Source organism: Myxococcus dinghuensis (assembly GCF_024198235.1).
In the GTDB taxonomy this organism is placed as follows: domain Bacteria; phylum Myxococcota; class Myxococcia; order Myxococcales; family Myxococcaceae; genus Myxococcus; species Myxococcus dinghuensis.
The window spans coordinates 1-51,266 of record NZ_JAKCFB010000058.1; the positions used below are offsets into that span (position 1 = coordinate 1).

The window sequence follows — 51,266 nt, forward strand, 5'->3', positions numbered from 1 at the left end:
GGGGCTGGGCCTGCTGCTGCGGCTGCGCGGCGGGGGCCTGCGGCTGCGCGGCGGGGGCCTGCGGCTCGCGGCGGGGCCGGGGCTCCGGGTGCGCGCCCGCGCCCAGCATCACCCACCGCCGCTCCACGCCGGGGCGGTGGAGCATCTTGTTGAGCAGGAACTGGAGCGAGTCCAGCACCTGCCCCCGGCGGCCCTGCTCCACGCCGGGAGGCAGGCCCGCCTCGAACTGCAGCGCGACGGACAGGCTGCCGTCCGCCGCGTCCTGCAGATCCAGCCGGGCGGGGAAGCCCATCAGCCCGAGGATGTCCCCGAGGAGCTTCTCCACGCGCGGGCGGAAGTCCGCCGCCGCGCTCGCCGGGGCCCCCGGCTGGGTCTGCGGCTGCTCGCTCACTTGCGTTTTCCTCCCGCTCCGGCCGCCACGGGGGTCCCGCTCCCCGTCTGCGGCTTGTTGCGGTCCAGCCACTTCCTCAGCCCGTACTGCTGGGCGATGGAGAGGACGTTGTTGGTGAAGATGTAGAGCGACAGGCCGGCCGGGTACTGGAGCAGCGTCAGGGTGAAGATGCCGGGCACGAACCAGGTCATCACCTTCGCCTGCGTCGCGTCCATCATCTGCGGCTGCATCTTCTGGGTGATGATCATCGACACGCCCAGCGCCAGCGGCAGCAGGTACGTGGGGTCCTTGTAGGTCAGGTCCCGCCAGATGGGGCCGAAGAAGGGCTCACCGTACAGGTCGAAGCTGTTGCGCAGCGCCGTGAACAGGGCGATCCACACCGGCATCTGGACGAGCAGCGGGAGGCACCCGCCCAGCGGGTTCACCTTGGCCTCCTGGTACAGCTTCATGATCTCCAGGTTCTGCTGCTCGCGGTTGTCCGCGTGCTTCTTGCGGATCTCCTCCATGCGCGGCTGGAGCTTCTTCACCTCTTCCATGCTGACCATGGAGCGGTAGGTGAGCGGCAGCAGCACCAGCTTCACCACCACGGTGAGCAGGATGATGGCCACGCCCCAGTTGCCCGTCAGGCCGTGGAAGAACTTCATGATGGCCAGGAGGATCTTGCAGATGACCGCCCAGATGCCGAAGTCGACGGTCTTCTCCAGCTCCGGGTGGAACGAGCCCGCGGCGCCCAGGCCGGCCGTCTCGCGCAGCGCGGGGCCGGGCACCACGGACATCAGGTCCGGGTCCTTGGGGCCCAGGTAGCCGCCCAGCCGCAGCGTCACCGTCTCACCGGGGGCCACGCTGAGCGGGAAGGCCGCCGTCACCTGGCGCGCGGTGGGCGTCGCCTCGAGGATGCAGTGGCCGGCGCGCGGGCCCTCCAGCGGGTAGAGCGCGGAGAGGAAGTACTGCTGGTTGATGCCGAAGTAGTGGATCTGCCCCTTCGTGTCCTCGGGCTTGTCGTCGCCCGGGTTCATGTTGTGGAGCTTCTCGTCCACGAAGCACGCGGAGCGGCTCAGGTTGCCCACGCCGCCGAAGAAGGACGGCGCGTGCTCGAAGTTCGGGTCGATGGCGCGGCTGTAGTGCACCTGCAGCTCGCCGTTCTGCGCCTGGGCGGACGTGTTCTTCACCTGGATGGTGTAGACGAGCTCGAAGCCCTCCTTGGGCCACTGGAGCTTCTTCACCACCTCCCACGGGCCGCGGCGGCCGGTGAAGGTGAGGGCCTCCGCGTCGCCGCCGGTGTCCTCCGCCACCGCGTAGGGCACGTTGCCCGGCAGGGGGCTCGGGCCCTCGATGGTGACCGACAGCGGCAGCGGCAGCCCCGGCACCGGGCGCGCCAGGTTCATCTGCGGCGCGGGGGGAATCTCCTTGCCGAAGAGCTGCTGGAAGCCCTGGGCCAGCGTGAGCGAGTGCTGCTCGCGCATCTTCACGCCCTGCAGCTCCGCCGACGTCAGGCCCGCGCCCGTGGAGCTGAAGTGGTACACGGACTCCTTGCGGGTGAGCTGCACCTGGCGCTCGGGCGGCGCGGGCGCCTCCTCGGAGGGCGTGCCGGCGGAGGGCGGGGCCTCACTGGGCGGCGGCAGGGCGGCCTGGGCGGCGGTGCCCGCGTCGTTCGTGGCCTGGGCGGCCACGCCCGCGTCCGCGCCCGCCTCACCCGGAGGGGGAGGCTTGGGGGCGAAGAACAGCGAGTAGCCGGCGGTGAGGGCGAAGGACAGCAGCAGGGCGACCAGCAGCCGCTTCTGGGAGTCGTTCGACTGGGGCGAGAGCGGATCGTTCATAGAGTTCCCTCCCGCGCGGGGGAGGGTGCGGCAAGAGGTGGAAGCCCCGTCACGGCACCGGGTCGAAGCCACCCGGGTGGAAGGGCTGGCAGCGCATGAGCCGCCAGAGGGTGAGCCAGGAACCCTTGAAACCGCCGTGCTTTTCCAGCGCCTCCATGGCGTAGGTGGAGCACGAGGGATGAAAGCGGCACACCTTGGGGAGGAAAGGGCCGATGCACTTCCGGTAGAACCGGATGGGCAGCGAGATGACGAAGGCGAGCGGGCTCATCGCGGAGGCTCCTTCGGCTTCGACTCGGCGGCCGGCGGGAGCCGCTGCAGCTTGCGAGTGACACCGTCGAAGGCGCGCGCGACCACCGGGAAGGAAGCGTCCTTCGCGGACGAACGCGCCACCAACACCACGTCCAGGCCCTGGGGCCATTGCGTGCGGCGCTTCCGGAACAGCTCGCGCAACACGCGTCTGAGGCGCGCGCGGACCACCGCGTTTCCCACCTTGCTCGACACGGTGAGACCAACACGGGAGTACGTGCGGCCATTGCGCTTGTAGAGGGCCAGGAGACAGTCGGAGGGAATCTTCTGCCCGCCTTCCTGGACCTCGAGGAACTCACGCCTGCCGAGCAGGCGCAGGGCCTTGGGGAAGCGCTGGTCTGCCGGGTCCTGGGGACCCGGCGTCGCACCCTCGGCCTTCACACGCGCGCTCGCTTACTTCTTCGCGGCGGACACGACCAACCGCTTACGGCCCTTGGCGCGGCGGCGCTTGAGGACATCCCGGCCGGACTTGGTTCCGTTCCGCTTGCGGAACCCGTGGGTACGGTTGCGGCGCAGCTTCGACGGCTGGTACGTGCGCTTGGACACGGCTGAAACTCCTTGATGATGAGGCGGCGCCTCCTACGGCTTCGGCGCGACCAGAACTAGGGAAAGGGCGGGGTCCGTAACCCCATTTCCCGGACAAGTCAACGGAGGATCACCCTTCCGTGTTCGCGCCGCGAAGTCCAGCGCTTTGCATTCCGTACTGTCAGTCAATCCTCCCGGGCCGGCCACCAGCCGTTGGGGGGAGGCAAAGGTGCTCCCACAACCGTGCCCGGACGACGTCGCCGGGTGGATCAGCCGGAGCCCCGAAAGCCGCTGCTACCACGCGGGTTTGGGTCGTAACCTTGATCCACCCAAAACCCTCTGTTAGCACGGCCGGACGCTCGCTGATCCCCCGCTTTTGCACGGTTGAGACACACGTGAACGCCCTCGCCCACGCCGCATCCCCGCTTCCAAGTGCTGGAATTCTCTGGAGTCGGATGCTCGACGCCATCCGCCAGGAAGGCCGCCAGTACGCGCTCCAGTGGTTGGACCGCGTGCGCGCGTTGGAGATCCGCGAGGGGGCCCTGGTGCTGGGTGTTCCGGATCGCTTCTTCCGCGACTGGGTGGACGACCACTACCGTGGATTGCTGGAGGGACACCTCGCCCGGTTGGGTGACGGGCTGGCCTCCGTGACGTACGAGGTCGTCGAGGGGCTCGTCCCGGACCCCCAGTTCCCTCCCACACCCACGGTGAAGGCCAGCGTGGGGCGTCCGGCCCGGCTCAACGCCCGGTTCACCTTCAGCACCTTCGTGGTGGCGGACAGCAACCAGCTCCCCGCGGCGGCGGCCCAGGCGGTGGCCGACAAGCCGGGGCGTCACTACAACCCGCTCTACATCTACGGCGGCACGGGCCTGGGCAAGACGCACCTGCTCCAGGCGGTGGGCAACCACATCTGGGAGAAGGACCCCAGCCAGCGCGTCGTCTACCTGTCCAGCGAGCAGTTCACCAACGAGTACGTGGAGAGCGTGCGCGAGCACCGCATGACGGACTTCCGTCGCAAGTTCCGCGAGGAATGCGACGTGCTCCTCATCGACGACATCCAGTTCCTGGGCAAGCGCGAGGAGACGCAGAAGGAGTTCTTCTACACCTTCAACACGCTCTACGAGATGAACAAGGCCATCGTGCTCACCAGCGACACGGTGCCGGCGGAGATTCCAGGCCTGGAGGACCGGCTGCGCAGCCGCTTCACCATGGGCCTGATGACGGACATCCGCGAGCCCACGTACGAGACGCGGGTGGCCATCCTCCAGAAGAAGGCGCTGTCGGAGAACCTGGACCTGCCGGACGGGGTGGCGCACTTCATCGCCAAGCACATCCAGAAGAACGTCCGTGAGCTGGAGGGCGCCCTGGTGAAGCTGTCGGCGGTGCACAGCCTGACGCGCCAGCCGGTGACGGAGGAGTTCGCCGCGGAGGTGCTGCGCGACATCCTCCCCGCCCAGCACGTGGTGGACGTGGAGGCCATCCAGCGCGAGGTGGCCCGCTTCTACAAGGTGACGGTGGAGTCGCTGAAGGAGGACCGCCGCCACAAGGCCCTGGCCCACGCGCGCCAGGTGGCCATGTACCTGAGCCGCAAGCTCACCAAGAGCTCCTTCCCTGAAATCGCCTCGCGCTTCAGCAAGGACCACTCCACCGTCATCTCCGCGGTGCGCAAGGTGGAGGGCCTGCGCGACTCCGACCCCACCGTGAAGCGGGAGCTGGCGGAGCTGGAGCTGCGGCTCGGCGGCCACTGAGGGTTTTCCGACAGTTCTTGTCCTGTAGGACCTGGCGCGTGGGTACTCCACGACCAGGAATGGGGGGCGCGCCCGTATCCCCGGTGCCGTGAGCCCTCGCCACCCGAGCCTGCCGCTGCTCCTCGCCGTGGTGGCGGCCGCGAGCTTGTGGGTGCTGGTGGGGCGGAGCCCGGGGCACCCTCCGCCTCCCCGCCGCGAGCCCGGGGTCTCCCGGACTCCGAACCCGTGGCCACCGCCGCCGCTCCCGGAGGAGGTCGAGCCGGGGGTGCGGGGTCGCGAGCGGGTGCTGACGCCGGGACGCCGGCACCACTACACGTTCGACCTGGACACCCGGACCGCCGAGCAGCTCTCCGGCGCCGAGGCGGGGCGGCGCTGGCGTCACGTGGGGTGGGGTGGAGAGCTGGCGCTGACGTACCTGGGCGCCGAGGGCGGGCAGCACCTCTTCGAGGGGCGCATCCTCCCCACCCGCGTCACGCTCGCCTCGCACGCGCTCGACGACCCGGCGCTGCTGCGCGGCTTCCAGGTCATGTTCACGCGCGCCTTCTACGTGGCGCAGGACGCGTGGGGCCGGGTGCTGGCGGTGCACTTCGACGCCGCGCAGGACGCCCGGGCGCGGCGGCTGACGCGCGCGCTGCTGGCCGCCACCCAGTTCGTCGCGGAGCCGGACGGGCAGTGGAGCACGGAGGAGACGGACACCACCGGGGACTACGAGTCGGAGTACCGGGTGGGCGGCAGCGTCAACAGCTACGTGAAGACGAAGCGGCGCTACCTGCGCCTGGAGACGCCGCCGTGGATGCCCGCCGGCCCCTGGAGCCCCGGCATCGACCTCCCCCGGCTGCGGGGGCACCTGGACTTCACCCTGTACCGGGACGGGCTGGTGCGCGACGTGACGGGCTCGGACGTGGTGGAGACGGGCGGCGCCGGCCTGCCCCACGTGCGCGCGGAGACGCGGGTGGCCCTCACCAGCCTCGACGTGGAGCAGCGCCCTCCCGGTGGCCTGGGGGAGTTCCACGCCTCGCTCCCCGGGCTGAGGACCGAGGACCTGTCCTCACCGGACGAGGACCCGTCCCCGCGCGAGCCCGCCGAGCAGCGGGACCGGCGGCTCGTGGGCGACGCGAACGCCCCCTCGCTGCTGGCGGCGCTGGCCTCGAGCCGGGGCGTGGAGGAGCGGGTGCGGATCCGCGAGCGGCTGGCCGCCCTGCTGCGGCTCCACCCCGCGCAGACCCGGGCCGTGGCGAGGCAGGTGTCGCGCCCCCGGGGCGCTCCCGAGGACTCGCTCGCGGTGCTGGAGGCGCTGGGGAGCGCGGGGACGCCGGAGGCCCAGGCGGCGCTGACCCGGCTGGTGGGCGAGGCCCGCGCGCGAGCTGCCCCACGCGGGTGGGCGGTGACGGTGGCGGGCACGGTGGATCAACCCTCGCCGGAGTTGATCCGCGCGCTCACGCGGATCCACCCGGACCTGCCCCCCGAGTCGGGCCGGGAGCTGACGCTCGCGCTCGGGGCGACGGTGAGGAGGCTGGCGCGGCGCGCGCCCGGACGGAGCCAGGCGCTGCTCGACACGCTCCTGTCGTACTGCGCGCGCCACCCCCGGGAGGTCCGGACGTGCCTGCGCGCGGTGGAGCTCGGAGGCTCTCCCCACGCCCTGCCCTTCGCGCGCGCGGCGCTCTCCCACTCTGACGAGGAGGTACGAGAGGGCGCCGTGGAGGCGCTGCGGGCCATGCGGGTCGCGGAGGCGGCCACGTTGCTCAACCGCGCGCTGCACGACGACGTCGCCCCGGGCGTGCGCATGGCCACCGCCCGGGCCATGGCCTCGCGCGCGGCGAGGCCCCACCTGGGCGCGGTCACCGCGGCCCTGCGCACGGAGCCCGACGCGCGCGTGCGCGCCGCGCTGGTGCGGATGCTCGGGCCGCTGGTGGGCCTGGAGGACGCCGCGCGGTCCACGCTGCGCGACGTGGCCTCCAACGACGAGGCCGAGGACGTGCGCCGGCTGGCCGCCGCCTTCCTCGACACCGACGGCTAGACGCCGTGCCCGTGCCTCCCGGGGGTGCGCGCAGCTTCAGGCCGACGGTACCCAGAGCGAGCGCAGGTCGCCGGGGAGCTGGCCCATGACGTCGTCGGCCTCGCCCTCCGAGATGTGCTCGCGCACGGTGAGGAACACCGCGCGGGTGAGGCGCTCCGCCTCGTTGGGCGTGGTGTCCAGGTCGTCCGCCACCATCTGGATGAACTCCAGCATCTTGAACTTGTGCGGCGGCAGCCCCTCGTGGCGCGGGCACCGTCGCAGCAAGTCCCTCACCTTGCGCGGCAGCTGCGCCTCCAGGTGCTCCACCTCCGTGCCGATGAGGCGCTGCTCCAGGGTGCAGAGCACCGACTCCGCGGCGCGCTCGGCCAGCCCCCGGTCGATGCCCGCGCGGCCCTGCAGGTCCCTCAGGAAGAACGTGTACGTCCGAGCCGACCGGGACTCGCTGCGCTTCGCCCGCAGCTCGTCGGACCCGGTGCCCGCACGCTCCTGCGCCTGCTCCTGCCCCTCGCGTTCGTTCGCCATGTCTCGTGGCCCTCCTTCCACGTCGCTGCCACTCTCCTCTTCAGGCTGGACACCCCGAGAGGGGACGGCACCCGGCGCCCCCCGCGCGCCGGGGCGGCGAGCCAGGAGCCGGGCCACGCCTCAGCCCGTCACCCGTCGATGGGGCGGATGACGGCCTCGAGGAGCGCGGCGATGCGCGGCAGGAACAGGAAGAGCCACGCGGCCAGCGCCAGCACCCCCAGCACGATGCCGCCCAGCGCATGCTCCTTGCGCCCGATGGGAGGCCGCGCGTTCGGGTCCACCCGGCGCAGGCCCACCACGCCCAGCACGATGGCCAGCGGCGCGAGGAGCGGCAGGAAGAACGCGCCGATGCCCAAGGTCAGGGCATGGCGGGCCACGGGGTTGTTGACGCGCAGCTCCCACAGCCGCTTCAGCTCGGTCCGGGGCACCTGCACGCGGAAGAACAGCCGCGTGCGCGTGTCGAGGTGGACTTGCAGGGCGACGACGAAGAGGAGGAAGCCCGCCACCACCGCGCCCGCGCCCACGCGCAGCATGCCGAAGGCGCCCAGGACGACGGGGGTGACGACCAGCGCGGGGCGCGCCCAGCCCACGCCCAGGAAGAAGGCCACGCCCACGCCGGTGGCCATGGCCAGCAGCGCGGCCAGCGACCAGTCCTGGTAGACGAGCGCCGCGAAGGTGGCGAGCAACATCACCGCCGTCCCGAAGGCCACCGCCCACGCGTTCGCGTCGCGCCGGCCCCAGACGCGCAGCTTGAACTCCTCCAGGTAGTTCACGTCCGGCCGGGAGGCGCAGGCGGCGCAATACACCTGGTCCTGTACCCGGTGGGCACATTCCAGACAGGTGAAATTGCCACAGCGTTGACAGGTGGCGTTCGCCTCGCGCTCGGGATGGATGGCGCAGACGGGAGCCCCGCCCACGAAGACCTGGGAAGCCATGGGCGCAGTGTCGCACGGAGGACCCCTCCTCGCGCGACGGTGTCGTGGGCGGGTCAGCCATCACCGGGGCCGGACGGTTGGTGACACTTGTCGGCCCCCGGCCATTCCGTTCGTCATTCCCTGCCCACGTGCTGGGGCACGCGTGCTATTCGCCGGGGATGCGCCCCTGGCACGGAAGCCCCGGAGGAACCTTGTCCCGCATGAAGGCCCTCGTCGCCGCAGCCCTCGTCACCTTCGGGCTCCCCGCGCTCGCCGAATCCGCTCAGGAGGCGAAGCCGCTGGAGCCCGGGCGCGAGGCGCTCGCCATCCCCTACGAGAAGTACACGCTGCCCAACGGTCTGGAGGTCATCCTCTCCGTCGACCGCAAGCTGCCCATCGTCGCCGTCAACGTCTGGTACCACGTGGGCGCGTACAACGAGCAGCCGGGCCGCACCGGCTTCGCGCACCTGTTCGAGCACATGATGTTCCAGGGCTCGCGCAACGTGGCGGACGACGTGCACATCTCCATGCTGGAGCAGCTGGGCGCCACCGACCTCAACGGCACCACCAGCTTCGACCGCACCAACTACTTCGAGACGGTGCCCACCAACCACCTGGAGACGGCGCTCTGGCTGGAGAGCGACCGGATGGGCTTCCTGCTGGACGCGCTCACGCCGGAGAAGCTGGCCACGCAGAAGGAGGTCGTGAAGAACGAGCGCCGCCAGTCCATCGAGACGGCGCCGTACGGCCAGGCCCGCGAGAAGGCGTGGCACGCGCTGTTCCCGCTGCCGCACCCGTACCACGGCGACGTCATCGGCTCGATGGCGGACCTGGACGCGGCCACGGTGGACGACGTGAAGAACTTCTTCCGCGAGTGGTACGCGCCCTCCAACGCCACGCTCGCGGTGGTGGGTGACTTCGACGTGGCGAAGACGAAGGCGCTCATCGAGAAGTACTTCGGTTCGCTGCCCAGCCACCCCAAGCCGGCGAAGCCGCAGGTGGCGCCGGTGAAGGTGGAGAAGCCCGTCGTCATCCGTCACGAGGAGCGCGTGGCCACGCTGCCCATGCTCACGCTCCAATGGCTGACGCCCGCGTACTTCGAGGACGGCGACGCCACGGCGGACGTGCTGGCCACGGCGCTGGGCACCGGCAAGGCCAGCCGCCTGTACCGCAAGCTGGTGCTGGAGAAGCAGACGGCGCAGAGCGTGAACGTGTACCAGCAGAGCCAGGGCGCGCAGTCCGTCTTCTCCATCGAGGTCGTGGCCCGGCCCGGCGTGTCCACGGACGCGCTGCTCAAGGACGTGGACGCGGCGCTGGACGAGGTGCGCAAGAACGGCGTGACCCCCGAGGAGATCCAACGCGCCCGCACCCGCTACGACACGCGCACGCTGGCGGGGCTGCAGTCCATCGGCGGCTTCGGCGGCAAGGCGGACGTGCTGCAGAACTACAACCACTTCGTGGGCGAGCCCAGCTACGTGGCGCAGGACCTGGCGCGCTACGAGACGGTGACGCCGGAAGCCGTGAAGCAGTTCACCCGCGACACGCTGCGCCCCGACGCGCGCGTCATCCTCCACGCCGTGCCGCCCGCCCGGAAGCAGGCCCCCACCGAGAAGAAGGAGCGCCGCTGATGCGCCGCCTCGTCACCGCCCTCGCCACCCTGTCGCTGGCCGCGTGCGCCAGCCACCCCAAGCCCGCGCCGGCCGAGCCGGAGGCGCCCCCCACGCAGGGCCCGGCCACGCCGACGCCGCCCGCGGACCCGGAGGCCTTCCGCGCCACGCCGCCCCAGCCGGGCAAGCCCCCGGAGCTGGTGCTGCCCACCTTCCAGAAGGCGACGCTGGACAACGGCCTCACCGTGCTGGTGAGCACGCGCAAGGAATTGCCGCTGGTGTTCGCGGGCGTGGCCTTCGCCTCCGGCAGCGCGCAGGACCCGGTGGGCAAGCCGGGCCTGGCGGACCTGACGTACCGCATGCTGCTGGAGGGCGCGGGCACGCACGACACGGTGGCGCTGGACAACGCCTTCGCGGACCTGGGCGTGTCCCCCGCGCTGGAGGTCTCCGCGGACGGCGCACAGGTGGGCGCGCGGGTGCTGACGCGCAACGCGGACGCGGCGCTGGCGCTGCTCTCGGACGTGGCGCTGCGGCCCACGTTCCAGCCCAAGGCCTTCGAGCGGCGCAAGAAGCAGCAGCTGGCGGACCTGGTGCGCCGGCTGGGCTCCCCGAGCACGCTGGGGCAGATCGTCTTCCTCTCGTCGGTGTTCGGGGAGACGCACCCGTACGGGCACTCGTCGCCGGGCATGCCGGACGCGGTGCAGGCCTTCACGCTGGAGGACGTGCAGGGCTTCTACAAGAAGCACGTGGGCCCGGCCGCCGCGGCCATCATCCTCACGGGGGACATCACGCTCGACGAGGGCGTGGAGCTGGCGAAGAAGCACTTCGGCGCGTGGAAGGCGCCGGTGGCGGTGCCGCCCGTCCCGCCCGCGCCGCCCACGCCCGCGCGCGAGCTGGTGCGCGTGGTGCCCAAGCCCGGCCTGGACCAGACGGTGATGATGCTGGGGCGGCCGGCCATCGCGGCGGGCAACCCGGACGAGTACTCGCTGGAGCTGGCGACGACGGTGTTCGGTGGCTTCTTCGGCAGCCGGCTCAACATGAACCTGCGCGAGGACAAGGGCTACAGCTACGGCGCGGGCGCGGGCGTGGACCCTCGGCTGGGCGTGGGCCCGCTGTCCGCGGTGACGTCCGTGCGCGCGGACGTCACGGGCCCGGCGCTCACGGAGATGATGAAGGAGCTGTCCGGGTTGAAGTCGAAGCCCATCACGGAGAAGGAGCTGGCGGCGGCGCGTGAGGGCCTCATCCGCGCGTTCCCCGGCGCCTTCGAGTCCGTGGAGGGCCTGGGCTCCAGCGCGGCGCGGCTGTACTTCAAGCGCCGCCCCATGGACGAGTTCAACCGCACCGTGGAGGGGCTGCGCACCGCCACCGCGGAGGAGGTCCAGCGCTCGGCGGAGCAGTACCTGGACCCGGCGAGGATGCAGGTCATCCTCGTGGGGGATCCGCTGCTCATCCAGGAGCAGGTGAGCCCGCTGGAGCTGGGGAAGCTGACGCCGGTGGAGCCGGACACCACGGCCCCGGGCGCGCCGCAGCCCCCGTCCGCGGGAGCGCCGTAGCATCCGCGGGCCCGCGCGGGCACCCCTGTCCCGTCGGGCCGTGGAGGTGACGGACACCTCGCTCGGGGTGTCCGCTCACGCGTGATGCGCGACGGTCCAGCCGTCCGCCGCGCTCAGCGCCTGGCTCCCCGCGAGGAGGTCGGGAGGCGGCTCAGTCCTCTTCCTCGACCTGCCGCTCCAGGGAGCGCTCGCGGCCCTGGCGCTCGCGCTCCAGCTCGTCCGCCTCGTCGATGGGGCTGCGGATGTCGGGGATGTCGCCGCCCGCGGGGCCGTCGCTGTCGAGCGAGAACTTCTGCTCACGGGTGCTGCGGATGGAGTCGGCGGAGTAGAGGGGCAGGGTGTCATCCGCCTCGAGTCCCCGCTCCACGCGGTCCTTGGCGAAGGTCGGCTTGTGGCCGGGGTTCTTCCCACCCTTCGAGGGGCCGTTCCTGCGGTTGTCGTTGTCCATGTCGCGCTCCGGGTCGAGACGTCCGGAGTTCAATGTCGGAGCGACGACGGCGCGCACCAAGGCCACCACCAGTGACGCGGGCCCCTGGTCGCTCGTCAGGAGTGCTCAGTCGCGCTCCCAGGGTGGCGTGCCCCGGAAGTGCTCCGCGAGGAAGTCGATCATCAACCGGACCTTGGCGGTGAGGTGCCGGCGGCTCGGGTAGACGGCGAGGATGTCGATGTCGGGCAGGGCGTGGTCCGGCAGCACGTGCACGAGGCGACCGGCGCGCAGGTCCCCACCGACGAGGAAGGCGGGCTGCCAGATGAGTCCGCGGCCGGCGAGCGCGGCGGCGCGCACGGTGTCCCCGTTGTTGCATTGCATGATGCTGCGCATGTGGACGACGCGCGTCTGGCCCGCGGCGTCGGTCAGCGGCCACGCCTCCGCCATGGAGGACGGGCTGTAGGCGATGCAGACGTGGTCCGCCAGGTCGTCCGGGTGTCGGGGCACGCCCCGGCGGGCGAGATAGTCGGGCGAGGCACAGACCAGGTTGCGGGACACGGAGAGCCGGCGCGCGATGTTCCCACCCGCCCCCGAGCGGGAGATGCGGATGGCCAGGTCATAGCCCTCCTCGACCAGGTCCACGACGCGGTCGGAGAGGGACACCTCCAGCTCGACGTCCGGGTGGCGCTCGAGGAAGCGCGGCCAGAGGGGCGCGAGGTGGAGGACGCCGAAGCTCACGGGCGCGTTGAGGCGCAGCCGTCCTCGGGCCTGGAGCGTGCTGGCGGAGGCGAGGGCCTCGGCCTCGGCCACCTCGTCGAGGATGGCGCGGGCGCGCTCGTAGAGGGCCTTGCCGCTGTCGGTCAGCGAGACACGGCGCGAGGTGCGGTGGAGCAGGCGGGTGCCCAGGTGCCGCTCCAGCTCGTGCACGTAGCGGGTGACGTTGGCGGCCGAGGTGTCGAGCGCCTCGGCGGCGCGGGTGAAGCTGCCCTTCTGGGCGACGGAGGCGAAGACCTCGAAGGCGCGGAGACGGTCCATGGGTGGGCTCCATCATTCCCAAAAGCTGAACGAACAAACCAGCTTCCGTGCCTTTCTCCCATGAAAGCTGAGTCGTATTCCTACGTGTATCGACGGTGGCGCTCGAGCCACCTCGGAACGAGGGAGCGACGGTCATGGAGCGATTGAACGGGAAGGTGGCGCTCATCACGGGGGCGAGCGCGGGCATCGGGGCGGCGGCGGCGAGGCTGTTCGCGGCGGAGGGGGCGAAGGTGGTCCTGGGGGCGCGGCGGCAGGCGGAGCTGGACGCGGTGGTGGCGGACATCCAGGCGGCGGGGGGCCAGGCGGTGGCGTTGGCGGGGGATGTCCGGTCGGAGGCGTACGCGAAGGCGCTGGTGGGGCGAGCGCTGGAGCGCTTCGGCCGGTTGGACATCGCTTTCAACAACGCGGGCATCATGGGCGCGAGCGGGCCGACGACGGAGGTGTCGGAGCAGGGCTTCAGCGACACGGTGGCGGTGAACCTGACGGCGGCGTTCCTGGGGGCGAAGCACCAGCTGGGGCCGATGGTGAAGCAGGGGGCGGGGTCCATCCTCTTCACGTCGACGTTCGTGGGCTACAGCTTCGCGTTCCCGGGGACGGCGGCGTACTCGGCGAGCAAGGCGGGGTTGGTGGGCCTGACGCAGGCGTTGGCGGCGGAGTACGGGCCGAAGGGCATCCGGGTGAACGCGCTGCTGCCGGGGGGCGTCGACACGCCGATGTTCCACACGGTGAACGACTCGCTGGAGCAGCAGCGGTTCATCCAGGGGTTGCATGCGCTGAAGCGGGTGGGCACGCCGGAGGAGCTGGCGAAGGCGGCGCTGTTCCTGGTCTCGGATGAAGCGTCCTTCGTGACGGGCACGGCGACGCTGGTGGATGGCGGCGTGTCCATTACCCGGACGTGAATGTCGGAGGCGGGTGGTAACCCCGACGGCTGGCCCCTGCGTGGGGCCGACGCCGGGGGGACGGATGATTGCGCGTTGGAGTGGTGTGGTGCTGGTGGGGTTCCTCGTCGCGGGCTGCGCGACGCCGCGACTCGTGCGGCTCGACACGGGAGCGGGAGCCCCCATCGTCTACAGGCCGGCCGCGCGCGCGGCGCCCATCACCATCGACGAGGAGGCGTTCCGTCGCGCGATGACGCGGCTCGTGCTGGACGTTCGCTTCTCCGTGAGGGCGGAGCGGACGGCGCGTCCCCGGGTGCGGCTCGCGGCCGTGTCTTCGTCCTCGGGTTGGGAGGCGGGGAGTTGTTCGAGCGAGGAGGGTTCAGCGGAGTGCCTGTCGCTCGTGGAGGGAGGGTTGGGGTTGCTCGACGCGACGGCGCGGAGGGACCTGGCGCTCAGCTTCGCGTGGGAAGGGGTCTGGGAGGGCGTGCGGGGGGCGGTGGGGGAGATGGCCAACCCGCTGATGTTGCAGGCGATGGTGACGTCGGCGTTCGCGGCCTACATGCTCCTGTTGGTGGTGCCGGAGCCGGTGACGAAGGTGTTGGCGCTCGCGCTGACGACGTACTTCGTGGCGTACCTGGGGCTGGAGGTGTTCTTCGACGTCGTGAACGGGTGGCAGCGCCTGTCGGTGGAGTCGGAGCGGGCGGTGTCGCTCGGGGAGGTGGAGGAGGCGGGGCACCGGTTCGGAGAGGTGATGGGGACGGATGGGGCGCGCGTCATCATCCTGGCGCTGACGGCGGCGCTGGGAGGTGGGGCGGCGAACCTCGCATCGAAGGGGCCGATGCTGCCGGGCTTCGCCCAGGCGGCGCTGGCGGCGGAGACCAACGCGGGGTTCCGGTTGGCCGCGGTGGCGACGGGAGGCATCCGGTCCATCTCCGTCGCCGAAGGTGTGCTCACCGTGGGGCTCGTGCCCAACGCGGTGGCGATGGTGGCGCGGGGGGCGGGGGATGGTGGGCAGAGAGGTGGTTCCACTGGAAAGCTGCTTGAGAACCAGTTGCCTGACAGACTCGCCGCAGAACTGGAGATTGCTCGGAAGCTTGGAGTCCGGCCCGCTACGGTGGACTCACCTGACTTCGCGCGCTATGCGAAAACCGAGCGCATCAAGTGGGTTGTCACAGAAGAGGGACAGTTGCAGATCGTTCCGCATACTTGGCAAAGCGTCGAGATCACCCATGCAGTCGCAAGTGGCGGTCGCCCCGTCCTCGCCGCAGGCGAAGCAGAACTCTCTGTTCACGGTTCCGTTCGTTTCGGCATTCGAATCACGCCCCGCAGCGGCCACTATTTGAAAGGGGCTCCGAAGTCCGTTAGCGAAGCCGTCCTGAAAATCGGACGACAGGCATTCTCACAATTCGGCATTGTCTTTCCCTGACCCATGAGTTCTCTCCTTCAAGAAGTTGTGGAGTGGCCGCTCTCGCAGGTCCGGTCATGGATGCAAGGACTCGCAATTGGCGAGGCCGTGGACGGGGAGGATTTCAACTGGGATGCCCTCGCCTACGTCGCCGCCTCGAATGCCCGAGAACAACGAAGCCTGGATTGGGCCATCCTCGCACTCGGCATCTACGATGCCCTCGCGAAGCAATCAGACGACGCGTACTCCTTCATGCTCTCGGCGATGCATCTGCGAACGTGGATGATTCGCGAGTTGGGTGCTCGCACGGGAGACCCGGTCCTCGACCCCGAAATCATCTATGCGTGGTTCCGGAGCCTCGCCACCATCCCCATCGACGAGGCGAAGCGGGTGATCTCCACTCCCGACTGGAGAACCCTCCCCACTGACGTACTCCTCCAGCTCCGCTACACCAAGACCGCGCTCGGCATGCTGTCCACGCTCTCCCAAGCAGGCGTGGCGCTGAATCACCCGGAACTCGAGGACTGGTTCCCTCTACGGGAACACCTCCCCTGATACAGGATGCTCACGGTCCATCGTCAGGTCCACGTCTCGATGAGGCCACATGGGAACGCGTCGTGACCTCTCCCTCATCGTCCTGACGTGGCCCGTCCAGGACGTAATCAGGTGGCTCGAGGGACGGGACGTCGGCGCCATGGTCGACGGCGAGCCCTTCAACTGGGAGGTCTTCGCATTCACCATCGCTACTCGTGCGCGCAAGGAGCGAGACCTCACATGGGCTCATATCGCCCTGCACATCTACGAAGAGTTGGCGGGCCGTATCGCCGCACGTCCCACCAATACATTCTGGCTTTCCGCGATGGCCCTTCGCGTGTGGATGATTCGCGAGCTGGGTGCGCAGCAAGGAAACCTCGTCCTGGACCCCGACATCGTCTTGCGCTGGGTCCAGAAGGCGATTCGGCTCTCCCTCGATGAGGCCGAACGACTTCTGTCGATGGACCTTCGCGACCTCTCGCTTGACCAGTTGCTCGCGTTTCGTGACATCAAGAATGCGCTCAGCGTCCTGAGCAGCATTACGGAGACACCGCGCATCCGCGATGACTCCTCTCTACAGGCGTGGCTGAAACTGAGGGACCGTTTGCCCTGAGGACTCGGGCCTCCCTTGCGCAAGGGTTCCTCCACGAAGCCAACTTCGAGGATTCCAACATGATTCAGGCCGTACTGAGATGGCCACTCCCACAACTTCAATCATGGATGGAGAGGCTCGTCATCGGTGAGCCTGTCGGTGGGAATTCCTTCAACTGGCATGGCCTCGCTTTCAGTATCGCGGCCCGCGCCCAAAGAGAGCGCAGCCTGGAATGGGCTCGTATCGCGATACGAGTCTATGAGGCACTCGCGCATCAGTCAGACGACCCGTACTCATTCATGCTTTCCGCAATGAATCTGCGAACGTGGTTGATTCAAGAGCTGGGCGCTCGTGAAGGAGACGAACTCCTCGACCCCGAAATCATCTATGCGTGGTTCCGAAGCCTCGCCACCATCCCCATCGACGAGGCGAAGCGGGTGATCTCCACTCCTGACTGGAGAACCATCCCCACTGACGTACTCCTTCAACTCCGTTACACCAAGACCGCGCTCAGCATGCTGTCCACGCTCTCCCAATCAGGCGTGGCCCTGAATCACCCGGAACTCGAGGACTGGTTCCCGCTACGCGAACAGCTCCCCTGACACGCGAGGCCCCAACGCAGACCGTGCAGGAGTGGCCCCTCGAGCGCGTCCGGTCATGGCTCGACGGCATCGACATCGGCAGGCCCGTGGGAGGAGTCCCGGTCGACTGGGAGGCGCTCGCCACCCAGGGGACCGCGATACCGCGCCCCCCCACTGCGCCGCATCCAGGCCGTGCTCGCCCTGCTCCCTCGCGCCGGAGTGACACCACGACACGCCGGCCTCCAGGCCGGGTTGCGACTCCGTGACGGACTTCACTGACCTGTCACGCCCTTGCCCGGTCCCGAATCCTGTCCTGCTGTAACGACAGCTAGGGTCTCGAACGACCCTCTTGAATGCCCCGTCGGACGCGCATGATAGCCCCTGTGCCCCCTCGCTCCTGTTTCGCGGAGCCACAGCTGGAGAAGCAACGATGACGCGTTGGCGTGGTGTCCTGCTGCTGGCCGGAGTTCCCCTGGGCGGGCTGTACGACACGCCGGACCCCGCGCCCGCTCCACGGAACGAGGCCCCCTCCGTCAGCCACGCCGGCTCCAACATCGCCATGGACCTCTTCGAGGGACTGGCCCGGCTGCCCTCCGCGCGCCGCGCCGACGCCTTCTGGCTCTCCGCCATGAACCTCCACGCGTGGATGATTGGCGAGCGAGGCCCCCGCACGGGCAACCCCGTCCTGGACCCCGACATCATCGTGCGCTGGTTCCACCGCGTCGCGCAGATGCCCCTCCACGAGGCCGCGCGCCTCTGCGCGATGGAACCCCGGGACCTCCCCACCGAGCGCCTGCGCGCCCTGCGCGACATCAAGAGCGCGCTCGACGTCCTGGAGGGGCTCGCCCAGACGCCCCGGATTCGCGACGACGTGGAGCTCCAGGCCTGGCTGGAGCTGCGCGAGCACATGCCCTGAGCCTCACACCCCCGTGCCACGCGCCAGGGGCGGGGGCTCCACCACCACCTGCGTGGACAACGCGGTGTGCTCCGCCTCCCAGCGCAGCCACAGCTTCGGCCGGGACAGCCGCGTGCGCGCGGGCTCCACCCGCATCGACAACCAGTTGCGCTCGCGCAGGTAGCGCTGGCTGCCCACCGGCAACATCTCCGTCTGCATGAACGACGGCAGGTCCTCCACCGCGTCGTCCGCCAGCATGCGCATGCCCAGGAACTGCAACGTGCTCGGCGGCGGATGCACGATGCCGGAGGACGTCACCTGCTCGATGGCCGCCTCCGACAACCCCGCCGGGAGGTGCTCCGGGTTGCGCGAGCGGATGAGCCCCCGCGCCCCCACGTGCACGTCCCCGGACACCACCGTCACCGCGCAACACGACTGCTGCGCCAGCGTGAACAGGTCCACCATCAGCCGCGTGCGCTCGCCCCGGTGCACCAGCGACTCCCACTGGTCCAGCATGTCGTCGTGCAGCTCCGTGTCCGCCCCCATCACCTCCGCCCCGGAGCCGTAGCGCAGGTGCACCAGCGGCACCGAGGACAGCAGGACGACGTGCCGGGGCTTCAGCCCCGCCTCCGGCCGTGTCGCGTGCTCCTGCCGCCACGCGTCCAGCACCTTCCACTGCGCCTTGCTCATCACCTCGTGCGCCATCTTCCCGCCCGGCTGCTCGCGGTAGGTGCGCCCGCTGCGCAGGTCCAACGCCACCACGTCCACGTCGCACTCCGCCCCCACGAAGCGCAGCGTCTGGAAGTAGTGCCTCACGCACGGCGGGCGCCGCGCCGGCGTCTTCTCCGGCGTCTTCAGCTCGCCCAGTTGGAACGCCTCGAAGACCAGCGCTGCCGCGCTGTAGAGCGCCTCGAACCAGGCGCACGCCTGCAGCGATTCGTGCGAACCCCACCCGTCGAAGATGTCGTGGTCGTCCCACATGAACAGCCCCGGCACCCGCGCCAGCATGGGCGCGATGCCCGCCGTCCCGCTCCACCGGTCGCAGTACAGCTCCACGTACCGGGCCAGCATCTCCTCGTGGAAGCCCGGGGGCGGAGGGCGCGCCGGGTCCAGCTTCTGCTCCAGCTCCCGCTTGCGGAACTCCAACAGCGGCTCGTGGTCCAGCAGCGAGTCCGCGTACACCTGGTCGCCACCCCCGAGCAGCAGGTGGAAGCCCCCGTCCGCGTCCTCGTGCTGGGCCTTCATGTCCGCCCAGCAGCCGAAGGGCCGCTTCATCCGCATCACCGCGTTCCACGTCTTCGCGTCGCTCGCCCCGTTGCACGAGAAGAACGCCGTGCGCGGCAGCGCGCCCGTCGCCGGCACCACCACCTGGGGCGCGTCGTCGGGGAGCCCCACCACGCAGGCCCCGCCCACCGGCTCGAAGCGGTACGTCACCCGGCGCGCCTGGGGCCCGCGCGGCAGCGCCACCTCCCAGCGCCACAGCACCCCCGCCACGGGCGCGCGCAGCCCGGAGAAGTCCGCCACCGGCACCGGCGCCGCGCAGACGGCCTCCGGCAGCTCCACCCCGTCCAGGCCCAGGACGCGCAGCCGCAGCGCGGGCGGTGTCCCCGCGTCCGTCCCGCCCAGGTACAGGTTGACGAAGAACGACCACGCGCCCACGTCCACCTGGTCGCGCGCGTAGAGCATCGGCCCCAACAGCACCTTCATCTCACGCCCCCTCTGAGCCTCGCCAGGACCGCGAGGCCAGGATTCACGGAACTCTAGTCCGGGCGGGCGTCTTGCGGGGACGCATGCGGGGAGTGTGTCCCGCGTCCCCAAGTTGCCCACAGGCCCGGGAGCACGTCCCGGGCCGGGGGCGCGCGGGGGCTACTTCGCGAGGTACTCGAGCAGCGCCGCGTGGAACTTCTCGGGCGACTCGATGTGGGGGATGTGGCCCACGCCGGGCAGCTCCACCAGGGTGGCCTGGGGGATGGCCTTGGCGGTCTTCTTCCCCAGCTGGGGGTACTGGCCCAGGGTGGCGGCCACGTCTGCGGGCACCTTGCCCCGGCCGATGAAGGTGCGGTCCGCCTGGCCGACGACCAGCAGCGTCCGGGCCTTCACCAGCGGGAACTCGTGGGACACCGGCTGCTCGTAGATCATCTGCGAGGTGGCGGCGGAGACGCGGGCGAGCCGGGGGTACTCGGCGCCGAGCGTCTGGCGGTAGAGCACCTGCACCCAGACGTCGTACTCGGGCTTCCACTTCACGTAGTACGTCTCGTGGTACTTGCGCGTGCCCTCCTCGGTCACCTTCAACTGCTCGCGGTAGTACGCCTCCGTGGGCTGCCAGGGCACCTTCTCGCGGTAGTCCTCCAGGCCGATGGGGTTCTCCAGCACGAGCCGCTCGGTGGCCTCCGGGAACATGAGGGCGAAGCGCGTGGCGACCATGCCGCCCATGGAGTGGCCCAGAATCACCGCCTGCTCCACGCCCAACGTGTCCAGCAGTTGCTTCGTCAGCGACGCGAGCGTGTGGAAGCTGTAGTGCACGTCCGGCTTGGACGAGCGGCCGAAGCCGAGCTGGTCCGGCACCACCACGCGGTAGCCCGCGCCCGTCAGCACCTGGATGGTGCCCGCCCAGTACGCGCCGAAGAAGTTCTTGCCGTGCAGCAGCACCACCGTGCGCCCGTTGGCGCGGCCCGTGGGCTTCACGTCCATGTAGGCCATGCGCACGTCCTGGCCCTCCACCGTCAGCGGCAGCAGCTGCACCGGGTGCGGCGAGGGGAAGCCCTCCAGCGTGGAGCCGAGCGGCTCGGCCGGCGCGCGCGCCTGGGCCAGGACGGGGGGCGCCAGCAGCAGCACGGCGGCGCCCAGGGCCAGCAGGGACGGACGGAAGGACATGGAACACGCTCCTCGGGGATGGGGTCGATGACTCACGGCGTCAGCCCCGGTGTGTAGCGCGGGGCGCCGGGCATCGCAGGCCCTTCGTCACGCGGGACGCATCGTCCCGTCGGAGCGTGGCGTTCGTGTCACGGACCCGCGCGCCCCGAGTGGAGCGCGCGGGCACGTGGGGTGCGGGGGCTCAGGCCTGGGAGCTCTCGAAGGTGCGAGGGCTGAGCAGCCGCAGCGTCACCACCATGGCCAGGAACAGGACGCTGGCGGTGACGGTGACGAAGCGCACGCCCACCCGGTCCGCCATCGCGCCCAGGCCCCACACGCCGGACGCGTACCCCGCGCCGAGCGCCATGCTGTAGAGGCTGCTCACGCGCGCCTGGAACTCCCGCGGCACGCGCGACGTGGCGTAGGCGTGCAGCCCGCTCATCAGCATCATGTAGTTGGCGCCGAGCAGGAAGATGCCCGCCGCCGCCAGCGTCAGCGTGGGCGCCAGCCAGTACACCGCGGACACGACGCCGATGGACATCGACACCAGCACCAGCAGCCGGCGCTGGCCCACCATGTCCACCAGCGAGCCCACCGTCACCGCGGCCACCACCGCGCCCGCGCCCTGGCAGGCGACCAGCAGCGACGTCGCGGACGCGCCCTGGCCGAACACCTTGATGGCGAACACCGGCACCAGCCCGATGAAGGGCGCCACGAGCACGGACACCACCAGCGTGCTCGTCATCACCAGCGAAATCTCCGGGTCCGCGCGCACCACGGAGAAGCCCTGGGTGATGCCCGTCCACAGGCTGCCCCGCGGCTTCTTCGCGTCCGAGTCGCGCTTCATCGAGGGCACGCGCGACACCGCCACCAGCACCGCGACGAAGGACAGCGTGTTGACCAGCAGCGCCCACGACGCGCCACCCGCCTGGAGCACCACCGCCGCCAGCAGCGGACCGATGATGCGCCCCAGGTTGAACTGCGCCGAGCTGAGGCTCAACGCGCTGTGCAGGTCGCGCGGCGGCACCAGCTCCGCCAGCATCGCGGAGAACGCAGGGCTGGTGAGCGTGGACGCGCAGCCGTTGAGCAGCGAGATGACGCCGATGATGGGGACGCTGAGGTGGTGGGTGAAGGCCAGCAGCGTGAGCACCGCGGCCAGCGCGAGCTGCACGCTGGAGCCCAGCGCGACGTAGGCGCGCCGGTCGAAGCGGTCCGCGAGCGCGCCACCCACCGGCGACAACAGCACGGACGGCAGATACGTGAGCGCGACGATGGCGCCCGTCCACTCGGCGCGTCCCGTCTGCTCGGTGACGTAGACGCCCATCGCCACCGTCTCCATCCAGGTGCCGATGTTGGAGATGAGCGCGCCCAGCCAGACGGCGAAGTAGCCGGGGTGCTCGAAAGCACGCAACGAAGAGAGTCGGGGCAGTCGAATGGCTCGCACGACGAGGTCCCTTGTATCGCACGCGCCACTGACACGCCCTCCCGGGACGCGTCATGCTTTGGGCCGCAATGACGAGATCGACAGAGCGGCTAGCAGCCTGTCTGAAGCGTGTGAGGACCAACGGACGCGCGAATGGACGTCGTCGTGACACACGACGTGCGCTTCGGCTGTGACACCTGTCACATCCCGCCCGGATTCATCCGCAATCCTGGGAACTCACGTGCGCCCGCGCGTGTGCGCGGTTGTCAGCGGCGGGGCGCGGGGGTGCGCGCGGAGACGGGGCCCTTGCCGGCGGGGCGGAGGGTGCCGTCCTCGGAGATGCGGGCGCCGGAGTCGGGGAAGTCGTCGGCGGTCAGGTCGCGCAGCAGCTTGATGACGGCGCCGCTCGGGTCGGGCTGGGCGATGCCCTGGCCCACCTGCTTCGTCGCGAGGACGCGGCCGGTGGTGAAGGCGCCCTCGCGGTCCAGCTCCACCTCCAGCACCATGCCCAGGCCCTGCGGGCCCTTGAGGTTGAAGCGGCCGTAGGTGGCGAAGTTGCCGAGCGAGTACGCGATGAGGCGGCCCTTGTAGAACTCGAGGCCGCGCACGACGTGCGGCCCGTGGCCGATGACGACGTGCGCGCCCGCGTCCACCACGGCGTGGGTGAAGGCGCGCAGGTCGCCGCGGTCCTCGCCGAAGAACAGCTCGCGGCCGGCGGGGACGTGGAGCGCCTTGCCGCCCTCGGCGCCGCCGTGGAAGGAGACGACGACGATGTCGTGGTCCGCGGCGGCGGCGCGCACCAGCGCGGTGGCGGTGGCGGTGTTGTTGAGGTGGTTGCAGGACGCGGAGGTGTGGAAGGCCACCATGCCGATGCGCAGGCCGTTGCGCTCCACCGTGGCGATGGAGCCCGGCGGGCCGCTCCAGGCGATGCCGAGCGCGTCGAGCGTGGCCTCCGTCTCGCGGCGGCACTCCTCGCCGAAGTCACCCGAGTGGTTGTTCGCGGTGGAGGCCAGGTCCACGCCCGCCTCCTTGAAGAACTGGCCGTAGGCCGTGGGCGAGCGGAACGCGTAGCAGTTGCGCGACGTGCGGCACTTGTTCGTCTTTCCGTTGTCGCAGAGGGGACCCTCGACGTTGGCGAAGGTGAGGTCGGCGTCCGACATGAGGTCGCGCACGCCGGCGATGACGCTGCCGCCGCCGTCGGGGGGCAGGTTGCCCTCCGGCACGGTGGTGCCGAGCATCATGTCGCCCACGGCGCGGATGCGGACCTTGGCGCCCGCGGGCGGGGGAGGGCGGTTGGAGGCCTGGGGCGCCTGGGCGAGCCTCGCCTGGAGCGCGGCCTGCCCCCGGGCCTGGGCGAGCGCCGTCTCGAGGTCGGCGTGGGTGGGGTCGAGCTTCTGGACCTCGGTCCACTGCGTGAGGGCGTCCGCCCACCGGCCCTGGACGGAGTGGGCCCAGCCCAGCTCCCAGCGGCAGTCCACGCGGGTGGGCGCGGCCTGGACGCAGGCGGACAGCTCGGTGACGGCGGTGGCGGTGTCCTGGGCCTTGAGGGCCTCGAGGCCTCGGGCGTAGTGCGCCTCGGCGGCGGCGGGGTCGAGCCGGGCGTTGGCGCCGAGCGCGAGGCCCACGGCGCGCAGGGCCCCGGTGGCCGCGCGCGCGGCGGCGTCGCCCACGTCGGTGACGGCGGCGCCGGAGGCGGGGTCGGTGGCGGCGAGGAGGCCCGCGTGCGTCACGTCGGGGGCGCTGGACGTGGAGGCCAGCGCGAGACGGAAGGCGGCGTCCACGGAGCCGGTGGTGGCGGAGGAGAGGAGGCTCGCGCTGGTGCTCGCGCCGCCGAGCGCGGCGCCCACGGACGCGAGGCCCGCGGCGGTCAGTCGCTTCGCTGGGGTGTCACCCGCCCGGAACGCGGCGCGGACGGACTCCTCGCCCGCCGAGGACAGCCGCCATGCGTCGGGAGCCTGCGCTGTGGAGAAGTTGTGGGCGGAGGACGAGGTGCTGGACGGAGCCGCGGCGAGTGCCAGCCACAGGAAGGCGGACGGGAGCATGTGTCGCGCATCTTACGAGGCCTCGGGTCCTCGAGGCAGGGCCCCGTCGCGCCCGGCCCACCCGCTGCCGGGCAGGCGCTCGGGGTCGTTCACGGGAGTCGTCGACCGGGGTGCCGAGCAGGCACCGGGGCGGCCCGGGCGCGGGTCGCGGGCTCCGGGAGGAACCGCGACCCGCCGCGTCTCAGCCGAGGGCGTCGAGCAGCAGGGAGCCCCGGCGTTGGCGGGGCAGGAGCCGCAGGCGGCGCAGCTCCTTGCGCTTCACGCGCTCCTCCAGGGCCTGGTGGACGGAGAGCCTGCCCGGGCCGCGCAGGAGCAGGCCGAGCGCGATGGCGCACAGGGCGAGGTTGAACTCGAAGCCGCCCTGGGTGTTGTCGAAGCCCTTGGAGCCGTGGACCTTGGCGATGGCGATGGCCTGGGTGACGAGCACGGCCGCGGCGGCGGGGCGGGTGGCGAAGCCGAGGATGGCGCTCACGCCCGCGAGCACCTCCGTCACGCCGGTGGCGACCACCCAGGCCTTGCCGGGCTTGAAGCCGAGCTGCTCGAAGAAGCCCGCATGCTGCTCGGTGCCTTCCTTGCGCAGCTTGGCGATGCCGTGGACGACCATGGTCGACCCGAGTGACAGGCGAGGCGGCAGCAGGGCCGCCGACTTGAGGATGTCCGGTTGCTCGGTCAGTGACACCACGTTCATTCCCTCTCCTCCTTGGTGGGGGCCACGGCCCTTCCGGGGAACCTGGGGACGCGCGGGTCACCGTGCGGCGATGGCGCGCCAGGGGGAGGGCGCGTCCCTCGGTGGGCGAGCGGGGTGACGGCCGCTCCGCACGGGACGGAACCCAAGGGAACGAACCGAAGGGAGGCCGTCCCGGAGAATGGGGGACGAATCCGAAGCCCGTGGTGGACCGGGTGAATGACCCGATGGCCGCGATGCCAAGATGCTTCGGAAACACCATGTCCAGGGGATACCCATGAAGATTCGTGCGTGGTGGGGAGTGCTGCTCCTGCTGACTGGCTGCGCGTCCGCACCCGTCGCTGGACATGCCGAGCTACCACGCGAGGACGACTCCGCGGAGGAGTGCGCCGAAGCAGCTGAGAAGGACGACGACGAGGCATGCGTCACCATCGCCTGCGACGCGGACCTCTGCGGCGCGTACCGTTGCGAGGACGTGGCGTCCGCTCCCATGGCCTTGCGCCCCGGTGGAACCGCCGCACCACTGGCCGGTGTCGGTACTTCACCCCGGCGCCACTGGGGCGTGCCACAGGTGCTCCCCGGGCGTGAGCCCGTATTCGTCATCCGTTGGAAGCGTTCAGAGGAACTTCCGTCGCAGAAGGTTCTCCGCGAGGCCCGCCAGGCTTGGGAGAAGGTCCCCAAGGAGAGACACCACATCTTCCCTCGGGCCTTCGAGGACTACTTCGCCCAACAGGGCATCAACATCCATGAGTACGCCCTCGCCATCGACGTGAAGCGCCACAAGGAAATCCACGGAGGGGCCGCTGGAGCCCCATGGAACAAGGACTGGTCTGACTTCATCCTGGGCCTGGACCCGGACCTCCCGAAGCGAGAAATCAGAAGACTGCTCTTCGAGCGCGCGGGCTACATGCTCCAGAAGTATCGTCTCGTCGGAATGCCGATGTCCTACTGGCAGCAACTCACCGCGAACATGCGGCTCGCGGAGGATGGGTGATGCGCTACTACCAGCTCACGCCAATCACCGACCGGACAGCCACTACAGCGCGGTGGTCCATCACTGGAAAGCGACGGTGGGGGCTGCCAGGGACCGAGTGCCCTCGGTGCGAAGCCGGCGGCAGCACCATTGGACTCATCTACCCGAGCGTCGACCTCTCCCCTCTGCCGGAAGAGCGGGAGTACCGAAAGGCTCGTGTGGTCTCTTGGGACGAGTATGTCCGGCTGCGTGACGCTGTCCTGCCACTCATGCCTCCTGGGGCCGTGGTGAAGCCCGGGGCGGCCATGGGCCCGCTCGTTGGCCACGTGAGGGGTCACCCCCCTCTCGTTGCGATGGACCTACGTCATCTCTACGTCCAGCCCGAGGGCGCGGAGCGACTCCTCGCGGCTGGCCTGAGGGGCATCAAACCCGAGCCGACGAGCTTGAAGGTCGGACGCCATGTGGCCCCGATCCTGGAGCTGGAAGTCCTGGTGGGAGGAGACTACGCACCCGAGTGCCGTCCCGAGAAATTGGGGGACCCGTGCCCAGTCTGTGGGACTCAACGACGAGGGCTCACTCCCTACTCCTGGTGGCTCGACTCGGCGGGGCTGCCGGACACGGACCTCTTCCGCTTTCGCCCGCGTCCTGGGTACATCGTCGCGAGTGAGCGCTTCGTGGATGTGCTCCACAGCCTGGGTGATACCGGCATCCAGGCGACGACGATCGCCCCCCCCGCTCCGCACAACGCGGGTGCGCCGTCGTAATCAGCGCCGTTCTCGATGCTTCCTTCGAGCGAGCTGGCCTGATGTGACGCTGGGCCACTCGACCTGGGCCGGGGCCCGCGCGAGACTCCCACCCCACCATGTCCTCGCGCTGGTGGTTCGCGTCCCTCCCGCTGCTGTGCTCCACGCCGGTCCTCGCGCAGGACGGCGTCACCGTGAACGTGCGCTGCACGGAGAAGTGCACGGTGTTGCTCGAGGGGAAGCGGGGGAACCGCGTGGACGACGCCACCTGGGCGTTCAAGGGTGTCCGTCCCGGGAAGCGACGCCTGGAGGCCTCCGGTGTCCTGGGCCGCCCGCTGGTGAGCAGCTTCGCGGACATCCCCGACGCCGCCGTGGCGACCGTCTACCTCGCGAGCAACAAGCGCATCGTGGTGGAGACGGGCAGCACGCCCATGCCCGGCACGCCCACGTGGGCGAAGGGCACGTCGGCCTCACCGGAGCGAGAAGCCCCCGGGGCTCCCTCGACGGCGAAGACGGGGACCTCCCTCATCCACGTGCGCTGCCCGGAGCCCTGCACGCTGTCCATGGACGGCGCCCGGAAGGGCTCCACCGGGACCACCGGCGTGAGCATCGAGGACGTGGCGCCCGGGGCTCGCACGCTGGAGGCGAGCTTCATGCACGGGTCGAGGGTGCGCCGCTCCACCCTCGACATCCCGGAGCACAGCGAGGTGTTCGTCACCGTGACGGAAGAGAAGGGCTTCCAGGTGACGAACACCAAGGCGCTGGCCGCGAAGTAACCACGCCCCCGGAGGACGCCTCCCCACCCAAGTGGAGAGGCGCCTCTCGGTGCTCACCGACCGGCGCGCCGCCTCCGCGAGTCGAACGCGAGCATCACCAGGGCCAGCAACCCGAACACCGACGAGCCGGTCCCCGTGCTGCTGCACCCTCCGCCCCCGCCGTTCTCCCCGTTCGCGGGAGGCGCCTCGCAGACCCCCGCGTTGCACGTCTCACCGTTGCCGCAGTCGGACGACCGTCGGCACTCGGGCTCCGGCTCCTCGGGCTCCGCCCCAGGCTTCGTCGAAGTGACGGTCACGGAGGTCGTCCCCGTCGCGCTGCCCACGGTGACCTGGAGCGTGTTCAAGAAGGTGCCCGCCGTGGTGCCCGCCGTGAAGACACCCGAGGCGTCGACGGAGCCTCCACCGTTCACGACCTTCCACGTGGCCGGGAACGCGGGGGTCTCGTTGCCGTACAGGTCGAACGCCTGCACGCTGAAGGTCACCGTGCCTCCAGCGGGAAGCGTGGGGTTCTGCGGCGAGAGGACGACCCGGCTCGCGCCCCCCGCCACCACGGAGACGGAGGTCCTCTCCGACAGCGCACCCATGGTGACCTGGACGGTCTGCGAGAAGGCCCCCACCACGATGCCCGCGGTGAAGACGCCCGCGTCATCGATGGAGCCTCCACCGTTCACGACCTTCCACGTGGTCGGGAGCGAGGAGATTTCGTTGTCGTACGCGTCGAACGCCTTCGCGCTGAACGCCACCGTGCTCCCCGCGACCATCGTGGGGCCTTGCGGCGAGATGCTGATGCGGCTCACGGCACCGGGCGTGACGGTGACGCCGGTCGTCTTCGTCACACCGGCCACGGTCACCTCGACGGTGTCCGCGTAGGTGCCCGCCGTGGTGCCCGCGGTGAAGACACCCGAGGCATCGACGGAGCCGCCACCCTTCACGACCTTCCACGTCGCGGAGAAATCGGAGACCTCGTTGTCGTACGCATCGAACGCCCTCGCCTTGAACGGCACCGTGCCCTTCACGACGACGGAGGGGACCAGCGGCGAAATCTCCACGCGGCTGATGGCGGCGGGCTTCACGAAGACGGTGGTGGTGAGCGTGATGTGGTCCACGTTGACGCTCACACAGTTGTCATACGTCCCCGCGACCGCGGGCGCGGTGTAGAGCCCCGTCGAGGTGATGGTCCCCGCGCCCTCCGTCTCCACCGACCACTTCGGCGCGATGGTGCGCGGATTGCCGTCCGCGTCGAACCCCATCACGCCGAACTGCTGCGTGCCCAGGGGTTCCAGCGTGGCGAAGGGCGGAGTGAGCACGACCCTCGACAACGGACCCGGGAGGACGGTGACGTCCGCGGAACCCCGCACGTCGTACATCGTCGCCGTCACGGCCCCCGGATAGGACCCCGCCACGGTGCCGGCCTTGAACAGGCCATTGGAGTCGATGGTCCCCAGGGAGGCCGGGGTGACGGTCCACGTCGGAACCGCGTCCCGCCTGTTGCCCCACTCGTCGTACCCGAACGCGGTGAACTGGAGGGTCCCTCGGGTGTTCACCTCGTTGGAGCCGGACACCACCTGGACGTGATGGAGCGGCCCGGGGGTCACGGTGAGATCCGCCGTCACCGAGACTCCTCCGAGTGAAGCCTTGATGGTGCCCGGGTAGGGCCCCGCCACGGTCCCCGCGGTGAAGAGGCCCGTGGAATCGATGGTGCCGCCCCCCGCGACGACGCTCCAGGTGACGGTGCCCGGGACGTCGTTCTCCGCGCTGTCGCGCGGCGTGGCATAGAACTGCGCCCTCGAGTTGGCGACCGCCGACAAGCTACCGGGCAGCAAGTAGATGTGATGCACCGGCCCCGGCTGGATGGTCACGCTCACATAGCCGGACTTGCCGTCCGCTTCGACCTGGATGCCCTGGGCGTAGGTGCGGGGATTGTTGCTCGCGGTGTAGAGCCCGTTGGCCGAGATGGTTCCCGCGCCGGTGGTCGTCACCCAACGGAGCGTCGTGGGGACGTCATGGCCACACGCATCCAGGGCTCGCGCGGAGAACTGCTGCGACTCACCGATGCGCAACGTCACCTGGGACGGCGTGACGGGGACCGTCTGGACGGGCCCCAGCGTCACCGTCACGTCCACCACGGCGGAGAGCCCGCCCGTCGTGGCGACCACCGCTCCAGGAAATGCCCCGAGCGAACACCCCGCCGTGAACTTCCCGCTCGAGTCGATGCTCCCCACCTCCGCGGGCACGGTCCAGGTGACGACGGCGTGGGGAAGCTCCAGGCCCTCCACGTCGAAGACCTTGGCGGTGAGTTGAGACGTTCCCTTGCCGCGCAACGTGAGGGAGTCGCTGTCCAGCACCATGGACGCGGGGGGGACCGGGACATAGGGGAAGGCGCCCATGTCCGTCCCATCCGACGCGGCGTTGCGACAAGGAGAGGTCTCGAGGAGCGTCAGGTGGCGCGGACTGACGAAGAGCGGGTCCTGGGTGAGGCTCCCGGGTCCCAGCGTGGGATTCCCCACGTAATTGCGGGTATGGCCCCAGACCGCGTTGTGATGGATGGAGATGTTGGGCGCCGGCACGACCTCGATGCCCGTGTACTCATTGGATTTGATGATGTTGTCGCGAATCTCGACGGTGTTGTTCGGTTGGGTGGCGACGTAGATGGCGCCCAGCTCGTTGTCGATGATGGTGTTGTGGACAATGGACGCGGAGGCATTGACGAGGTCCAGGCCCCCCGCCTTCGTGTAGGCATTCCGAACGTTGTTCCGCAGCAAGCTGTAGGAGACATTCACGACGCCCCCCGAGGCGCTGACCGCGGTGCCGCACTGCTCGAGCGTGCCTCTCTCGAAGGTGAGCGTGCCGCCACGGCCGTTCAGACAGGGGTAGCCACCCCGGAGCGTCGAGCCCTTCACGGTCACGGTGGCGGAGTCATCGGAGGAGATGGAGCCTCCCGTCACGGTGGCGTCCTCGACCGTGACGGTGCCGTGACCCCGGCCGGCCAGGCTCGCTTCCGACAAGGTGAGGTGCTGGAACGTGGCGGTGCCGTCGTCCTCGACCGAGACGATGCCGGAGCCCGTCACGGTGAAGTCCTTGAACGTGGCGGAGCCGGTGCCCTTGATGCTGAAGAACGAAGACAGCCCCAGCCCCGTCACGGTGGAATCCTGGAACGTGGCGGTGCCCTCGATGACCAGCGGCCCCGTCACGCGGGCGTGTTCGAAGGTCGCATCGCCTTGGAGGTAGGCCCCCACGCCACGCGAGCGTTCGAGGGTGACAGGCTGGTCGACGGTGCCCTTCGCTTTCAGTGAGCCAGCGATGACGACCTTCACCGACTCATTGCCTCCCGCGGGCCCCTTCGTCTCGTTGACGGTGAGGCTGGCGCCTGGCTCCAGCGTCAGGGTGATGCCCGCGGGCACCCGGAGATCTCCCGTGACGACGTTGGCGCCGGTCAACGTCCTGTCCGAGTGCAGCACTCCCTCGAGGAGGGAGTGGACCGGAGCACCGGCATAGGGAAAGGCGCCCATGTCCGTCCCGTCCGACGCGGCGTTCCTCGCGGGAGAGTTCTCCGTGAGCATGCCCGTTCCACGGAACAGGGGATTGGCGTTGAGGCTCCCTTCTCCAGGACTGACGCCGATGTAATTGCCATCCGTGTGCCCCCACACCACGTTGTGATGAAGGATGGGCGCGTAGACGTTCGTCAGCCTGATGCCGTAGGACTCCCTGCCGACGATGATGTTGTCGTGGATGTCGATGGCGACGTCCGTGAGCCCCCCGCTCATGGCGCCATCGATGGCGCTCCCCCAGTTGTCGACGAAGGTGTTGTGGACCAGCGTCACCTTCGGCGAGTAGCTCGAAATCTTGACGAGGGACGTGGTGCCGCTCGGCGAGCACCCATGAATCAGGCTGGACCGGATGGTCGACCTGCCACTGGTGGTACCCAACACCTGCGTGCAGTACGAGAAGACACCGTTCTCGAAGCCGACGGTGCCCCCGCTGACCTGGAAGGAGGGAGCGCCGTACTGCAGCGCGCTGTGGTCGAAGAGCGCGGAGCCACCCAGTTGCACGTCGAAGCTGGGCTTGCCTCCGACGACGGTGACATGGTCGGCGACCACGGACCCCTTGACGAGGATGCTGTTGCTCTGGAGGTTGATGTTGATGGGCGCGGCCTCGGTGCCCACGGCAACCAACGAGCCGAGAACCTCCACCTTGCGGACGGTGGAGCCCCAACTGGTCACGGAGACCCCAGGCTCCAGCGTCAGGGTGACACCCTGCGGGATGGTGAGGGTGCCCTGGATGTTCCAGGGGCTCCCCGCCAAGGTCCAGGTGGTGTCACTGGTGATGACGCCGCCCGGGACTTCGGTGGCCAGCGCGACGGTGGGCAGCACTGCGAGGAGAAACCCGAGAAGCCTCGATTTGAGCACGAGCAATCCTGTTTCACGGGCTCGAAGACACGCCTTCGCCCGTGCGACAGCAACGGGGTGCACCTCGAAATGTCGCGAAGCTGGGAAAGCACCCACCACGGGGCAACGAACCGGTCCTCACTCGGCGTCGGTCGAGCCGTCCTCGCTCGGGGGCCTCCGCTCCGCGAGGGGCGGATCCATCAACGCGGCGACCTCGGCGGAGTAGCCGCCCGGCGCGTCGCCGTGGACGATGAGGGGAGGGCGCACGGAGAGGCCCCGGTCCTTGTCGCGCAGGGCGTGGACGAGGAAGCGCGTGGCGGGGGCCTCCGCGCGGGCGTGGATGAAGCGCAGCACGTGCGGGTGGAGCTTCGCCTGGGTGAGCAGGCCCAGGACCTCCGCCGCGCGCGCGGCCGGGTAGACGAGGCTGACGCCGCCCCCTGGAGACAGGGCGTGACGCGCGGCGGCGACGACGTCGCGGGCGTCGCAGGCGACCTCGGACTTGGAGATGGCGCGCTCGTCATCCGGGCTGCGGACGCCGGCGTCGGCGACCCGGAAGGGGGGGTTGGACACGACGTGCGCGTAGGCGCCCCCCGTCACGTGGTCACGGAGGTGGCGAAGGTCTCCGAGGAGGGGTCTCACGGAGGTCTCGCACGCATTGAGCGCCGCGGCGCGTGACAGCCGCGCATGGACCGACGGTTGGAGCTCCAACGCGTCCACCGCGCTGATTCCGAATTGTTTCACCAGGAGGAAGGACACGACGCCGCTGCCCGCGCCCAGCTCCAGGAAGGTGCCGGGCGGTCCGGTGTGCTCGGTGGCGGCGAAGTGCGCGAGCAGCACGGCGTCGAGCGTGAAGCGATAGCCGCTCCGGCGCTGGAGGACCCGGACCCCGGAGGTGCCGATGGAGTCGAGCGTCTCGTCCGGGGCGGGCTGGAGGGGGGATTCGGACACGCGGGAGCCAGGAAGGGGACGGGGAGGAACTCGCCGATGCTACTGACGGCGCCCCACCAAGGCACCCATCAGCCAGTCGGAGAACGACCGGCGCCACGGGATGACCCGGGCCCGGCGGTGCTCTGGCAGGTCGTCGAGCGACCGCTCCCCCGGGTCTGCCCCTTGGAACACCCAGAGGTCGACGTCCCCCGCGTCGGGGACGATGGAGACGAGCGCCTCGTGCAGTCCCACGACTTCTCCGCGAAGGCGCGGGGGGACCTTGCCGAAACCATCCTGCTTCGCGGCTTGCAGCGCCGCGGCCAGCGCGCGGACCTCGGAGGGCGCCAGACACGTCACGGAGTCCGAACGGGCGAGCCGCCGCGCTCGCTCCGGCAGACGCTCGAGGTGCGCCAGGACGTCCGCGCGCGAGGGCACGTCCCACAAGAACCCGAGCAGGTCGACATCGCCGTAGCCCTGGAGGATGACCGCGAGCCGCAGGAAGAAATCGCCGATGAAATCGGCGTGGAAGGTCATCCGGGCCTCCAGCGCCCGCAGGCACTCGACGGCAACCCCGTCTTCATTCGAGTCGACGAGGAGCCTCTCGAGGTAGCGACCCGAGTCCTCACCGGGCGCGGGCACCCACTCGGATTCAGGGTCTGGGATTGGCGCGGGACGCTCCAGGAGCGCCGCGGGGAGCCGGAAGAAGCTGAAGGAATTTCCCATGCAGGCGCCCAGGCTAGCAGTGATTGCTCACGGCCCTGGTCGGAACGTCGGAACTCCGAGAGCAACGGGACAGTTCACGCGCGGCCTCCTGTCTCGGAGTCGAGCAGGGCACGATATCCGCGCACGTCCTGGATGAATCCCGGCACCGACCTGCTCAACCCGTCGAGCAGTTGGTCCAGCGTCATGGGTGGCCTGCGCTTGTCCTCGGCTTGTCTTCGCAACACATCGAGCATCTTGCGTGGAGCCAGGTCGAAGAGGTGTCTCAAGAAGTCATCCGCGGATTGAGCCTCCATGGAGGAGGGCAGGTCCACCTTGCGGAAGTGCTTCAGGTTGTTGGTGACGATGACCTGGGCATGCGCAAGGAGCGCCGCTGCCGCCACGTGCCGGTCATCCGGGTCGTTGCGCATCGAGGCCTCGAACTGCTCGTAGCCCGTGACGAGCGACTCCGGGAACGCTCGATGGATGATGGCCACGAGCCGCGCCGACTGCTCCTCCGAACACTGTCCCTGCTTCACCAGGTTGCGTCGCATCTCCTCGAGGACGCGCTCACTCCAATAGGGCTGGACGAGGCCTGCTTCAGCCGCCCTCAGGAGCGTGTCGCGGACGGCCATGGGGAAGAGGACGTTGGCGTCGAGGAAGACGCGAAAGATTGCTGGAAACACGCCGAACCCCCACCCACGCCACCCACGCCCCCGGCGCTGCCTTCACGAACCGCCGAAGTAGTCGCCCGACTCTTCACTGAGCTGAGTGAGCTCGCGCAGGGCCCCGGCGCGCTCCTCGTCTCGCTGACGCTTATAGCGCAACAAGTCCCTCGCGAGGATGCGCCGGTGCTTGTTGTGCTTGAAGAACGGCAGCTTCTTCGCCTCGAGCAGGTTGACCAACCCCTGGCGCGAGATGTTGAGCAGGTCCGCGGCCTCCTGCGTGCTGAGCTCGCGATGCATCGGCACGATGCTGACGGCCTCTCCCTCCGCGAGCGCCGCGAAGAGGTCCCTGAGCAGCACCGCCGTCTCCTCCGGCAATTCCAGGCGGCCTCCGTCCGGCAGCATCAGCGCCAGCAGGGGCGACTTGCGCCGAGCCCCCCGCCTGTCCGCCACGGACTCCAACCGCTGCCGGATGTCCTGGGCCATCCGGAGCTTCTCCGGAGGAAGCGCGACGGGTTCGTTCTCGTGGCGGGACATGGAGCAACTCCAGGGCGGCGCGGCCGCGTGATCACACCCCTAGATAGGTCCAAATCGCCAAAAACGCAACTCACCCATCCGCCAACCCATTGGAATCAAAGAAGAAGAGGGGACGGCGGGCTCACGCTCCCGCCGTCCCCCCGCGTCGCGTACTACTGCGCGTACACGACGGTCAGCACCGCGTTCGTCGAGTCCTTCACGAACAGGTACTGGGTCGCGGTCTGCTCCGCGCGGAAGCGCAGGCGCAGTTGCGTCCGCCCCGTCTTGTTGATGGCGGAGAGGCCCGCCGCACTGAAATCCGCGGAGGCCTTCGAGCCGGTGGTGAACTTGTCGACGGTCGACACCTCGCTCGCGGTGGCCGCCGTCGCCCAGTCAGCGACCTCCAGGCCCGCGGCGTTGAACGTCCCCGCCTGCGCGTCGATGACCACCGTGTTCCCCGCGGGCGTCGACCACGGGTCCCCGCTGCCCGACGAGTAGCCCACCGTCAGGAAGGCCCGCGTCACCGTCGCCCCGTCCGGCAGGCTCGACGTGTCGAACGACAGGAACGACCGGTTGAACTTCCCGTCCGTCCCCTTGCCCAGCGCCAGGTTCGTCAGCGTGCCCACCGCCACCCCGCTGCCGTCCGCGTTCGCCTTCAGGTACCCGTCCTCCGCCGCGATGCTCGTGAAGGTCACCGTGGCGGACGTCGGCGCGCCGCTGTTGCTCACCGTCACCGCCGTGGCGTTGTCCGTCGCCTGGTTGCCCGCGGCGTCATACGCGCGCGCCCCCAGCGTGTGCGCCCCGTTCGCCACCGTCTTGCTGTCCCAGGAGAACTCGTACGGCGCCGCCGCGTCCGTGGCCACCGCCACGCCGTCCACCAGCAGCTCCACCTTCGCCACGCCCACCGCGTCCGTGGCGCTCACCGCCACCGTCACCGCGCCGCTCACCGTGCTGCCGCTCGACGGCGCCGTCACCGCCACCGTCGGAGGCGTGGTGTCCCCACCCGGGTTCGGGTCCGTGCCGCCGTCCACCAGGCCGAAGAACTTCGCCTGGTGATACACCGCGCAGAGGTTCACGTCCGTGACGTACGCCCCCGTGGAGCCACACGCCGTGGTGCTCCCCGGGAAGTTGTATTGCGCGTCGAACGCCACCGCGTGCCCCATGCCGGTGATCTCCCACGTCTCCACCAGCGCCTTGCCCGCCGCGTCCCGGTAGACCTTGTGCGGGAACCCCGCCACCGTCTCCGTCGTGTCCGGCGTCTGGTCGATGCCGTGCACGTTCGTCCACTGCTCCATCGCCTCCGTGCCGTTCAGCGGGCGCACCGTGAAGTCACTCGAGCCGTACCAGATGGACACCGGCGGCCGCCGCCCCGAGTAGCCCGCATACCCGCTGCGCGCCAGGTCCCCCCACGCCGCGGGCGTCTTGTCCGTCCCCGGGCTCATGCACGAAAACGCCGCCGTCATCGACGTGGCGCACTTGTACGGCCCACCCGCGTTGATGGCACCGCCGGAGAAGACGTCCGGATACGTGGCCAGCAGCGCCGACACCATGTACCCACCCGCGGAGAACCCCGACACGTAGATGCGGGACGCGTCGATGGAGTACGCCGCCTTCATCGCGTCCACCATCTGGATGATGGACAGCGCCTCGCCCGACCCGCGCGTGATGTCCCCGGACTCGAACCAGTTGAAGCAGCTCGTGCTGTTGTTGCCGCTCTGCTGCTGCGGATACACCGCGTAGAACTTGTAGACGTTCGCCGCCGCCGTCCACCCGCTCGCCTCCATGCCCGTGGAGTTCTGCGTGCACCCGTGGAGCACCACCACCAGCGGCGCGTTCGCCGGCATGCCCGTGGGCACGTGCCGATACATCAACAGGTTGCCAGGATTGCTGCCGAAGCCCGTCACCTGCGTGAGCCCCAGCTCGGACCGGCCCAGCTCGACCTCCTCGGCCGACACCTCTTCCTGGGAACCACAACCCGGCGAGCCCGCGAGCACGAACGCGGCGAAGGACAACCCTGCGAACCGAAGGGCGCTACGAAACCACTGTTGCGAGGTCATGCTGCCTCCCGGGCCGCCAGGGGGGAGGAAGGGCGGCCGCGGGGCGCAACGTGACTCCTCCGGATTGCCCGGGTTCAAGGCGCGGCGCGTCGCCTCGACGATGAAAACTGAACCATGATTCATTTCGGCGCGGTGCGTCGAAATCCAATGAAACATGAATCAAGCATCAGCTCTTGCTTCAGAGGGGCGGATGGGTCCATGGGCGCGCCCCCGGCGCGGTGCGGGGGTGACGTCGTCAGTCCTGTCCGTGACAGCCGACCTTCGCGGGTCAGCGTGCGGGGCGCTCGGCGGCGAGCCGCTCGGCCAGGTCGATGACCCGCGCCTCGATGCACACGCCGTCCAGCTGGTCCGCCTCCACCAGGCCGGTGGGGCTGGTGACGTTCACCTCGGTGAGGAAGTCCCCGAGCACGTCGATGCCGACCAGCAGCAGCCCGCGCCGGCGCAGCTCCGGCTTGAGGCGCTCGCAGATCTCCCGGTCGCGGTCGGTGAGCACCGCCTTCTTGGGCGTGCCCCCGGCGGCCATGTTGCCGCGGTGGTCGTCCCCGGACGGCACGCGCAGCACGCCGCCCACGGGCTCGCCGTCCACCAGGATGATGCGCTTGTCGCCCAGGCGGCTCTCCGGGATGTAGGCCTGCGCGACCACCGCCTCGCGGCCTCCGCGCGTCAGGAGCTCCAGCGCGGAGCGCGCGTTCCGGTCCCCGGGGGAGAGGAAGAGGATGCCCTTGCCGCCGAACCCGTCGATGGGCTTGAGGATGGTGCCCTGGGCGTTTCGGGCGATGAAGTCCAGCAGCACCGGCAGCTCGCCGGAGATGCGCGTGTCCGGCATCAGGTCCGGGTAGCGCAGGGCGAACAGCTTCTCGTTCGCGTCGCGGATGCCCGCCGGGTGGTTGAGGTAGACGGGCGCGCGGTCCGCGCACAGCTCCACCAGCTGCGTGGCGTGCAGGAACTCCGCGTCCACCGGCGGGTCCTTGCGCAAGAACAGCACGTCCAGCTCCGACAGCGCGCGCGGCGCCTCGTCGAGCACGTCGAAGTGCCGTCCCGGCTCGCGGCGCACCGCGACCCGGCGCATGCGCGCCTCCGCGCACCGGCCGTTGAAGCGAAGCCAGCCTTGCTCGAAGTACAGCACCCGGTGGCCGCGCTGGTGCGCCTCCACCATCAGCGCGAACGTGGAGTCGTGGTCCACCCGCACCGTCTCGAGCGGGTCCATCAGGAAGCCTAGGGTGAGCGCGGCCATGGGGGCGCGACGATAACCGCCCCGGCGCGGCCCCGCCCCCCTCAATCGGGGGGAGGGCCCGACAAACACCTCAGCCCTCCGGAATCTCCTCGAGCCTCAGGCGCAGCGTCGACGTCTTGCCCGCCTCCACGGGCACGTTCACCACGCGTCGCTTCTTGTCGTCGCCGACGACCAGCAGCCGGTGTGTCCCCACGGGCAGCGAGAGCTGGTACACGGCCTTGCTCGCCAGCTTCGTGGGCGACTTCTTGCTCCCCGCCAGGTCCAGGAAGACGTCCGCCATGGGGACCACCGCGAAGATGAGCTTCCCCTGGGCGCGAGAGGGGGTGTCCGTCCGGGCGGTCTTCTCTTCCTCCTCCGGCGGCGCGGCGGGCCGAGGGGCCGGGTCGGCCGGCCTGGTGGACTTGCCGGGCACCGCCTCCTCCGGCTCCGTGCCCGCGTCGCTCCCCGGCTCGCGGAAGACGGCCAGCCCCGACTCGTAGTGGGGCAGCCGCTCCGGCACCGGCTCTATCGTCGCGTCGAGCGCCTTGCTCAACCTCACCGCGCCGTAGCCACCGCCCACGACGATGGCCAGCATCACCGTGCCCCACAGCACGTTGGACCAGCGCCGCTGCGAGGGGGTCAGCTCGTTGGGGTCGTCCGCGGTCGGCGGGGGCGCCTTGTCCGCGCCACGCGCCGTGGGCACCTTGCGCGACGCCTTGCGCGGCACCGCCGCCACGTCCTTGGGCGTGGCCATGTCGTCGCGCGCCGGCAGGTACGGCCCGTCGTCGCTGCGCAGCGCGCGCTTGGCGGACTCCACCATCAGCGAGCTGGCCGTCCCGTCCGCGCTCTCCAGCAGCGCGCGCGTGGCCGCCATCCGCTCCGAGAACAGCTCCCGCATCAGCGACGCGCGGTGCTCCGAGTCCTGCAGGATTCCGCTCGCCGCCGCCTCGATGGCCCGCGCCATGTCCCGGCCGTTGGCGAAGCGCTTCTCCCGGCTGCGCTCCAGCGCCTGCATCACCACCTTGGAGACCTGCTCCGACACGTGCGGCGCCACGTGCGAGGGCCAGGGGATGGGCGCCTCGAGGATCTTCACCATCTCGTCGCGCTCGGTCTTGCCGGCGAACAGGCGCGCGCCCGTGAGCAGCTCGTGCATCATCACGCCCACGGAGAACAGGTCGCTGCGGCCATCCAGCTTGTCGCCGCGCACCTGCTCCGGGGACATGTACCCCGTGGTGCCCTTCACCGTGCCCGCGTGGGTGCGCTCGAGGCTGCCCTTCGCCTTGGCGATGCCGAAGTCGAGCAGCTTCACCACGCCGTCGTACGTCACCATGATGTTCTTCTGCGCCACGTCACGGTGGATGACCGGGCTGGGCTCCCCGGACGGCGTCGTGAAGGTGTGCGCGTAGTGCAGCGCCAGGCACACGTCGCGCGCCACCGACAGCACGAACCCCACGGACAGCTGCTGCTTGCGCCGCAGGCACGCGCCGGTGAGCTGGTTCAGGTTCTGCCCGGCGATGAACTCCATCGCCAGGTACAGCCCGTCGTCCTCCTGCCCCAGGTCGAACACCTGCGCGATGTTCGGGTGGTTGAAGGCCGCGGTGATGCGCGCCTCGTCCAGGAACATCCGCTCGAATTGCTCGTTGTCGCGGGCATCCGGGAGGATTCGCTTGATGACCACGTACTTGCGGAAGCCACCCGGACCCGAGGTGAAGCCGAGGAACAGCTCGGCCATGCCACCCACGGAAAGCTGCGTGACGACCTCGTACTTCCCGATGCGCTCGCCTCGATAGAAATCGATGGCAGAACCTCCGTGCCAGCGCCCCGCGACCGGAGCCTCCGCGCGGCGGAGGATAACAGGCTTGTAGGGCGCGAACGTGCAGTGAGATGGCGCCGACACCCACCGTCCACCCCGCCTCCACCGCCAGCCTGTGGATGGCCTGTGGATAGCTGGGGGCTCACTGTGGAGAACCGGTGGCGTGGATCAACCCTTGTGGATGCCCGTGGGAAACCGCCAATTTACCCACATGTAGCATGTGCCGAATTCCTCAAGGGTTCCGGGAGCTTGCTGACTTGTCCCCAACTCCGCGCCCTCTACTTCTTCCACCATTTGATCAATACCTACATAAAGCTTTTAAGAAGAAGCGGGGCGCTGGGGACATCCGGGCTGTGGAGTACGCCCACGGCGACGGGCCACCGGGTGGAGCGGCTCAGGTGAGCACGGCGCGCAGCCGCTCCAGCAGGCCGGGGAGGCACGCCAGGAGCTGGCGGTCCATGAGCTCCAGGGCGTGCCGGAGCGTCTCCAGGTCCTCCTGGGAGCGCTCGGCGCTCACCATGCGCTGGAGGCTGCGCAGGCGCTGGTTCCGCAGCACCAGGCGGGTGAGGGTGTCCTCCAGCTCCTCGGAGAGGGCGTCGTCCAGGTGGAGCTCCTGCCCGATGAGCTCGCGCAGTTGTTCCACGAGATACGTCAGGTCCCAGGATTCCTCGTAGCCGGCTCGACGCGACATCGCTTCTCACGAAAGGGCGGCCGGCTAGTCCAGCGCCCGGGCACGGGACAGGCCGGCGAGGGTGAGCCTGGCGCGGGAGGGGTCCAGCTCCACCGTGGCGTGGCAGCCCTCCAGGTCCAGCGTGAGGGCATAGGGCTCCGACGTCGGCAGGAGGCCGCGCTCCTGGTGCGCCAGCGTGGCCATGCGGAACAGCTCGGAGAGCAGCGCCTGCCGGGTCTGGGCCCCCAACGCGTCCACCGCGCCCTGGAGGCCACGGGGAATCAGCACGGTGAAGGCCTGGGTCGACTGTTGCGCGCTCGCGGTGCCGGCGGAGGTCATGCCCGCCGCCAGTGCGAGAACCGTACCTTTCCTGGATCCAACCATTCCGCGCGGTTGGGGCGGGCAACTTCGACCCGCCGGAAAAAACGACAGGGTCCGGCTACACCACCCTGAAGACACGTCACCATCACCCGCTGGCGCCACCATTCCGTCGTGCATTCAGCTCTCCGGCGTGGCTGCTCCGCCGGGGGGACGGAAGGGGTGGACATCCGTCCGCGCGGACACGGGTGGGGCGCCGGGGCGCTGGTCACGGAACACTCGCGGCGCGACGAGGGCGGTTGTCGGACACCGCGTGTCCGTCGGCCCCTCGCATCCTCCGGGGCCCGGGGCTATAGCCGGTGGCCTGGAGACGGGGAGGCACCCATGGCGCGCGCGACGAGAGCTGTCGGGACGGGGTGGACGGGCATCCTGCTGGTGCTGGCGCTGGCGGCCGGCGCGACGGCCTGCCGGGACGAGCGCCTCCAGACGGCGAGCGGGCGGCTGCGGCTGTCGGTGGAGCGGCTGGAGTTCCCGGTGGCCTACCCCGGCACGGCGCGCGTGGCGGAGGTGCGCGTCCACAACGCGGGCCGCGCGCCGCTGGACGTGACGTGGACGTCGGTGGACGCGCCGTTCTCGCTGCTGGACGTGCTGCCGGCGCGCGTGACGACGGGGGAGGTGCCGGTGCGCGTGCGCTTCGCGCCGACGGTGACGGGCGCCTTCGAGGCCACGCTGGTGGGCACCTCGTCGGACGGAGGCCGGGCGGAGGTGGTGCTGGTGGGCGAGGCGAAGCCCCCGCCGGACTGCTTCACGCCGGTGAAGTGCGCCACCGCCACCTTCGACCCCACCACCGAGAAGTGCGTGGAGACGCTGCTGCCGGATGGCGCCGCGTGCGACCCGGGCAACGCCTGCCTCTTCGAGGCGACGTGCCAGCAGGGGCGGTGCAAGGGGCGCGAGCGGGCCTGTGACGACGGCAACGCGTGCACCACGGACGTGTGCCACGCGCTGGACGGGTGCGGCGCCGTCCCCGCGCCGCCGTGTCCGGGGGATGGCGCGTGCCGGGTGGGCACGTGCGACCCGAAGCTCGGCTGTGGTCTGGCGGACGCGCCGGATGGCACCTTCTGTGGCCCCGAGCGGAGCTGCGACGTCGCGGACGTGTGTGTCGAGGGCGCGTGCACGCGGCAGGACCTGCCGGACCGCTTCGTGTGCGCGCCGGCGAGCCCGTGCCAGGGCGAGGGCCGCTGCAAGGGCTCCGTCTGCGAGCGGTCCCCCGCGGTGGCGTTGGCGCCGGACTGGAGCCTCGACTCGCGCGAGCTGGGGATGAACCTGCACGACGTGCTGGTGAGCCCTCGGGGCGACGTGGCGCTGATGGGCTTCTATGCGTCCGCGCTGCTCGACGCGACGTCGCCCACGCCGGGCCGCACGCGCGACGCGGGCCGGCGGTGCATGCTGTGGAACGACCGGCTGCTGTGCATGGACCTGCCGAGCGACGGCACGGTGTCGCTGGTGGAGCGCTTCACGGGGGTGCCCCGCTGGAGCTTCACCCTGGCGCGGGCGCGGCCGGACTTCGCCGAGCGCACGGGGACGCTGTTCCTGGCGCGGCTGGCGGTGATGGCGCCGGACCGGCTGGCGGCCCTCTTCGAGGCCTATCCCGTCGGGCACCCGCGCGCCACGCTCTGCCGGATGTACTTCCTCGTGGTGCTGGATGCCTACGGGCAGATGGTGTCCGCGCAGGAGCTGACCGACCCGCTGCTCAGCGAGTGCAACCACCCGCACCCCTTCGGCGTCGCGTCGGACGTGGTGGGCGACCTGTACGTCGCCTTCTCGAAGACGCTGAACGATGGGGCTCCCCTCCAGCCGGGCGCGCCCACGTTGCTCATGGCCTTCTCGCCGGACGGTGTGCCGCGCTGGCGCAAGCCGGCGCAGTACCGCGCCGGTGAGCTGGCGGTGGTGGACGGGAAGCTGTTCGCCGAGCGGAGCACGGAGGCGCTCGACACGCGGGATGGCACCGTGGTGGCGACGCTGCCCCAGGTCTTCGGCCGCGGCGTGTCCACGCACGCGGTGGCGGTGCCGAGTCCGCAGGGCACCTCCGTCAGCCCCGTGGACGGTGGCGCGGGCCTCGTCGCGACGGAGCTGAAGGGCTACCGGTTGCCCGGGTTGGAGGCGGCCTGGACGTACTCGCTGAAGCGGTCCGGGCAGGCGCTCACGTCGAAGGAGATTCGGCTGGCCACCTGGCCGGAGGTCGCGGGCCAGCCGCCGGAGACGGTGGTGCTCGCCATGATGGGAGATGCCCGCTCGCTGCCCTGGCTCGTGGGCGTGCGCGTGAGGGATGGCAGCGAGGCCTTCCAGTGTCCGCTGGAGACCACGCTCCTCTCGGAGCCGAACCTGATGGAGCTGGCGCCGGGAGGGATGCTGCTGATGGACGGCGCCACCACGTGTGGCGAGTGCGACCCGCCCTTCGCGTACAGCCAGGCGCGCTTCCAGCGCTTCCCCATGCCGGGGCTGTTGCCCGCGCGCGAGCCCTGGCCCGGGACGTTCGGCGGCCCGGGGCACGACCACCACGAGGGCTCCGACCACTAGCGAGGCGTCACCCGGGCTCGGCGGCCTCGGACAGGTGCCGGGCCTCGTAGTGGATGCGCCCCCAGGGGCGTGAGGGGCGCAGGGTGCCGACGGCGTCCACGCGGCAGGTGCCATCCGGGGCGGGGAGGACGCGGAACTCCACCTGGCGGCCCAGCCACGGCAGCCACAGCCCGTGCCAGCGCAGCGTCCGGCCTCGCAGCCGGAGGCCGCCGCCGTCGAGCACGGACACGGCGAGCTCCAGCTCCAGCCCGTGCTCGACGAAGACCTCGTACAGCCGCCCCTGGCGTACCACGAAGTCGGAGTCGAAGACGCGCAGCGCGCCGTCGCAGTACAGCTCGCGGACGAAGTGCATGGAGCCGTCCGCGCGGCGGAAGGTGCGGAAGCGGCCGGGGAAGGCGTGTGCGCCGTGCTCGGAGAGGCCCTGTCCGGTCAGCCGCGTGGAGAGCCACGCCAGCACGCGGGCCGCGCGGGAGGAGAGCGAGACGGTGGCTCGCATCGTCCAGGCGCCGGGGTTGGCGTAGAAGCGCGCGACGCGCGGGTCCACGCGGGGCAGGTCGTCGCCGAGGACCGGGGCCAGCAGGGGCCACACGTCCGACGGGCCCACGCGCTGGCCCCGGTGCAGCAGCTTCACGCCCCGGCGGTAGACGCCGGCCGCGGTCCAGGCGGTGACGAAGCTCGACAGCAGCAGCCAGGCCGCGCGTCGCTCGCCCGCGAGCCCCGGGACGGCATGCCAGCGCGGGAGCACCCACGCGCGCAGGGTGCGCGGCGCGTAGTGGGACAGCAGGCTCCAGCCGGCGCGCGCGATGCGGCGCAGGGACAGGGCCAGGCCCTGCGCCATGGCGCTCTCCGGGGGGACGGCGCCCGCGAGCGCGGGATGGTCGAACAGCCGCGCGCCCAGCGTCATCTCGAGGTGCTGCGCGAGCAGGCGCCACAGCGGCTCGCCCGCGTGGGCCCGGGCCTCTTCGAGGAAGGCGGCCTCGTAGCCGAGCTCGCGGGCTCGGGCGACGTCCTGCATGTGCGCGTCGATCCACCGCTCGTCGCGAATCTCCAGCGGCAGGTGTTCCTCGCAGGCGCGCGCGTACGCGGCCCAGGCGGGTGTGCGCGCCCGGCCCAGGGCATCCACCGGCATGACGGCCGCGCCCAATCGCGCGAAGGGCTCCGACACCCCCCAGAAGCGCCCCAGGGTGACGGCGCTCGCGGCGAGCAGGTGCACGCGGGCCATGCGGCATGGGTGCGCGGCATAGAAGTCCTCCAGGAGCGACAGCGACAGCCGACAGGCCCGCTGCCGGAAGGCGAAGTCATGGAGCGCGGCGCGGTCCGCGCCGGGGAGCAGGCGCGCGGCCTCGAGGAGCTCCCCGCGCGAGAGCAGGGCCTCCAGGGTGGTGCGTCCCCGGGTCGGCTTGAAGACGTTGATGAAGTGCCTCAGGTGCTTCGCGTCGCGCGCGACCGGTGCCGTCCCCGACGTTCGCGGCATGAGCGTCTCGTCGAGGTGCTTCATGGCGAGACCTTCCTCTCGCGCGTGACTGGTGCGCTTTCATCGGGGGTGCATGGCGTTCCATCGAGCGCCCACGCGGAGCCGCCTGCACCTTCACCACGTGGATGCCCGGCGTCGTCTCCGCCCGGCGCGGCATGAAGGTGTGCCTCGTCGGGCGCCCTCATGAGGACACCCCCACAAGTTCTCCACAGGGGCGCGAGGGCGTGACATCCCGGGCGCCCGAGCCGAGCCAGCTACGCGCCGCCCCCGGCCTCGGCGCCATGCCGAGCGTCCTCGCCACGAGGAAGCACGCGAAGCGCCACCGCGCGCGCCTTCGTTCCGGAGCGGAGACGTCCCCCGCGCACCACCGGCGCAGCGTCTCGAACCCCCACTCCGTGCCCAGCCGCATGACGGGGCGGAAGAGCAGGTCGTCGAGCAGCGCCCCCAGCGCGCCATGGCGCGTCTGGTAGTCGAAGACCGTCTTGAAGAAGGTGCCCCCTGGCCGGCGTTCGTAGAGCCAGACGCCCCGGCCCCGCAGGATGAGGCTGAGCGGGTCGTCCGAGCCGAACTCGAACGTGGAGCGCTCGAGCGGCGTGTTCGCGAGGTAGCGCCCCCAGCCTGCGACCTCGAGCCCGAAGCCCAGGCGCGTGCGGTAGTCCATCTCGTGGTAGCCCCGCGCATCACACTCCGGCAGGTAGCGGATGGAGGTGAAGCGCACGTCCCAGGCGGTGTGCAGGTCCGGGTCCTGCGTGCGCTCCCAGACGCACCCGACGGGAGCGGGGATGAGGGCCTCCACCACGATGCGACGGGGCACCGGCGCTCGTGAAGCGGGGTGGGCGCCGCCGCGCCGGAAGGCCCTCCAGCGGGTGAGGTCCCTGACGAAGGCGACGAGCGCCCCCAGGCCCATGAGGCTCATCAGCGCCCTCAGCACGACGGGCACGGCGGGAGCCTCCGCGCGTACGCCGGTGGGCAGCAGCCGGTCCGGCCAGACCGCGTGGAAGGTGGCCATGAGGTAGAGGCCCACGAGCACGCTCAGCGCCACGTGCATGAGGTACTCGCCCGGAAAGACCCCTCCCAGCGAGGCCCGGCTCCGCCGCTCCTCCCAGACATCCGCGAAGGCGACGAAGACATCCGCCGCGTAGAGCAGGACGAGCGGCAACAGCGCCAGGCCCTGGGGACGCAGGTTCGCCACCCAGAGGAACTGGAGCGCGTAGATGAGATGGCGCGCGGTGTGCCAGAGGACCTCGCGCTGGCACTCGGGGCGTTCCATCAGCCGTCCCCGCAGGCCATGGAAGTAGACGACGTCGAAGGCGCCCAGCGCTCCGATGACGAGCAGCAGGTAGAAGGCAGCGGTCATGCCCGCCCGCCTGTGCAACCCGACGGCCAGGCATGGAGGTCGCCCCAAGCCCTGGAATCGTCGGACGCCGTGCCACGTCGGGGCGGCGGGACTGTCAACGGGAGTGGACAGTGGGGTCCACTTCGTTGTCACCGCCTCCTGGACGCGCAGCCCCCAAGTTCTCCACAGGGCGCGGCGTGCGAGCGATGCTTCACGATGCGTCCAGGCCCAGGTGGAGGATGCGCCCCTCGCGCAGCCAACCTCGCGCGTCCACCGTGAGCGGGTCGCCCACGGCCGTCACCCGCTCCGGCGCGGTCCGCGTCAGCCAGCCGAGCCAGGCGCACCCGGCCGCGTCGAGCTGGTCATGCGTGGGCAGCACGCCAGGAGGGAAGGACAGCCCATGGGTCTCCAGGGCCTGGCGTCGCTGCGCCCGGCCTTCGCGCGAGTCCTTCTTCGCGAGTCCCCGGCCCACGAGTCGCCGCCACAGCGCGCCCGGGAAGGCCTCGAACAGCCGGGCGTGCTCCACCGCCGGCGTGTCCACGTCCAGCATGGGCAGGCGGGCGCGCGCGTGCAGCGCGGCGAAGAGCAACACGCTGCCTCGCACGAAGCCGCTGAAGGGGCGACCTGGCGCGGGGAGCACATCAGGCGTGCGCCCCGGTGCCCGCAACCGCCGCTCTGCCTCTCGCACCAGGGCACCCGGCCGGGCCAGCGCTTGCGGTCCGTCCACCACGACCACGTCGTCCGCGGCCACGGGGAAGGTTTCCACCAGCGCCTCCGGTGCCAGCACGCCCTCCGCGGTCAGAGGGGGCCAGCGCAGGCAGCCGAAGGACACTCGACCTCCCAGGTCCACCCGGGCCACGTCGACCATCCGGCGCTCTCGCGCGTAGGGGTCGGTCAAATCCCAGCCGATGAAACGCACGGCTCCCTCATTCACATGGCACCCATCGCCGCGTCATCCCTCCGGACCGCATGGGATTGTGCGTGCGTCATGAGTCATGCGTCATGTGTCATGGACCCGCACGTGAGACGCGAGAGGAAGACGGACCGCGCTGTCAATCGTCCCGCACCGACAAAATGCGCGAGCACCCCCGTACAGGTGGTGAATCGGACCCGCCAAGGAGGGCTCCTGGCATCCAGCCTGTCACGGCACCCCCCGGAGCACCGACCCTGCGGGTGGACATGCTCCGCGTACCCGATATTCTTCCGCCATCGTTGCGTTGAAAGACGTGGACGTGTTCCACCTTGCCCACGCGAGGCCCGCCCGGGACGCACCCCCTTGGTCCCGGCGCTTGTGTGGAAGGAGTGCGGTTGCCCGGGCGACCTTGGAGGTCCGGCGTGCGGCGGCTCCGTTGCAGCGTGGGGGGTCTGCTCGGGCCCCGGGGGAAGAGACATCCCTGGGGCCCGAGTTACCTCGTTCCCCACTCCCCTGCCTAAGGCTGCACCCTCGCCGTGCCGGCGGGCGCCACCGCCGCGAAGCCCAGCACGAACGCGGGCTCGTCCTCGAGCCTGCGCGCGAGCAGCTCCTCCGCCAACATGGGCAGGGGCCACCGCTCCAGGGATGTCTTGCGGAACTGCACGAGCGCCTCGTCCAGCTCCCTCAACCGCGCCTCCGCCTCCGCCCGCGCGGACGTGTCTCCCAGGGCGTCCGCGCCGTCGACCATCAACTGGAGGCCCGTGGTCCGCTCCATCTGCGTGGGCATGCGCGCCATCGCCGCGCCGATGGCGTGGGTGACGCGACCCAGGCGCTGGCGCTGCCGGGGCGTCAGGGCACTCCGGGTCCCCGTGGCGCGCGTGCGCAGGAGCCACGTCCCACGCTCCTGGAGTCCACGCGAGGCCACCTCCCACGTCGTGGCGCGGAGGTCCGGCATCTTCACGTCCTTCAGCAGCCCGCGCGTGCGCACGTAGTGCTCCTGGAAGGACGTCTCGCGCCACACCGGCAGCGCCGCCGCCTGCTCCAACGCGACGAGGTCCGCCTCGCGCAGGGGCGCGTCGACGGCCGTGTCTCCCAAGAGCCACTGCAACCGGAGCTGCATCGACCGGGGGTGCTCCGTCATCAGCGCCTCCAGCTTCTGACGGAAGGTCTGGCGCGCCGTGGCCCGGACGGACTCCGGGAGCACCTCGCCCTTCAGGGCGTCCATCACCGCGAGGACGTCGTGCGGGTCCTGGAGCCGGGGCACCTGCTGCAACAGGAACAGCGCCTGCTCCTCGGTGGGCGCGGGCAGGGTGAGGACCACCAGCCGGCGCACGTCGTCCGAGCCCACCTCCCGCCAGGCCTTCCACCGCCAGAGGTCCCCCGACGTGTCGAATTGTGGAGGCGTGGCGCCTGGCAGCAGGCCGCTCGTCTGGAAGTCGGGGCGGCCCGCCTGCTCCCACGCGTCGCGGAACGTGGCCAGTGGAGAGAAGCCCTCTCGCCCCCGCAGCAACCGCAGTTGCTCCAGCACGTCGAGCTCCGGGGTCGCCACGACGACCACGCCGTCCAACTGCTCCAGCGCGGCGCGGGCCCTGGCGTCGTCACCTTCCTCCAACGCGAGACAGACCCGCAGGAAGAGGGCGGGCGCGAACCCGGCGGAACGGCGCAGGGCCTCGTCCAGCTCCGCGTGCGCCTCCTGTCGCTCTCCCAGCGCGGTGGCGCGCGCGGCGCGCTCCGTCCACCCCATCGTCCCGGGGTCCGCGGTGTAGATGGCGGAGCGGACGCGCTTGCCCTTGTGTCGCAGGCGCACCGGCTCGCGCGCTCCATCGCGTGGACCCTCGGAGGCGCCCGGTGCTGCGGGAGGGACCTCGGCGCGCTCGTCCCGCGAGGGCCGCACGCGGGTGCTCTGTCCGGCGCGGAAGTAGAGCGAACCCCCGGCGACGAGCGCGACCACCAACCCCACGCCGCTCCAGACCGAAGCCTTGCGTCCCGCCCCCGCCGCGCGCTCGGAAGAGAAGGAGGGAGGCCGAGCGGGATTCGGGTCCGTCATGGGATGGATGCTCCGACGCGAGGGGGAGCCTCATTCCAATCGGGCACCCCACGCCTCGGCAAGACGGCTCGCGTGAGGATGGGCTGTGTCGTTCCCTACCCACGCGCCCGGTGTGGCGCGGGACTCACGCAACCGTGACAGAAGCGGCGAGCAGGCGCGTGAGAGCCACTCTCATCAAGCGTCGCTGTCGTAGAGGACCTGGGTTCCCCCGCTCGCCCTCACGTTGGTCTTGGGCGGGCGCGCGCCGCACTGGACGGTGGCGCCACCCGAGCCCTCGACGGACACGCTGTTGGAGGGGTTCGCCTCCACGCGGGCGCCGCCGCTGGCCTCGACCTCCAGGTCCTTCAGGCCCTTGAGGTTCTTCGCCTTCACCACCGCGCCGCCGCTGGCCTCGACCTCCAGCGCCTTCGCCCGGCCCTCCAGCGTGACGGTGCCGCCGCCGCTGGCCTCGACCTCGACCTTGCGTGCGTCCACGCCCCGGACGGACAGCGTGGCGCCGCCGCTGGCGTGGGCCGTGAAGTCGTCCTCGGAGGTGACGTCCGCCTCCACGTGGCTGCCGCCGCTGGCATCGACTTCCTCGATGCGCGGGTTGGACACGTAGACGCGGACCTTGCCGCCATTGAAGTTGGACCCGAAGAAGCCACCCTTGCGGTCCACCTCCGTCTGGAGCTTCCCGTCCTCCACCACGAAGCGCAGGCGGGAGACCAGCTCCTGCGGGCCCTCCACGCGGACGGACTTGGGGCCCACCTTCACCTTCGCGTGGATGCCGTGACCGAAGGAGACGCCGTCGAAGTCGGAGACCTCGCGGACCTCCGCCTTCCGGGAGGCGTCGTCGTTCGCGGCGTCCTCCGCGTGGGCGGCGCCGGTGAGCAGGAGGAAGGGGACGAGCAGGGACATCCGGGCGGTCTTCATGGAGCGGCTCCCAGGGCGGCGGGCCCGGTGGGGCCCTGTCATGCCCGGGCTACGGCCGATGCCGGAACCGATTGCCTTCCGGTGTGCCAGCCCTAGTGGGACAGCATCTCCAGGGGCATGCGCACCGTGGTGACTTCCCCGGTCTTGATGTCCACGGGCAGGGTGAACGAGCGGCCGCTGCCATCCACGAGCTTCAGGTTGTGCTTGCCCGCCGGCAGGCTCGCCTTGGTGAGGGGCGTGTCCCCGAGCATCCGGCCGCCCACGTACACCTTGGCGGACGGGTCGGTGCTCAAGGAGAGGAAGCCCGGCTCGCCCGTGGCGCTGGGCTGGGGCTCCGCGCCGTCCTGGCTCCGCGCCTTGCCACCCCGCACCGGCTCCTTGGGGCGCTTGGTGATGGTGACCTTCGACTTCTTGATTTGCGACGACTCGTCCGCGTCCGGCGCGTCCGCCTCCGCCGCGTCCTCGGGCTGGGCGGTGGGGGGCTCCGCCACGGGTGCCTCGGCGGGTGGCGGGGTCCCGGTCGTGTCCGCCATGACCGTGCCCTCGGGCGCGCCGCCACTGCCCGGGGCGGGGGGCGGCGCCGGGGGGGTGGGCGTGGTCAGCGCCGGGGGCGCGGCCTGCTGTCGGGGCGGGAGCGGCGTGGGGGCGGGCTGCTTCCCGTCGCCGTCGAGCAGGGACGACACCCAGCCGGAGATGACGCCCCGGTCCAGGCCGAGCGCCACCGCCGTCGTCCCCACGGCGAGCGCGATGAGCACCGCCGCGAGCACCACCATCCAGGTCCCGGAGGAGCCGTGAATCGCCGTCACCCCGGCCTGCGTCGCGGCGTGTGCGCCCTCGTCCTCGTCGTCCTCGGGCGGCCTCCGACGCGCATCCTGGAAGGCGCGCGCGGGGCGGGTGGTGACGTCCACGTCCGCGTCGTTGGTCGACGGCAACTGGGCCTGGGTGCGTCGCCGCGGGCCGGCGGCCGGAGGGGCTCCCCGGCGCGCGTCGGCCGGGGCCACGGGCATGCGGACCATGGCCGTCTGCTCGTGGCGCTCGGGAGGCGCGGGTGGGGGAGGCGCGGGTGGGGGAGGCGTCGTCGGGGCGCGCGGCACGTCCACGCTGCTGCGTCCCCGCGGCCGGGCCTCCGCGCGGGGCGGCTCCTCCGGGGGGACGGGCGGCGCGGCGCGCGCGAGGGACTGCGGCAGCACCGCGCGGACGGTGTGCTCCTCGGGAGGGGGCAGCGCGGCGCGCGCCGGCTGGGTGCGCGCGGTGTGCGTCAGGTCGGGGTCCGAGGACGCGGCGGAGGGCACCGGGGGCGGCGGGCGCACCGAGTCCGACGTCGCCGAGCGGGGGGAGAGCCGCTTCTGAGGCGAGGAGAGCACCGCCTTGCGCGTCGTGGGCTCGGGCTCCGCGGGAGGCGGCGGCGGGGGGGCGGCCGGCTGGTGCGTGGTGGTGGCGCGGCGGGGCGCTGGAGGCGGGGTGGCGGGCCTGGCCGGCGCGGGGGGCGCTGCCGCGCGACG

The 51,266-nt window shown here is 70.8% G+C and carries 43 protein-coding genes and 1 pseudogene; 14 read left to right on the forward strand and 30 right to left on the reverse strand.

Annotated elements, in window-relative coordinates:
* The 5 genes and pseudogenes from LZ198_RS39255 to rpmH all read right to left on the reverse strand — a co-directional run.
* Window positions 1-391, reverse strand: a pseudogene (locus tag LZ198_RS39255) (hypothetical protein); the annotation flags it as partial.
* Window positions 388-2,208: a membrane protein insertase YidC gene (yidC, locus tag LZ198_RS39260; protein WP_253977293.1), complete on the reverse strand. Its 1,821-nt coding sequence runs from the start codon at window positions 2,206-2,208 to the stop codon at window positions 388-390. The pseudogene LZ198_RS39255 and the gene yidC, both read right to left, overlap by 4 nt.
* A gap of 49 nt (window positions 2,209-2,257) precedes the next feature.
* Window positions 2,258-2,476, reverse strand: a complete 219-nt coding sequence (yidD, locus tag LZ198_RS39265) for a membrane protein insertion efficiency factor YidD (protein WP_253977294.1) — start codon at window positions 2,474-2,476, stop codon at window positions 2,258-2,260.
* On the reverse strand, window positions 2,473-2,895 hold the full coding sequence (gene rnpA, locus LZ198_RS39270; protein WP_253977295.1) for a ribonuclease P protein component: 423 nt from the start codon (window positions 2,893-2,895) through the stop codon (window positions 2,473-2,475). The genes yidD and rnpA overlap by 4 nt, the downstream gene beginning before the upstream one ends.
* A 12-nt stretch (window positions 2,896-2,907) precedes the next feature.
* On the reverse strand, window positions 2,908-3,060 hold the full coding sequence (rpmH, locus tag LZ198_RS39275) for a 50S ribosomal protein L34 (protein WP_015353655.1): 153 nt from the start codon (window positions 3,058-3,060) through the stop codon (window positions 2,908-2,910).
* A 374-nt stretch (window positions 3,061-3,434) separates the two neighbouring features.
* Between rpmH and dnaA the strand changes: the two genes are divergently transcribed.
* Both dnaA and LZ198_RS43560 read left to right on the forward strand, forming a co-directional pair.
* Window positions 3,435-4,787 (forward strand): chromosomal replication initiator protein DnaA, encoded by a 1,353-nt coding sequence (gene dnaA, locus LZ198_RS39280; protein ID WP_253977296.1) that lies wholly within the window; start codon window positions 3,435-3,437, stop codon window positions 4,785-4,787.
* An 88-nt stretch (window positions 4,788-4,875) separates the two neighbouring features.
* On the forward strand, window positions 4,876-6,804 hold the full coding sequence (locus tag LZ198_RS43560) for a HEAT repeat domain-containing protein (protein ID WP_323383348.1): 1,929 nt from the start codon (window positions 4,876-4,878) through the stop codon (window positions 6,802-6,804).
* 36 nt (window positions 6,805-6,840) lie between these two features.
* Here LZ198_RS43560 and LZ198_RS39295 read toward each other — a convergent pair whose 3' ends face one another.
* Both LZ198_RS39295 and LZ198_RS39300 read right to left on the reverse strand, forming a co-directional pair.
* Entirely contained in the window at window positions 6,841-7,326 is a 486-nt protein-coding gene (locus tag LZ198_RS39295; RefSeq protein ID WP_253977297.1) for a DUF2267 domain-containing protein, read from the reverse strand.
* Between the two features lie 128 nt (window positions 7,327-7,454).
* The gene (locus tag LZ198_RS39300) at window positions 7,455-8,261 is read right to left on the reverse strand and encodes a B-box zinc finger protein (RefSeq protein ID WP_253977298.1); all 807 of its coding nucleotides are present in this window, start codon (window positions 8,259-8,261) and stop codon (window positions 7,455-7,457) included.
* 200 nt (window positions 8,262-8,461) lie between these two features.
* Here LZ198_RS39300 and LZ198_RS39305 point away from each other — a divergent pair, with 200 nt between their 5' ends.
* Both LZ198_RS39305 and LZ198_RS39310 read left to right on the forward strand, forming a co-directional pair.
* On the forward strand, window positions 8,462-9,868 hold the full coding sequence (locus LZ198_RS39305) for a M16 family metallopeptidase (protein ID WP_253977299.1): 1,407 nt from the start codon (window positions 8,462-8,464) through the stop codon (window positions 9,866-9,868).
* The gene (locus LZ198_RS39310; RefSeq protein WP_253977300.1) at window positions 9,868-11,400 is read left to right on the forward strand and encodes a M16 family metallopeptidase; all 1,533 of its coding nucleotides are present in this window, start codon (window positions 9,868-9,870) and stop codon (window positions 11,398-11,400) included. The genes LZ198_RS39305 and LZ198_RS39310 overlap by 1 nt, the downstream gene beginning before the upstream one ends.
* A 151-nt stretch (window positions 11,401-11,551) precedes the next feature.
* Here LZ198_RS39310 and LZ198_RS39315 read toward each other — a convergent pair whose 3' ends face one another.
* Both LZ198_RS39315 and LZ198_RS39320 read right to left on the reverse strand, forming a co-directional pair.
* A complete protein-coding gene (locus LZ198_RS39315) occupies window positions 11,552-11,848 on the reverse strand; it encodes a hypothetical protein (RefSeq protein WP_253977301.1) in 297 nt (98 codons plus the stop codon).
* A 105-nt stretch (window positions 11,849-11,953) separates the two neighbouring features.
* Window positions 11,954-12,862 (reverse strand): LysR family transcriptional regulator, encoded by a 909-nt coding sequence (locus LZ198_RS39320; RefSeq protein WP_253977302.1) that lies wholly within the window; start codon window positions 12,860-12,862, stop codon window positions 11,954-11,956.
* 134 nt (window positions 12,863-12,996) lie between these two features.
* Between LZ198_RS39320 and LZ198_RS39325 the strand changes: the two genes are divergently transcribed.
* The 6 genes from LZ198_RS39325 (at window position 12,997) to LZ198_RS39350 (ending at window position 17,768) form a co-directional block, all read left to right on the forward strand.
* Window positions 12,997-13,761 carry an SDR family oxidoreductase gene (locus LZ198_RS39325; RefSeq protein WP_253977303.1) on the forward strand — a complete coding sequence of 255 codons (765 nt, stop codon included), beginning with the start codon at window positions 12,997-12,999 and terminating at the stop codon, window positions 13,759-13,761.
* Between the two features lie 64 nt (window positions 13,762-13,825).
* Complete coding sequence (gene sitA5 / locus LZ198_RS39330; RefSeq protein WP_253977304.1) at window positions 13,826-15,166, forward strand: SitA5 family polymorphic toxin; 1,341 nt, start codon at window positions 13,826-13,828, stop codon at window positions 15,164-15,166.
* A gap of 60 nt (window positions 15,167-15,226) precedes the next feature.
* Window positions 15,227-15,700, forward strand: coding sequence for a hypothetical protein (locus LZ198_RS39335; protein WP_253977305.1), 474 nt, complete (start codon window positions 15,227-15,229; stop codon window positions 15,698-15,700).
* Between the two features lie 49 nt (window positions 15,701-15,749).
* Entirely contained in the window at window positions 15,750-16,292 is a 543-nt protein-coding gene (locus tag LZ198_RS39340; protein ID WP_253977306.1) for a hypothetical protein, read from the forward strand.
* A 59-nt stretch (window positions 16,293-16,351) separates the two neighbouring features.
* Complete coding sequence (locus tag LZ198_RS39345; RefSeq protein WP_253977307.1) at window positions 16,352-16,873, forward strand: hypothetical protein; 522 nt, start codon at window positions 16,352-16,354, stop codon at window positions 16,871-16,873.
* 409 nt (window positions 16,874-17,282) lie between these two features.
* A complete protein-coding gene (locus tag LZ198_RS39350) occupies window positions 17,283-17,768 on the forward strand; it encodes a hypothetical protein (RefSeq protein ID WP_253977308.1) in 486 nt (161 codons plus the stop codon).
* Between the two features lie 3 nt (window positions 17,769-17,771).
* Here LZ198_RS39350 and LZ198_RS39355 read toward each other — a convergent pair whose 3' ends face one another.
* From LZ198_RS39355 to LZ198_RS39375, 5 genes are all read right to left on the reverse strand, one after another.
* On the reverse strand, window positions 17,772-19,454 hold the full coding sequence (locus LZ198_RS39355; RefSeq protein ID WP_253977309.1) for an alkaline phosphatase D family protein: 1,683 nt from the start codon (window positions 19,452-19,454) through the stop codon (window positions 17,772-17,774).
* A gap of 159 nt (window positions 19,455-19,613) precedes the next feature.
* Window positions 19,614-20,621, reverse strand: a complete 1,008-nt coding sequence (locus LZ198_RS39360) for an alpha/beta fold hydrolase (RefSeq protein ID WP_253977310.1) — start codon at window positions 20,619-20,621, stop codon at window positions 19,614-19,616.
* 181 nt (window positions 20,622-20,802) lie between these two features.
* On the reverse strand, window positions 20,803-22,044 hold the full coding sequence (locus LZ198_RS39365; RefSeq protein ID WP_253977311.1) for an MFS transporter: 1,242 nt from the start codon (window positions 22,042-22,044) through the stop codon (window positions 20,803-20,805).
* A 245-nt stretch (window positions 22,045-22,289) separates the two neighbouring features.
* Window positions 22,290-24,065 carry a CapA family protein gene (locus tag LZ198_RS43085; RefSeq protein ID WP_256560318.1) on the reverse strand — a complete coding sequence of 592 codons (1,776 nt, stop codon included), beginning with the start codon at window positions 24,063-24,065 and terminating at the stop codon, window positions 22,290-22,292.
* Between the two features lie 181 nt (window positions 24,066-24,246).
* Window positions 24,247-24,753, reverse strand: coding sequence for a DoxX family protein (locus LZ198_RS39375; RefSeq protein WP_253977312.1), 507 nt, complete (start codon window positions 24,751-24,753; stop codon window positions 24,247-24,249).
* A 274-nt stretch (window positions 24,754-25,027) separates the two neighbouring features.
* Here LZ198_RS39375 and sitA6 point away from each other — a divergent pair, with 274 nt between their 5' ends.
* From sitA6 to LZ198_RS39385, 3 genes are all read left to right on the forward strand, one after another.
* Complete coding sequence (sitA6, locus tag LZ198_RS39380) at window positions 25,028-25,744, forward strand: SitA6 family polymorphic toxin lipoprotein (protein ID WP_456094081.1); 717 nt, start codon at window positions 25,028-25,030, stop codon at window positions 25,742-25,744.
* Complete coding sequence (gene sitI6 / locus LZ198_RS43750) at window positions 25,744-26,487, forward strand: SitI6 family double-CXXCG motif immunity protein (RefSeq protein WP_407667505.1); 744 nt, start codon at window positions 25,744-25,746, stop codon at window positions 26,485-26,487. The genes sitA6 and sitI6 overlap by 1 nt, the downstream gene beginning before the upstream one ends.
* A 98-nt stretch (window positions 26,488-26,585) precedes the next feature.
* Complete coding sequence (locus LZ198_RS39385) at window positions 26,586-27,242, forward strand: hypothetical protein (RefSeq protein ID WP_253977314.1); 657 nt, start codon at window positions 26,586-26,588, stop codon at window positions 27,240-27,242.
* A 53-nt stretch (window positions 27,243-27,295) separates the two neighbouring features.
* Here the strand turns inward: LZ198_RS39385 and LZ198_RS39390 are convergent, their stop codons facing one another.
* The 10 genes from LZ198_RS39390 to LZ198_RS39435 form a co-directional block, all read right to left on the reverse strand.
* The gene (locus LZ198_RS39390) at window positions 27,296-31,612 is read right to left on the reverse strand and encodes a right-handed parallel beta-helix repeat-containing protein (RefSeq protein ID WP_253977315.1); all 4,317 of its coding nucleotides are present in this window, start codon (window positions 31,610-31,612) and stop codon (window positions 27,296-27,298) included.
* A gap of 153 nt (window positions 31,613-31,765) precedes the next feature.
* Window positions 31,766-32,575 (reverse strand): tRNA1(Val) (adenine(37)-N6)-methyltransferase, encoded by an 810-nt coding sequence (locus LZ198_RS39395; protein ID WP_253977316.1) that lies wholly within the window; start codon window positions 32,573-32,575, stop codon window positions 31,766-31,768.
* 39 nt (window positions 32,576-32,614) lie between these two features.
* A complete protein-coding gene (locus tag LZ198_RS39400) occupies window positions 32,615-33,277 on the reverse strand; it encodes a hypothetical protein (RefSeq protein ID WP_253977317.1) in 663 nt (220 codons plus the stop codon).
* 74 nt (window positions 33,278-33,351) lie between these two features.
* The gene (locus tag LZ198_RS39405; RefSeq protein ID WP_253977318.1) at window positions 33,352-33,939 is read right to left on the reverse strand and encodes a PIN domain-containing protein; all 588 of its coding nucleotides are present in this window, start codon (window positions 33,937-33,939) and stop codon (window positions 33,352-33,354) included.
* Between the two features lie 42 nt (window positions 33,940-33,981).
* The gene (locus LZ198_RS39410; protein ID WP_253977319.1) at window positions 33,982-34,455 is read right to left on the reverse strand and encodes a helix-turn-helix domain-containing protein; all 474 of its coding nucleotides are present in this window, start codon (window positions 34,453-34,455) and stop codon (window positions 33,982-33,984) included.
* A gap of 152 nt (window positions 34,456-34,607) precedes the next feature.
* Window positions 34,608-36,491, reverse strand: a complete 1,884-nt coding sequence (locus tag LZ198_RS39415) for an extracellular catalytic domain type 1 short-chain-length polyhydroxyalkanoate depolymerase (protein ID WP_253977320.1) — start codon at window positions 36,489-36,491, stop codon at window positions 34,608-34,610.
* Between the two features lie 268 nt (window positions 36,492-36,759).
* Entirely contained in the window at window positions 36,760-37,725 is a 966-nt protein-coding gene (gshB, locus tag LZ198_RS39420) for a glutathione synthase (RefSeq protein ID WP_253977321.1), read from the reverse strand.
* Window positions 37,726-37,795: 70 nt separating this feature from the next.
* Window positions 37,796-39,436: a serine/threonine protein kinase gene (locus tag LZ198_RS39425; RefSeq protein ID WP_253977331.1), complete on the reverse strand. Its 1,641-nt coding sequence runs from the start codon at window positions 39,434-39,436 to the stop codon at window positions 37,796-37,798.
* A 475-nt stretch (window positions 39,437-39,911) separates the two neighbouring features.
* Entirely contained in the window at window positions 39,912-40,208 is a 297-nt protein-coding gene (locus tag LZ198_RS43335; RefSeq protein WP_267145512.1) for a hypothetical protein, read from the reverse strand.
* A gap of 24 nt (window positions 40,209-40,232) precedes the next feature.
* Complete coding sequence (locus LZ198_RS39435) at window positions 40,233-40,526, reverse strand: hypothetical protein (protein WP_253977322.1); 294 nt, start codon at window positions 40,524-40,526, stop codon at window positions 40,233-40,235.
* Window positions 40,527-40,889: 363 nt separating this feature from the next.
* Here LZ198_RS39435 and LZ198_RS39440 point away from each other — a divergent pair, with 363 nt between their 5' ends.
* Complete coding sequence (locus tag LZ198_RS39440; RefSeq protein ID WP_253977323.1) at window positions 40,890-43,082, forward strand: tenascin-X; 2,193 nt, start codon at window positions 40,890-40,892, stop codon at window positions 43,080-43,082.
* A 7-nt stretch (window positions 43,083-43,089) separates the two neighbouring features.
* Here LZ198_RS39440 and LZ198_RS39445 read toward each other — a convergent pair whose 3' ends face one another.
* The 6 genes from LZ198_RS39445 to LZ198_RS39465 form a co-directional block, all read right to left on the reverse strand.
* Window positions 43,090-44,580: a DUF4166 domain-containing protein gene (locus LZ198_RS39445; protein WP_253977324.1), complete on the reverse strand. Its 1,491-nt coding sequence runs from the start codon at window positions 44,578-44,580 to the stop codon at window positions 43,090-43,092.
* 157 nt (window positions 44,581-44,737) lie between these two features.
* Entirely contained in the window at window positions 44,738-45,913 is a 1,176-nt protein-coding gene (locus tag LZ198_RS39450; protein WP_253977325.1) for an SRPBCC family protein, read from the reverse strand.
* A gap of 190 nt (window positions 45,914-46,103) precedes the next feature.
* Window positions 46,104-46,811 (reverse strand): DUF429 domain-containing protein, encoded by a 708-nt coding sequence (locus LZ198_RS39455; RefSeq protein ID WP_253977326.1) that lies wholly within the window; start codon window positions 46,809-46,811, stop codon window positions 46,104-46,106.
* Window positions 46,812-47,322: 511 nt separating this feature from the next.
* The gene (locus tag LZ198_RS39460; protein WP_253977327.1) at window positions 47,323-48,852 is read right to left on the reverse strand and encodes a hypothetical protein; all 1,530 of its coding nucleotides are present in this window, start codon (window positions 48,850-48,852) and stop codon (window positions 47,323-47,325) included.
* Between the two features lie 174 nt (window positions 48,853-49,026).
* On the reverse strand, window positions 49,027-49,764 hold the full coding sequence (locus LZ198_RS43755; RefSeq protein ID WP_407667506.1) for a head GIN domain-containing protein: 738 nt from the start codon (window positions 49,762-49,764) through the stop codon (window positions 49,027-49,029).
* A 92-nt stretch (window positions 49,765-49,856) separates the two neighbouring features.
* Window positions 49,857-51,266 (reverse strand): PEGA domain-containing protein (locus tag LZ198_RS39465; RefSeq protein ID WP_253977328.1); only part of this gene is annotated, 1,410 nt, incomplete at its 5' end.

Coding starts and splice junctions, on each gene's coding strand:
- yidC (WP_253977293.1), bottom strand. CDS start 2,208: ATGAACGATCCGCTCTCGCCCCAGTCGAACGACTCCCAGAAGCGGCTG.
- yidD (WP_253977294.1), bottom strand. CDS start 2,476: ATGAGCCCGCTCGCCTTCGTCATCTCGCTGCCCATCCGGTTCTACCGG.
- LZ198_RS39295 (WP_253977297.1), bottom strand. CDS start 7,326: ATGGCGAACGAACGCGAGGGGCAGGAGCAGGCGCAGGAGCGTGCGGGC.
- LZ198_RS39300 (WP_253977298.1), bottom strand. CDS start 8,261: ATGGCTTCCCAGGTCTTCGTGGGCGGGGCTCCCGTCTGCGCCATCCAT.
- LZ198_RS39305 (WP_253977299.1), top strand. CDS start 8,462: ATGAAGGCCCTCGTCGCCGCAGCCCTCGTCACCTTCGGGCTCCCCGCG.
- LZ198_RS39310 (WP_253977300.1), top strand. CDS start 9,868: ATGCGCCGCCTCGTCACCGCCCTCGCCACCCTGTCGCTGGCCGCGTGC.
- LZ198_RS39315 (WP_253977301.1), bottom strand. CDS start 11,848: ATGGACAACGACAACCGCAGGAACGGCCCCTCGAAGGGTGGGAAGAAC.
- LZ198_RS39320 (WP_253977302.1), bottom strand. CDS start 12,862: ATGGACCGTCTCCGCGCCTTCGAGGTCTTCGCCTCCGTCGCCCAGAAG.
- LZ198_RS39325 (WP_253977303.1), top strand. CDS start 12,997: ATGGAGCGATTGAACGGGAAGGTGGCGCTCATCACGGGGGCGAGCGCG.
- sitA5 (WP_253977304.1), top strand. CDS start 13,826: ATGATTGCGCGTTGGAGTGGTGTGGTGCTGGTGGGGTTCCTCGTCGCG.
- LZ198_RS39335 (WP_253977305.1), top strand. CDS start 15,227: ATGCAAGGACTCGCAATTGGCGAGGCCGTGGACGGGGAGGATTTCAAC.
- LZ198_RS39340 (WP_253977306.1), top strand. CDS start 15,750: ATGGGAACGCGTCGTGACCTCTCCCTCATCGTCCTGACGTGGCCCGTC.
- LZ198_RS39345 (WP_253977307.1), top strand. CDS start 16,352: ATGATTCAGGCCGTACTGAGATGGCCACTCCCACAACTTCAATCATGG.
- LZ198_RS39350 (WP_253977308.1), top strand. CDS start 17,283: ATGACGCGTTGGCGTGGTGTCCTGCTGCTGGCCGGAGTTCCCCTGGGC.
- LZ198_RS39355 (WP_253977309.1), bottom strand. CDS start 19,454: ATGAAGGTGCTGTTGGGGCCGATGCTCTACGCGCGCGACCAGGTGGAC.
- LZ198_RS39360 (WP_253977310.1), bottom strand. CDS start 20,621: ATGTCCTTCCGTCCGTCCCTGCTGGCCCTGGGCGCCGCCGTGCTGCTG.
- LZ198_RS43085 (WP_256560318.1), bottom strand. CDS start 24,065: ATGCTCCCGTCCGCCTTCCTGTGGCTGGCACTCGCCGCGGCTCCGTCC.
- LZ198_RS39375 (WP_253977312.1), bottom strand. CDS start 24,753: ATGAACGTGGTGTCACTGACCGAGCAACCGGACATCCTCAAGTCGGCG.
- sitA6 (WP_456094081.1), top strand. CDS start 25,028: ATGAAGATTCGTGCGTGGTGGGGAGTGCTGCTCCTGCTGACTGGCTGC.
- sitI6 (WP_407667505.1), top strand. CDS start 25,744: ATGCGCTACTACCAGCTCACGCCAATCACCGACCGGACAGCCACTACA.
- LZ198_RS39385 (WP_253977314.1), top strand. CDS start 26,586: ATGTCCTCGCGCTGGTGGTTCGCGTCCCTCCCGCTGCTGTGCTCCACG.
- LZ198_RS39400 (WP_253977317.1), bottom strand. CDS start 33,277: ATGGGAAATTCCTTCAGCTTCTTCCGGCTCCCCGCGGCGCTCCTGGAG.
- LZ198_RS39410 (WP_253977319.1), bottom strand. CDS start 34,455: ATGTCCCGCCACGAGAACGAACCCGTCGCGCTTCCTCCGGAGAAGCTC.
- LZ198_RS39415 (WP_253977320.1), bottom strand. CDS start 36,491: ATGACCTCGCAACAGTGGTTTCGTAGCGCCCTTCGGTTCGCAGGGTTG.
- gshB (WP_253977321.1), bottom strand. CDS start 37,725: ATGGCCGCGCTCACCCTAGGCTTCCTGATGGACCCGCTCGAGACGGTG.
- LZ198_RS39425 (WP_253977331.1), bottom strand. CDS start 39,436: ATGGCCGAGCTGTTCCTCGGCTTCACCTCGGGTCCGGGTGGCTTCCGC.
- LZ198_RS43335 (WP_267145512.1), bottom strand. CDS start 40,208: ATGTCGCGTCGAGCCGGCTACGAGGAATCCTGGGACCTGACGTATCTC.
- LZ198_RS39435 (WP_253977322.1), bottom strand. CDS start 40,526: ATGACCTCCGCCGGCACCGCGAGCGCGCAACAGTCGACCCAGGCCTTC.
- LZ198_RS39440 (WP_253977323.1), top strand. CDS start 40,890: ATGGCGCGCGCGACGAGAGCTGTCGGGACGGGGTGGACGGGCATCCTG.
- LZ198_RS39445 (WP_253977324.1), bottom strand. CDS start 44,580: ATGAAGCACCTCGACGAGACGCTCATGCCGCGAACGTCGGGGACGGCA.
- LZ198_RS39450 (WP_253977325.1), bottom strand. CDS start 45,913: ATGACCGCTGCCTTCTACCTGCTGCTCGTCATCGGAGCGCTGGGCGCC.
- LZ198_RS39460 (WP_253977327.1), bottom strand. CDS start 48,852: ATGACGGACCCGAATCCCGCTCGGCCTCCCTCCTTCTCTTCCGAGCGC.
- LZ198_RS43755 (WP_407667506.1), bottom strand. CDS start 49,764: ATGAAGACCGCCCGGATGTCCCTGCTCGTCCCCTTCCTCCTGCTCACC.